Here is a 57671-nt window from a genome sequence, read left to right as displayed (position 1 = left end):
ACATTCGGTTTATTAACCGGCAACAACAGATTAATGTCGTTTTTATTTGCTTCCTCGTTGCCCCATGCTCCTGATTTTTTACCAATCTTAATTTCGGAAGCATCGTGCAAGAACTGGGCATACTTTACTTTGTCGCCAAATCCTTTCATTAAAAAGTTTCGCATTGGGTAATCCAGTAAATGTACATACAGTCGGTTTGTTTTAGGATTGTAGGTTAACAGTGTATTATCCGGTGCAACAAAATCATCAGGTGCCTGCGTACAACCATAAATTGAACGACTATTGTATTTCATCCATTTCCCCATTCCAGCCAGGGCTTCATCTGCTCTGTAATCAAATGTACCACGCGCAGTTGGACCTACGTTTAACAATACGTTCCCTCCTTTACTTACTGACTCTATCAACAACACCAAAAGTTGTTTATTGTCTTTCCAGGTATGTTCATCGCGATAATACCCCCACGATCCGGAAAAGGTCTGACAAGTTTCCCAAGGGATACGGATACCATTTTCTTCGGGCCACTTCTCTACTTTAAATTGCTCAGGGGTTGTAAAATCCCAACCTCCCTGATACTCTTTCAGGTCTAACCGGTCGTTAACCATAATCTCTGGTTGAAGTTTACGTACCATTTTTATTAACTCCACCGATCCCCAATCTTCTTTACCTTTTCCATACTCTCCCGGGTATGAAAAATCCAACCAAAGCATATCTACCTTGCCATAATTCGTCAGCAATTCCTGAACCTGGTTCTTCAGGTACTCTCTATAAATGGCCATGTCACGACCTTTATTCAGCTTTTGATACTCTTTGTTATTTTGAGGCTTTTGCGGATGTCTGCTATCTATAGTAAAATCAGGGTGATGCCAGTCGATCAATGAATAGTAAAAACCAATTCCCAGCCCTTCAGCACGGAAAGCTTCAACCCATTCCTTTAAAATATCCTTACCATAAGGCGTGTTCATGATATTATAATCGGTATATTCCGAAGCAAACATGTTAAACCCTTCATGGTGCTTTGTGGTAATCACTGCATACTTCATCCCCGCCGCTTTTGCTTTTTTAGCCCACTCTGTTGGGTCAAAAAGATCAGGGTTAAACATCTCGAAATATTTTTGATAATCTTCATCAGAAATACGCTCGCGTTTTTTTACCCACTCGTGACGTGCTGCCTGGGCATACAAGCCCCAGTGTATAAACATGCCAAACCGGGCTTCTGTCCACCAGGCCATACGTTCTGTTTTTTCCTGTTCTGTTTCGTCCCATATCTTTTTTTCCTGCCCGTTCATATTCATTAAAACAAGGCAAGCTAATACTAGAAATGTTAGATTTTTCATCGTTATATATTTTACTAATTAAAAAATTTTGCTTTTTAACCCAGACAGGCGTATAACCCATTTGGTTTTAGTTTGTCCCAATAAGGGTGTTAATCTTTAGTAACCATACTGCCCCACCAGTTATTGCCAGGATCAAAATCTTTGGATAATAATTTCAGGCGTTGTTTTTCAAGCTTAGGCATTTGTTTGTTGATGACATTATTCAGGTGTTTCTTTTCACGTTCTGCGGTCCATGTTGGATCTTTGGCTGGAAAACGTGCCCCCATTTCGTTGAGCATTTCAAACAGTTTCGTACTCATCTGTTTAACGCGTTCACTATTTTCCGAAGCAAGGTCGTTTGTCTCTCCCAAATCATCTTTAAGATGATACAATTCTTCATGACCATCTTCGTAATAATGGATGAGTTTCCAATCGCCCTCACGAATGACTGATGAAGGCTCTCCACCCTGGTTTCCGTAATGAGGATAATGCCAGATTAACGGACGTTCTTCTATACTTTCACCTTTTAAAAGGGGTACTAAACTAACTCCATCCGTATGCTCTTCCGGTTTTAGCTGTGCTCCTACCAATTCAAGCAAAGTTGGGTAAAAGTCAGTTCCGCTAACGGGCGTATTACACCTTTGCCCATTTCCCAATCCGGGTACATTAATAAAAAATGGCTCACGAATACCACCTTCAAACTGGTAACCTTTACCTCCTCGCAATGGAAAGTTTGACGTAGCATACGCATCTCCGGCCACCACCCCTCCATTATCACCTGTAAAACAGATAATGGTATTTTCATCCAAATTCATTTCTTTTAATGCATCAAGCACTACTCCTACTGCATCATCCATCGCTTCCACTAAACCAGCATATACCGGATTATCCTGCGATTGACGTATAGGCAGAAAGTGTCCCATTTTAAAACCCGTCTCCGCAATTCCCATGGCTTCGGCTTTGTCTCGATATTTTGCCCATTTCTCCTGAACCGTTTGTATTGGGCCGTGAACGGCGTAAAAGGATAAATAAGCAAAAAATGCGGTGTCCTGATTGTTTTTTATGAAGTCGACTGTTTCATTTGCCAGACGCATAGAGAGGTTCTCTCCGTCAGGACCATTTTCCAAATTCGGATTTTTATATGGAGAAAAGTATCCGCCATGTGGACTACCGGCGTCCCAACCACCTTTGTTTATATCAAAACCATGATCTTCAGGCCACGAACCTTTACCGCCGATGTGCCATTTGCCAGCAAAAAAAGTTTTATAACCGGCCTCTTTCATGGCTTCTGGCAAAGTAGTGTATTCGAGTGCTAAAGTATGTTTATACTCAGGAGGGAGCAATTGTGTTGCCCGTCCTTTTTTACTCCAGGCTTCACCTGTTTTGGCACCTATCCAATCGGTAATACCATGTCGTGCCGGAAACTTACCCGAAATAATACTTGCCCGTGAAGGACTACAAACCCGACAAGCGGCATATCCATCGGTAAAAATCATCCCCTCATTGGCAATACGATCAACATTGGGTGTTTCGTAATATTTGCTACCCATTAAGCTGCAGTCTGTATAGCCATAATCATCTACAAGAATAAAAAGTACATTCGGCTTTTTTAGCGCTTTCTTTGGTGGTTGATTTTGGCATGAAAACAAAAGGAACATTACAACCGGAAAAAGAATAATTCTTTTTTTCATTTTTTTTTAGCGTTTTATATAAAATTTTACTTATTCGTTCACCACATTAGGTGTTTTGGCCTTGTATTTATTTGTGCTTCTCCTGACTAAAAAGCCATTCAATCAATTCGGATTCTTTCCAAGCCCGTGCGTACGAGTTATGACCAACACCCTCATAAATAGTTACGCGGGCTTTGTTTTTCTTGAGGCTTTTCAATGAATTGATCATATCTGTTGAACCCGTTAGTGGCACTACCTTATCTTTATCGCCATGAAAAGCCCATATTGGAATTTTCCGGATCTTTTTTACCATCAACGGATCTCCTGCGCCGCATATTGGAACAGCCGCCGCTACAAGTTTGGGATAATGCATAACAAAATTCCAGGTACCATAACCACCCATTGAAGCACCCATCACATAAATACGTTTCTTATCCACAGACTCTTCTTTTACTATTTTGTCAAAGATTTCCTTTGCCAGTTTCATGGGTTGACTAATAGGAATATCTTTCAACATATATGAACCTTCTTTCCAGGGAACGTTCACCCATTGCTTTTTGATAGGGCATTGGGGCATAAGAATGATACACGGGTATTCATTCTGTACCTTTTCATCCATCCACCCTGCTATCCACGGGCGCAATTGTTTTAAGTTATCATCTCCCCTAGAGCCTGCACCATGCAATGAAAGTAACAAGGGATATTCCTTATTTGGATTATAGCCAGGAGGTAAAAACAACCTGTATGGCATTTTCATCCCGTTTTCATCTGTATATATGCAAGCTATCGTATTCTTTTCATAAAAAGCCCTATCATGTTCTGAAATACCATTATTAAGATGAGAATCAACTTTATCTAACGGTAATGTTTGCGCAAATGCTAGCTGCGCAAATAAACAAACAAAGAATACTATGAAGTTTCTGTTTTTCACAAATAAAAGTATATATAGGTACATCATCGAGTCTGTATTTTTTGAATAAAGGTTTGCGTATTTCAAGGCACTCCACTTTTAACCCGGATTATGTATTGGGGCATTGCAAGTACAATAAAACAAGGCATTACTGAAACGAGGCATCACTTGTCCCGATTACTTTCGGGAGCATCTCTCTGGTGAGTTGAAGTGATGCAACCAAGTGTCTTGTTTTAAAGTAATTTCAATGGGTAATAGAATTTCTAATGCATATGGCGGGTTTAAACTTTATTTACATGTATCACCAGCCGTTTACAATATGCATAGGTGGTAATTACTTGCCCAATTCATAACTTACAGGAATAGCAATATTACCACTTACATCTTTATCAGCAACGGCAACATAAAGCATGATGGGCTGGCCTTTTTCGTTGGTCAAAACAAAGGGACGCTCAACCCGTTTCGGTTTCCAGATAGTTGCATCTGAAAGGGTAAATTCCTTTTTCATAAATATTTTTCGTTCATCAGGCTGCCAGTCAACTCCATTTTCTGAATTAAAGAGTGCCAATTCACTTTTTCCTATCACATGACAAACCATATAATATTTATTCAATATTTCATCATACCATATACAGGCATCTTCGGTTTGGGCTTCGTCATATACTGGTTTTTGTTTAAAATCGAATGGGCCTTCAGGGTTATCTGCATTGCCAACTAACTGAATCCTGAACCACTTGTCGTACTTCATATCATCACCTTTCATAATCATTGTAAATTGATTATTACGGTAGATGACCGCCGGATTAACAGCTATGTTTTTGAATTTGCTATTGTCAGGTTTTACAACTGGTTTCCTGGAACGAACAAACGGTCCTGAAGGATTTTCGGCCATGGCTACGCCAATACATTGGCTATTCCTAATTTGTGTTCTGTTTTCTTTAAACCAAATACTGTCAGGATAGCTGGCTTTGTTATTTCCTTCCTTAAAGAGTTCCCTAATATTGTTAGAAATATAGTATAAGCATATTTTCCCATCGGCTACAATAGCATATGGATTATGCGCGTTGTTGATATCCCATCCCGTAGTTTTTTTGTTATGTAACACTACATTCACAAACTCGAATGGCCCTTCAGGTTTGGATGAAACGGCATGCGCAATCTCACTATACGTCATCCATCCATTAAACGTATACTTTTTGTTCCATCGGGAATAGTATGCATGATATGCTCCATTCCATTTAACCACAGATAATCCCCAAACATAATAATCCGGTTCTACCAGAATTAGTTCCGTTTTGGAATGATTAGAAAAACTATCGACAGCACAAGTTGGTAAAGTTGCAAACTTCAACTTTTTGTAATCACTTATTTCTTCATTATTGCGCTGGCTCGATGATGAAGCACGACCACAAGAAAACAAGATGGTGATGCTAGAAAAGAGTATAAATATTGTTGTTAGTTTCATATAATATTAGTTTAATTATTTGTCGAATGTGTCCAATGTCTAGTTAGTTTTTCCTCGTCTATTGCTGAACCACAATTTTTTGCGTCGCTGAAAAGGAGTCTCCTAATACTTTTAAGATATAAGTGCCTGCAGCCGATTTACTATTTTCCAAACAAAGTTTACCCGATCCTTGATCAAGTAAAACGTTCTCGTTCATTATCCTTTGCCCTGTAATATTTACGATTTCAACATTTACATTATTGGCATTCAAATATAAGCCTAATTGGAAATCAAGACAGCCTCCTTCTTTAACCGGGTTGGGATAAACCATAATGTCTGTATTCTTATTATAGTTTGTGTGTCCTATGCCCGAATTTACGTCTTCGTTTTCAAGTACTTCCAACATAAAGTTGACCATCTCGAATAATACATCTTCGTACTCTTCTTTACCTAAATTAAAAAAAGCATGCACTTCGCCGGGATAAATAACCGTTCTTGCTTCTCCACCTTCCGCATTGATTTTATCCGCAAACAATGTACTTTGAGTATAAGGTATAGTTGTATCTTCATCGCCATGCATTAAAATAGTTGCCGGGGGATGGTCTCTTAATTGAAATATGGGAGAATTAGCTTCGGCACTGGGATCTTCCTGGCCATAGCCATTCCATTGGCCAAAACTACCTTGGTCATTCACAAAGTCATAAACGCCATTAAAGCCAATAAATCCAATTACCGAAGGATATCGCTGAGCGGCTAATGCTGCCAAGGGCGATCCTGCAGATCCACCACTAATAAACACCTTGCTTAGGTCGAAATTATAGGTTTCAGCATTGGCAATAGCCCATTGGTATGCCGCATCTATATCTTCCATGGCTAAAGTAAAATTCCCGCTGGAACCTTTGCAGCGGTATGATATCCCTAAAGTTGCCATGCCCAGGTTTTTTGCCAGGTAGGTGCCATGCGGCGAATAGCTTGCAGCTGATGCCGATGATGTACCTCCGGACCAGCCTCCTCCATGAACCCAAATATGAATAGGTATTTTATCATCTCTTTGTTCTGGCAACACCAGGTATAAAGGCAGTTTATGTCCTTCTTGTGGAAAATCAACAGTGGCCATGGGATCGATTACTACAGTTTCTACACCATAGTTGTATTCGGTTTCTACCATAAAATTGTATTCTGACCTTGAAGCAATATCAAGTGGTACCCCATCCGTTGATATCAGACCTTCATCGATTTTTACTGTTACTAAAGCACCCTTGGGCCAGTCTTCATTACGCGAATAAGTCATTTTATTGTCAACTATCGTCCAACTGCCATTAGCTACGGTTTCACTTTTGTTGATAAAAACTTTGGGGTAAGAAGATGTAGCGTCGATATTTTGACTCATAGATAAGATAATGTCGGCAGATGCAACTAAGTTTGTTCTTTCTGCAGGAAGCACTTCATCCATGGTGAATTCTGACTTTACCAATTCAGGATAATCACTCATTAATCTATTTTGCACCGCCTGAAAATCAGCTGTACTGAGGGCGTCATCCATAATCTTTAATTCAGCTACCTCAGTATGATCATAGGTATATGAACCACCTAACTGATGCACCAGGTTTATTACATGATTATCCATATTATGCAGTATCTGCCCATCTATTTTTCCGGTTTTTAATAGGCTGGAACTATTGTCAAAATAACTATAGTTCCCGTTCTCATCCAAGCTAAAACCAAAATAGAAAAATTCATTTTCGGGCAGGTTGTTTAAAACCATATGTTTATATGCTGGTCTTCCGTATTGAAAGGCTATATCCCCATTCGCTTTTCGCACAAAGCGCAGACCCGAACAGTTATCCCAACTGTCATTCACTTTAAAGTTGCCCAAAAGTCCGGCTACCGTTCCCACATCACCAACTTTCCCTACATAAAAAACGGTAAACGAATGATCTGAGAAATAAGTACTCGATTCTTCAAGTTGGAGAAATGCCCCATCCTTGCTAAATCCAACATTTACTTTCCCGGGATAGGTTTCCTGCAATTGCTCACCCCCTAATTCCGGGTTGCTTTGTATGGCATCTCCAAACGCCTCTATTTGGTTTTCCCAACGGATTACCGCCCCAAGGTCATCCTCTATTATTCCCTGGTTATTTTTAAGCCATAGCAGGGTATTCTGACTCAGAATATTTGATATTGAAAATATAAGTACTAAAGTAAACGTGATCGAATGTTTCATTACGTATTTTTTATTTGGCAACCTCATATCGCAAAAACTTAAAACTGGCTGGTTGCTCCAGCTCAAATTTCAATTCACCTTTTTCATTAATTGTATCTGACCTTATTTCACCGGTTTCGATATTTGTTAGCTCTATCGTTTTATTTTTGAAAAACCTGATTGCGATTTCCTTTTTTGATTCGCTATTGTTTAGTTCTCTAAAAATCATCACATAACCGGTATTACCGCTAGGATTTACCCATTGAAACCCGGTCCAGTTCCCATTGTTTGGTTCATCCCCCAGCGGAAAAACATAACTATCGTACATCTCTTCGCGATAGTTTTTATAGGTCGCCAGCAAAGGTCTTATTTGATTTCTTGCCTCATCAGAATAATACTGTGTTTCCTGAAAGAATAAGGGGGTACCAACTAATCCAATGGCTACAGCATAAGGATGGTTGTGCAAATATGCATCACTCACCCTTCTATTGGTCTTTTCTATATTTTGAATAGAAGTTTGAAATTTATTGATGTTCGTGTATTTAGATACATGCCAGATATCCCTCAAAACCAAATGCGGTATATAAACTACATTTTCCGGCTTATCGGGTTTGCGGTTTTCGAGATAGATACACCCATATTCACGGGCCCAGAAATAACCAAAACGGGGTGCATTTTCTGTTAAATCCCAATTTACTCGCACTTTATGGTCAGTATAGGCCACAAACTTTCTGATTTTACCGATAAGTTTCTCCATGTTGCTATGATTTCCCAAACTGGCAAAATCCAGTTTATAGGTTAAAAATCCAGCGTTATCATAATTCCATTTCAGGGATTCGTAGGTTACTGGCATCGCCGCTGCCCATAGTCCAATTTTCACCCCTGTTTCATTGGATTTAGCGACTACATTGGCCCATCCATCAGGATACCAGTCTTTGCGCAATGTCCATTGCTTGTTTTGCCAGCCATCGTCAATCTGCTGGATATCAATTCCCAGGTCAGCCTGACTTTCCAACTCACGTAACACATTAAGTTCTTTTGAAGCTTCCCGGCCATGGCCCGACCCCCATGTATTAGCCTGCACATATATATCCCGGTTCGGATCAACAGGATAACGCAAGCGATCGAATTGCTTCAATGCCAATTCACATTCATCCTGACCTCCTGCATATAGTATGCTCCATGATGCCCAGCACCATTTGTATTCATCTGCTGAAATTTCATAAGGAAACAAAGAGGTTCCTGTATTTCTCAGACCGCTATGGTCAATCAGGAACTCTCCGGTTTCCACTCCATACTGGTTTACGCATTTATGCGATTCTTTCACCATCATCACTCCTTTGCCATCTTTGTCGATGCGAACCATGTTAGTCCAGTTTACCTTTTCTACCTTATCAACATCCTCTACAGTAACTTTTTCTTTTAATATGGGTGTATCCGGCTTATTTCTGTGCTGCGTATCGTTATAATACCCCATGTAGGTGCGTTGGGTACCCGCAGTATTGACAGGTAGATAATCAACCCGTCCGGTTGCCATCCTTTTTTCGCCTTGAATAGGTTCTCCACAATCCAGGTATCCTACTAACGAATATCCCAATGGTTTATCAGCCCTTATTTCATCTAAACGTTCCAACGTGCCATTGGTCACTTCTATTTCGCGATCACCCTTTTCATAAATGAATATTTCTGAAACCTGTGCTTTATCCCCTTTTAACCTATCAAAAAAGATACGACAGGTTCCATCCATTAACGCTTCCGAGGGAAGATCGACGATGATTGTTTCATATTTTTTACGGCTATTTTTAAAATCAGGAAGCTTTGCGGATGAAACAACCTTCATATTGGTTTCTCCATCCACACTGGTAATGCGAACATCCTGAACGATTCCTTTACCTGAAAAATCCCACCAGGTAAAACCTAACTTATATTGTTTTTTCATTTCCAAACCTTTCGCATGAAACTGAACTGATGTTTCGCTCTGAAGGGTTGTTGTTATGCACCTCTCAGCAAAAGCACCGGCAGCATAATCGTTTTTTTTCAAGCCGCTAACAAGATCAAATTGAACATCTTCCCTCTTTTTCAAACCAGGTTTGCTGAGGTATTTATCAGCTTTACCTTTAATATAAAGTTGCGTCCTGATACCGGGAGCATCAGGATAAGCCCATATTACATATTTGACTGCACTTTCTACTTGGGGGTAATTAAATTCTGCTACAATCTCAATATGGTCAGATGTAAAATTCTCATCGTTAGATTTTTTAGCCGTCAGGCTTATCAATTTCCCTTTTGTGTTTCCATCGATTAAACCAAAGTAAGCCCAGTCTGCCTCAATTCCTTCTGGTTGGACCGTTGGTATTTCTCCATTTTTATAATCCCGAAAACTGACTGTTCGTAATCCAGCATCCGTCATTTTCCAAACTCGCTCAACCTTCCCGGTTGAGACAATAAGTTTATCTCCGCCGGTTTTCACTACCGCATTTTCAAACTTATAATCAATTACAGGTAACCGCTCCGTTTTAGAGCAAAATGTAAAAAGCAACAAAACGGAGATCGACAATAAGTTATTCCTGGTCTGCATCATCATAAATTGTGGATTACTCAAATTCTAATATTAGCTCTATGCCAGGTTCTACGTCATTTAGCATTCTTTCTTTTCCTTAAAGCCAGCGCCCTCGTTTCTAGTGGGAATTCACTATGCTCCGTTCTCACCTGTTTTAGTATTTCAAGCATCTCCTTTAGCTTTTCTGGCTCTTGTAATGCGAGGTTATTTGATTCAGCTATATCAGAGGAGAGATTATATAGTTCAGGCTCGCCTTCCAATTTCCAAACGAGTTTCCAATCCTTTTGTCTGATGGCCTGAATAGGGCCTTGACGTTCGTTAAACTCCCAATATAGAAATTCATGTTTTTGTTGGTTTTCCTTGTTACCCATCAACTCAGGAAGCAATGAGATTCCATTGATATCTTTGTGCGTAGGTTCAACCCCTGCCAAATCGCAAGCTGTTGGCAAAAAATCCCAAAAAGCTGAGGGGTGTTCACTTACCGAACCTGCTTTAATTTTTCCCGGATAACGAGCGATGAATGGAATGCGGATTCCTCCTTCGTATAAATCACGTTTTCCACCACGCAAGTCCCCATTGCTATTGAAAAACCTATCTTTCTTTTCATATTCAGGGCCATTGTCACTGGTAAAAAACACAATAGTATTTTCATCAATCCCATACTCTTTCAGCTTATCAAACAGTACACCTAAGTCCCTGTCCATACGCGAAACCATTCCCGCAAATGAGGTATTGCCTTCCGCATCGTTTTTATAATGTCCTTTGGTATTCATTTTGCGTTTGGGCCAACCCAAATTCAAATAAGGCTCTTTTGATTCCTCGGGAACTGTGATTTCTAAATGTGGAATGGTTAATGCCAAATACAGAAAAAAAGGTTGATCCTTTTCTTTTTGGATGTAGTTTAAAGCTTCATTTACAAACACATCGTGGGTATACTTACCTAGTTTGGTTTTAAAATCATTACCTTCAAGCAGGTAAATTTCATTATTCTGATATAAGGTATCCCAATAATAATGATGCGCATGACCATGTTTTTTGTAGCCTAAAAAATAATCGAAGCCATGCTCCGAAGGCATGTTGCTTTCGGTGTTACCTTCTGACAGACCCCATTTACCAATAATTGCTGTGTTGTAACCTGCTTGTTTAAGTTCGTTGGCCACCGTCAGCTCACTTGGCTTAAGATTAACTGGTTTGCCACTCTGTGTCCAAACAGGATTTCCTCTCACCGAAGCATGTCCCTGATCGTATCCGGTTAACAAACTGGCTCGTGATGGCATACATACTGTTGAGCCTGCATAATGATCTGTAAACCTCATGCCCTCGGCTGCCATTTTATCCAGATTAGGTGTCTTAATTTTAGTTTGCCCATAACAACCTAAGTCACCATAGCCCAGGTCATCCGCCATAATGAAAATGATATTGGGTTTATTCGTTTCTTTTTTTGCCTCAACGCTTTTACAACTTACGGTAAGTAAAATGAGTAAGACCGATATTACAACGTTTAGTTTCATAAATTTTTACTTCTTAATAATCATTTCATTTTGGCATATTATCTTACCTGTATCTTCCTTTGGAACATACCCTCCTCTGTAATAAAAAGAAGAATATATATTCCGGTTGACAATTCAGAAACCTGTATCTCTTCGTGTTCTATTACCTGTCCTGTTTTCAAAACTGTACCACTAATATTGATAAGTTTATAATGAATGTTACCTGGATACTGACCTACCTCAATATGAAGCATATCGTCAGCCGGAACCGGATAAATACTAACCGGATGGTCAAAATAACTTAAATCATGAACTGAATTTTCCTCCTCCCAGGTATCCACAGTGGTAGTAATAGTATATTTGTTTGAAGAATAAAAGCTCTCATCATTGGTGTTTTCTGCCTTTACAGTATAAAACCACAATCCAGGCTTTTCTTTGGGATTAAAGGTATGTGATGTTCCTGTAACACCCTTTTTAACCAATTCATAATCGCTATAAGCCTTATCGCTTCGGTAAATATTGTATGTTGCCCCGTAAGCATAATCCAATGAGTTTTCCCATTGAATAGTTAACTCACCATTAACTGTATTTTCCGATAATCTGACCTGATGAGGAGACACGGGTCGCATTTCGGTGGTTGTAGCTTCCAGCTCATTTGATTCAGCACTTTCACCATAACCATTGTAAGCAACAATGTTAATATAATAAGTTTGGCCAACCGGTAAATTGCTCATCCTAAATCCAGAAACATTACCAGCATCAATCGTGTTGGTATAAGCGCCTGATGAAGTTCCATATTTTATTTTATATCCATGAGCATCTGGTACACTGCGCCATAATAAAGTAATGATTCCGTCTAATCGGGTATTAGTGCGTCCGTTGGCAGAAACCAGAACCGGGGCATCAGCAAATGCCATCTTTGCATCCACCACATTCGATTTCACTCCTTCCGCCACACTGTTTTTACCCGCTACTGCAAAGTAATAAGTAGCACCATCGGTTAATCCGGTAACCGTGCCCGAATTGGTTTTTCCTCCTGAGATTTCAAGTGACTGACTCAAGTTTTCCTTATCACTACCATAATAGATTATATAACTGTCGGCATTTTCCTTTGTCCACCATTTTAAACTAACCTGACCACTATTAATTTTTACATCGTATATTCTGCTGGGCGACGGCGCTATATCCCCCTGGAACCATTCGATTCTATTCACACTATAAGAACGAATAATGATATTGTCACTTTCTTGCGTCTCTGCTTTTTCATTAATGTCTGAATTCTCAGTGGTTGCTTTATCTGATGCAATATAAGTTACCTCTACTTCTGAAGGTAAGGTTATCCCTTGCACATCCAATTTATGCAGCACACCTGACTTATTGGTTATTATTATGTACCTCTTTCCATTGGTTCCTTTAAAAACGCCCGCTGATAAGGCCGGAACCTGGGTAACAGCAGTATGCTTATTGTCTGCTTCCACCATTACATCACCAGTTATGGTGGATTGATAACGATAATCACTTTTATTAATTCCGTGATTAATAATACGGTGGGCTTTCCCTTCTACGCTTAAATAGTAACCACAAACCAGCTCATCCACTCCAGTTAAAGTGGTTCCATTATTGTAAGCAGCTTCCAGTTCCGAAGAATAATAATTATATGGATTAGCTGTGGATACATTGCTGTGTTTACCTAATAATTTAGTATTCGAAAACTCAGTCATACGTAAAATATATTCAGCCATATAAATGCCGGTCATCATGATCTTACTAGATACAGTATTCCAAGTTTGATATTCAGTGATATAAACAGGAATATCGTTTCCATAATTATCCAGAATGGATTGGTATGATTCAGTTCCTCCATAGTACATCCCCCCAACCAACTCTTTTACTGCTTCATCCATTGGTGTAGATGTATTTGTATTATATGCGGCATATGAATGCTTAGAGAAAGCATTAAAAAAGCGGGGTGAATAGTCTGCTATTCCTCTTGAAAAATCATTACCCGGATCGTCCCAACTGGCATTCGGAGCCATAACAGCGTCAGGCAAATAGGCTTTTATGGAATCCGCGATAGGGTGCATTTTTCGGGCAAAATCCGTACCGTCGTTCCAGAAATACGAACCCCGGTTAGGCAAATGAAAATACGGCTCATTGACAAACTGCCACATATCCACTTCTATATGATTGTCTTTACAGAATTTTGCAAACAAAGCTGCCTCCCACGGTTCTCCGATAAAACCCGACCACGTTACCACCAAACGGGAATTAATCTCTCCCAATCCCTGGTATAAATCATAAACTGTTTGCGGACCTTTGGCCTCTACCCTCTTATGACAAGTTACGTTTCCACTTGCTGTCTCTCCATCTTCAATCAATTGATCCAGGTCTTCAACTTCATACAAACCAATATTCATATTAAAAGCATTGTTACGTGTACCGGACATATATCGCAACCATCCTCCTCCAACGTCTTGCATAGCTTGTCTCCATTCGGGGTTCTTAAAGCTCCAGCCACTATCTGCCAAACGACTGTTATATCCGCTCAGTCCCTCAACAATATCATGTCCCTTGGCGTCATCCACCGTTAATGTGGCCACCTGTTTATTGGCGTCTAACACAAACTGACCGTTTGCATCCTGGATTTCTGATGTAGTAGCATCAATAGTTGCCTGTGAAGCATCTGGATTTTTCATGATATCTGCTGCAGCAACTAATGTAGCTTGGTACGTATCAAAAACATTTTCGGCATACTCTCCTGAACCGGTTCCTACAACTGCCTGTGATAATCGTTCCTGACCTTCAACCAGCGCAATCAGAAGCGCACTTCTTCCGGCTGGAATCACATAACCATCCATCGACAAATCATCAACCGTCCAGTATTCCGACTGGGCAGGATCGCCCCAACGATTTACACTAAACGTAAAGAAATGCTGGGTATCAAAGGTAAAATCATCGCTTATTTCCGATACTTTTAAATCACCGCCATTTACATCATCTCCGAAAATTTCCCGCCCAGCATAGCTGGTAAAGTCATCCTTTTTTACTAACACACCATCCTTACTTCTGGATATATCGCGATAAATACCTACCCTGCTTACCCGAGACTCACCCGCAACACCACTTCCTGCATGTGTGTATCGATATTGTTTAAGTACTATTTCATAACCAGAGTTGGGAGTGATATCGCAATATAATCCCATTGCTTTGTATCCAATAGAATTGGTATTAGAATTGGTTTTTAACCATATCCTGCCTCCACTGGTTACTCCGCTGGAATTAGCATTGACACTTATGTCGGAGGCTGACAATTGTGTTTCTCCGGAAATAACTGAACCCAAACTTGAATTCTCAAAATCGTAGCTAACCTTGAACTCAGGCAACTGCAAAATAGCCACATAGTTTCCTTCAATCTCTACCTTATCAATATACCAGTCAAATTCATCATTGGAATTAGATTTCCCTCTGGCAGCAATCCAAGCAGAAACATAGTTGTCGCCACCGGCTGAGTTTACACTCCCCCCGGGCAAAAAAGTATCAGAATGATAGGTATCATAAAAAACAATGTTCCCTGTGGATTGATCGGAATTGGAGGTCACCGGCGTTGACCCATTTAGCGTACAACCAATTCTAAACAAATAAGTTTGAGATAATCCTGTAACACCGGCAATGCTGCTTCTTTGGGTAACCGTTATTTTGCTAACTTTAATGGTATATCCTGACTTTGGTTTGATATCGAACCGAGCAAAAGTATTCGTATAGTTGGTTGCATTGTTGTTAACAATATGACTTTGATAAGCAGATGTCCCTCCATCATTTACTGTGCCTATTGAGGTTAGTTTATTACCTCCCATAACTGACAATTCGGGTGTAACCACATCAGCACCCGTTACCGATGCGCCCATATTCGATGAAAAATCGTATGTTACTTTAAACGTACTCTGTGCAAATGCCATTATTGGCATAATCGCTAAAAAAATATGTAGAAATCTTTTCATAAAAATTAAAACCCTTTATCAACTTACTAAACAAAATTAACGAATATTAACAGGGATACTTCACACACAAACGCCATTTCTCTTTATCTATGATTCATTTCTAATTTCTTTAAAAATTATAATTCATTTACTGTTGTTCATCAATCACATAACTAGCTAAAGCATTTATTACCTGCCTCATGATGTTGGTCGGAAAAAGTCTGGCTTAATAGATAAAGCATATGCCGATGAAAGAAATGCCACACACTGTTAACCCTTTAACACGGATTATGGACTCGAACTTCGTCATGAACATGGATAGGGTAATTATTGCTATGAATGAAAGCAGTACCAAAGTTTACTTTGAAAATGGTGAGTAAAGCAATGATGTAATAAATAAAACAAAGCTTTACCTGACCGAGGCATACCCTCGAAATCCTCCGTGAGGTAGTCCCATCGCATTACGGGAGCATCATTCTGGAGCGTTGAATCAAGTTAATGAAACGCCTTATCTTGAAGTAGTTTTCAACAACTTCTTTAATATAATGCCCGGTTCTTTGTGTCCGGCTATAATCAAACCCTGCACAGTTGCTTTTGCCTCTTCAATTCGAATAACAATCGCCTCATCTATAATGTCCCGTCCAAGGGGAAGTGAAAAGCCCGGATGTACTGTTTTTCGATTCTGACAACAGTAAATTTCATCTTAAAGCAGGGGGTGAAAACTCCGAAATGAGCAAGAATTCATCATCTACGATGCTACCGGAAACACCCTTCAAGATGTGGCGGCTACTGTCTTTTTCTTTTTCGGTTTTTAATGAGCTCGCCCAGTTGGCAAAATTATGTTGCAACATACTAATAATTCATCTGTTATTATTCACCATTCAAAATTCGTAGTTTATGGTTGTATTTCTACACCTTACAATCCTTCATATTCACGCTTAAATATTCTTGAATTATATTTCTCCGGATTGGAAATTTCTTTTTTTAAGAACTTTAGCCATATAAATCATGTAGCCAACACGTAATTTATTTATACATTTGATTGATTTCTTTATTGATTTTTAAACCATAATTACGAACTCATGCAATTGAAGAATTTGATCTACACTGTTTTAATTTTCCTCAGCCAAGTTATTTCTGCTCAAAACCATTGGGAAAATCCAGAATTTTTTAAGCAAAACCGCGAAGAGGCCAGAGCTACCTTTTACACTTTTGAATCGTTGGATAAAGCGTTGCAAAACGATATCAATCAAGCCGATTATATTAAATGTTTGAATGGCAAATGGAAATTCAACTATGTTGGAAAAGCTTCCGAACGCCCGCTCGATTTTTATAAATCATCTTATGATGTGAACGAGTGGGACGAAATTCCTGTACCCGGCAACTGGGAGATGTATGGATATGGATTCAAAAATTACAAAAACTCCAAATACCCTTTTAAAAAGAACCCTCCATATATTGACGATAATTACAGCCCTGTTGGTTCCTATGTCACTTTTTTCGATATGCCGGAAAATTGGCAAAACAGGGAAATATACATTCAGCTAGGTGCTGTGAAATCCGGGTTCGACATTTGGATAAATAACCATAAAGTAGGTTACAGTCAGGATTCTAAGTTGCCTTCCGAATTTAATATCACCCCATACCTGCAACCTGGTAAGAATAAGTTATCGGTACAAGTATTCCAATTTACCGATGCCAGTTATCTGGAGGACCAGGACTTTTGGCGATTATCAGGAATTCAACGCGATGTATTTCTGTTTGCTCGCCACAAAGTGCATATCCGTGACTTTTTTGCCAAATCGTTGTTGGACGAAACCTATACCGAAGGTGATTTTAGCCTGAAAACGGAATTAGTAAATCATTCTAAAAAGAAATCGACAATAGAACTAAGCTATCAACTAATGGATTCCGAAGGGAACACCCAACTATCGGGCATTTCCAAAACAATATTATCACCTAAGAAGAGTGAATGGCTTCAGTTTAAGGGACACATTCCGAATGTTAAAAAGTGGTCTGCGGAAAATCCTCAACTGTACACCTTACTTCTTACCTTAAAAGATAAAAAAGGAACAGTAACGGAAGCTACTTCCGTGAAACTTGGTTTCAGAACTTCCGAAGTAAAAAACGGACAGTTATTGATTAACGGCCTACCGGTGTTGTTGAAAGGAGTGAACCGACACGAACACGATGCCTATCACGGCCATGTTGTTAACCGGGAAACCATGATAAAGGATATCGAAACCATGAAACGTTTCAATATTAATGCCGTCAGAACCTGTCATTACCCGAACGACCCGGAATGGTACAAGCTTTGCGATCAATACGGCATTTATGTCTATGATGAAGCCAATATAGAATCGCATGGGATGGGGTATGAACCGAAAAATACCCTGGCCGAAAAACCGGAGTACAAACAAGCCCATATCGAACGGGTAATGAACATGATTAAGCGCGACAAAAATCACCCTTCCATTATTGTGTGGAGCATGGGTAACGAAGCCGGAACCGGCCAAAACTTTTTAGAGGCCTACAAAGCTGCCCATGCTTATGACGGCAGCAGACCTGTTCATTACGAAAGAGCCGAGCGAATGACTGACATTACCGAACGACATACCGACATTAAGGGAGATATGTACCGGAGAATCGAAAGCATTGAGAACAATTGGGTCGGCACCGACAAAACACGTCCTTTTATCTGGTGTGAATATTCTCATGCCATGGGCAACAGTAACGGCAACTTTAAAGAATACTGGGATCTGGTTCATAAATATCCTCAGGTACAAGGTGGTTTTATTTGGGATTGGATGGACCAGGGCCTGGTTAAGACACATGAAAACGGCAAACAGTTTTGGGCTTATGGCGGCCATTTCGAACCTGAAGGAATGGATCATGACAACAACTTTTGCATGAACGGGATTATTAACCCGGATTGGACACCCCACCCAGGTATTTTTGAAGTTAAAAAGGTTTATCAAAATATAAACTTCAAAGACTTTAATCTGGATAACGGAGAAATAACTGTTCAGAATGACTTCTTCTTCAAAAATTTAGATGCGTATTCCATTCATTGGGAATTAATTGAAGATGGCAACCCTGTTTTATCCGGTCACATAAGAGCCAATGATATAGCGCCACAATCAAAAAAGGTTTTTAAGCTTCCTTTGGGGCACTCAGACCTGACTATCGGCAAAGAATATTTTATCAACTTTTATGCTACCCAAGCTAATTATCATCCATTACTACCCATTGGTCATCAGATAGCTTCTGAACAAATAGCCATATCAGGTTTTAAGTCACCTGACCTGAAAACCGGTTCAAGTGCAAGTTTAAAAACAAAGGATACGGAAAATCAGCTTATTGTGATGGGAGATCACTTTAACCTGACTTTTGCTAAATCCTCTGGAGCAATTATTTCTTACCAAATTAATGGACAAGAAATAATGAACTCCGCTTTAAAACCCTCTTTCTGGAGAGCACCGACGGACAACGATTTTGGGAACAAACTTCAGAAAAGAGCTAAAGTATGGAAAAGAGCGATGTACAATGCGTCTCTAAAAACATTTACATCTGAGATGAAAGACAAGAATTCCTTTCTTATAAAAACAACTCACCATTTACCCGATGTTGAAGGAATAGTAAAAATGGAATATCAGGTTTATGCTTCTGGTCAGGTGGATGTTTCCTATGCTTTTAAAGCGGAAAAAGATAAGCTTCCTGAAATACCACGAATTGGCATGAAAATGCAATTTAAAAAGGAGTTTGAAAATCTGCAGTATTACGGAAAAGGTCCATGGGAAAATTATTGCGACCGAAACACAGCCAGTTTTGTTGGCCTGTATCAATCAAAAGTAGCTGACCAATACTATGCCTATAATCGGCCGCAAGAGAATGGTCACAAAACAGCAACCCGTTGGTTACAATTAATCAATCATACCGGACTAGGTTTAAAAGTTATTGCCCAGGAACAACCTATCGAGTTTAATGCTTTACATTACAGCACCGAAGAACTGGATCCGGGTGAGGATAAACAACTTCGAACACCAGCGGACTTAAAAGAAGGTGATTTTGTAGAGTTACATATCGACCATAAAATGATGGGTGTTGGCGGGGATACCAGTTGGGGTGCCAAACCGCATAAACCTTATATCTATTTTACGGACAAGGCGTATAATTATAGCTTCAGTTTGATGCCAGTAATTCAGTAATAATTTTAAGGCCGTTTCATTTAAACGGCCTTATTTTTTATTCCTAAAAGTTTCCCTTGTAAAATGTTGGGGTAAAATTATCCGAGAGCTGTCATTCGGAATTTGAATAGTTCTTTATTGTCAGCAGGCATCAGCCGTCCGGATTGCTATCGGAATAGAAAATCTAACATTGCCATGTTTAAGTAATCATTCAGATTTTGTTGATCGAATTGGTATTTCGGTGAAGTCGAATGACAATTTTGGGATTATTCATGAGCGGCTAACAGCATTACCTCTATAGTTTCAATCTATTTTATTATTGTCCATTTTACCTCTTATTCCATTTCTCAGGTATCTAATTTGGGTTTTCGGATGGTAATTGTGCTTCTACTTCCTGCCTCCAGTGTTCTAATAACAAGATCAGCCCCTTTGCTTTTTGAGGTTTTATCCCGGATTATGCATTAGAACTTCGTCATGAACATTGAAAGTGCAATCTTACTAGGTTTTCATCGTTATGGTGAGTTGAAGTGAGGCAGCGGAGTGTCTTGTTTTGAAACAATTTCAATGTGTAATAGATTTTCTAATGCATATTGCGGGTTTATAGGCAATAGATTATTGCTTTCTCCGATATTGTCTTTTACACGATAAAGCACACAGGAATCATCTTTATACTTTTGAATCAACTTAAAATCTCCTTTTCGCACAGCACTATTTGGCGTAGATCCTTGAATATAGCAATGGGGATAATGCCAAAACATGGCTTCTCTTTATAACTCCATTCCCCTCTTTTAACCAGGCAACCAAACTCGTCCATGTTAGGTTTTACTTCCCGAGGGATGCACAGCCCTGCGAGTTCGGCCAGCGCGGGGTAAAAATAGGGAGCAATGACAGGCTGGTCACAACGCTCCCTTTCGTTTCGCTTGGAGGTAAGAAAATGATAGGAAGAACCCTCACTCCTCCTTCGTATATATTTCCTTTACCTGCGCATAATGGGTGGTAATTGGTTTTGTGGTTATTCCTCACCAATTCGCCATTATCATTTAACTTTTAGGTTTTTATGCGGCGGCAAACTAAAAATCGATTTCCCATTGGTATTTACAAACCCTTTAACGGCATAGGTCCTGCCTTTTTTAAATTTGTTTTTAGGAATACCAATAGTAAACGCTCCATCTTCCACCGCTGTTGTTTCATACAAATCTTCCTCAACATTCAGATAGGAGATATCGCTTACTGAAATTCCAAACCTGACATCACCGTCCAATTTAATATTGGTGAAGCTTACCGTTACCAGGTAAACCTGTTCTTCTTCTTTAATATCTTTTACCTCAATTACTATTTGGTTGTCGCGTTTTATAATAGTGGCCGTATTCGGGTAGAAATCACATTCACCATCCGTATTATATGATTTGACGGTATAGTAGTAATTATCTCCATGTTCAACAGATTCATCCAGGTAAGAATTTCCTATGATATCTTCCGCTAAGACTTCCAACTCATGCAATTTTTCACCCCTGTAAAGCCTGTATTTTACGTCAGGATTGACAGTGTCCTGGGCTACCCATTCTAAAAATATGTTACCTTCCTTTGTTTCTTTTGCTGAAATATTTCTTGGAGGGAACGGCAGATTCTTTTTACAGATTACCATTTGCACATCAGACTTATCGCCAACACCCAATCCATTATAAGCAAAAACACTAATTTGATACGGAACGTCATACTTTAATCCTTCAATACGGTAACCGAAAACATTTTTAGCGTCATACTCGGTGATATTCTTCCCATCGTCCACAAGTACCCTGTATCCGCTTGCATTTTTAACACTCTCCCACATAACGGTTATGGTTGTATCTCGCCGGGCCGTTTTAAAAATGGCAGGTTGTCCGGGCATTGCGTATTTCAAATGAACCAAAGGCGACAAAGAACTTTCTCCTTCATTGTTATACGCCTTAACCGCAAAGTAATAATCCTTCCCAACCGTAACGTTTGATATGGTTGTACTGGTGTTATTCGATCCGGACAGCTCCAGTTCGTTTTCAAGCCTATTCTCATCTGTTCCGTATACCACCTTATATCCGTTGGCAATATCCCGCTTCCACCAGGTTAGCGCAATGCCTTTCTCTACCACCTTTGATTTATAAATCCGCGGTGCGGCAGGTGCATATTTATCCTCCGATTCCCACATGATTAGGGTTACTGAATAAGGTCGGATTTGAATATCCTTGCTTTTCATCTCCTCTTCATGAACAGGAATATTTTTGTTTTCTGCCACTTTGGAATACATATACCTGCACAATACTTTTTCTTGAAGTCGACTGTTGTCGCGATATATTTCCAAAGGGAGATTTTGGGGTGAACGATTGGTGACAATTAAGTAATCATGACCATTGATCCCTTTAAATGCCCTGGCATATAAACCATCTACCTGTTCGTTTTTTAAACCGTTTACTTTTACATTATTTTCAATAATGGTATTCCAGGTATACACACTATTGTTGGTCGCCTCATGAATCAATTCTATCGCCTTGCCTTCGTCATCTTTTCGGATGCCCGTCCTCAATTCGTCGGTATTTATCTTCTCACCTTTCTTATAGGCTTCCCGAATAACATTGTTTAAGTTTTTTCCCGGCCAGTACTTGTTACTTATTTCGTGACTGCCGATATAAAAAGCGTTGGGGTGTTGCAATTGACGTAAAGTATATTCCGCATTATAGATAGCGGAAACAATCCCATTCAAAGGTTTGTTCCAAACACCAAACTCCGTAATCATCAGCGGAACTCCATCCCAGGTATAATCCTCGATTTCCTGCATGGCTGCCGGAGAGGTTGCTTCGATAACTTTGGTATTTACCCTTTTGAACCCTTTTTCAAAGGGCTCATTGCCTCCCACATGCGGTGCATAAGAGTGCTTGGAGAAAACATTCCAATAAGCCCCGTGTTCTTCCTGGTATTGATGAATTTCCTTCATAAATCCCCAAATTCCGTCCCAGGTGCAATTTAACGCCAGCTTAGCATCCGGGAATACTCCTTTAATAGCATCAGCATAGGGTCTCATCTTAACCGCATAATCGTAGCCGTCATTCCACCAATAGCGATCCCTATGCGGGACATAAAAATATGGTTCGTTACAAAACTGCCATGCTTCAACTTGTATATTGTTGTTTTTACAAAATCGCGCTAATTCTTTGGCCACTTGCGGGGTTTCCGTAAAACCATTGATTGTTACGATCAGCTTGCCTCCTACTTCCCCCAGTAACTCATATAAATCGATCAATCGATGTGGCCCTTTGACCTGGGTAAATTCGTAACCTGTAAAATATGCCTTTTGATGATCAAACATCATGGCATAATCCTTATCGTACAATCCTGTAGCACTGTTAAAAGCATCTCCCATCGTTCCGGAAAAATACCTTAACCAGCCCGGTTTTAAACCATGAACGGCTTTTCTAAAATCGGGATGCGAATAACTCCATACTTTGTCTGCTATTCGCACATTAAAACCACTACAACCTTCTTCTAATTCATGACCTTTTGAAGTGTTAATTATAATTTTTGTTTGGGCAGATAATTTCCTGCAAAGCAAACATGATTGAATAGTATTAAACCCGATAATAAATGCTAATACTAACGTAAAAAATTTCACTTTTTTCATAATTGATTTTAAATATTATCCTTAAATTCAAAAGTATACTATTCAATACCATTATGTTATAAACATACCTACATTATATAGGATTTAAAATCAATTATTATTACTTTAAATGCATTTGATATGAATTATTATTCACTCTTATCTTTCAAAGACTTTTGTTTGTTGCGGAGGTCTAAATTCAGCAACAACATACACAAGAAGTAATATTGTTGATGAATGAAAACAAAAAACTTTTTAACTACCATAAAATTCTTGGATCAAGTTCTGAAATTTAATTTTGCTCTCACTTCTTTAGTTTATTGCGCTTGTAAGTTTTGGAAATATTAAGCAGAATTACCCATCAATAGAAATCGTAGTCATTTGTACACTCCATGGAGAAATTCATGTTAAAACTCTTTTTAACCCGCAATATGCATTAGAAATTCTATTACCCATTGAAATTACTTTAAAACAAGGCACTTCGTTACATCACTTCAACTCACCAGAACGATGCTCCCGAAAGTAATCGTGACAAGTGATGCCTCGTTTCAGTAATGCCTTGTTTTATTGTACTTGCAATGCTCATGACGAACCTCCAATACATACTCCGGGTTTAAACTTTTACAACAGATCTTTCTTCATTCTTTCATTCCGTACAAACCACAGCCCTATTTATATCCTGGCTATATTTTCACATGCAACATTGTTGTATTGAAAACAATTTGGCACAATCAGTTGAAACACTCTTTTTACATTGACACCCGGAAATCTATACACTAACTTGGATTCATTATTCCAATTAAAAAATTAGGAGGAGAAACAATGGCTTTAAGAAGAATTTTTCCAATGAGTAACAACTACTTCCAGGGCGCAGAACAGGGAATATGTACGGTGGCTTCCTTGCAGTGGGCAAAAAAGTGTCTGAAATTAGGTAGAGGCTTAGGCAGCTTTAACGAACTGCAATTAAGTGGACACCAAATGAACGCGCTAATGGCCGTATGGCGAAGGTATGATAACTCCCCTGCTGCCCAAACCTTAGGCATGGGACTTAGAATAGTGGGCAACGACCGTGCTGTTAACCAGTTTATTGATGTGCAACGTTTTGTAAACCTAAGCGCGTCCAAGACTTGCATTTTTTGGACCCACAACCATACTATGGGTTACCGTGTATCCACCCGACACGGCAGGGAATGCGAATTCTTTGATATTGAAGACGGACTGTGGGTGGCGGATAACGATACCGAAATAAGACAGGTCGTAATCCAGAATTATGGAGCAGCAATAACCGGTATGCGGATCGTTAGTTTGTAACCTTTGACCTTAAAGGAAACCTGTACCATGTTGGTGATATGGTTCCCAATGGCAAGCTTGATATGCCTCGTAAAGGAAGTGGTAGTAGAGGTCAGATATTACGAAAAGTATGGATATATAAAGGTTACCACTCGGTGACATTGCCTAAATGGATAAAATAATATCAATGACAGACTTGGGCTGGATTTAATATCCTTTTTCCCAATATCCTGCCAAAAAATGGAAGTAATTGGAGGATTTCTCAACCAGAGAATAAATCTATACCACCAGCGAAGATATTCATGCCGCCAGAGAGGAATGATCACCCGCCCGATAAAGGTTTTTACCCGCCAGTTGGAACTTTTTTGTCGCCAGAGAAAAGGTGTCGGATGCCAGAGAGAACTTTTGTGCCACCCGTGAAGCGTTTTAGACGGTCCGAGAGAAAATTTGTACGACTTGAGAAGAAATATTGCTGTTAATATGTAATACCGATTGGTTAATGAACTGAGCGTTAAATTTGCTTCGCATTTAACGCTGTCATTAATCCATCGGCATAAAACCCAGTGCTAACTTCATAGTTAAAATGGTATAACTTTTACATCTAAAGCAGAAACATTGTCACCATTGTATTTGCCTTAATTTCAAGCTACATCACAACCCTTTAACAAAAATCCCGCTGTCGTGCAATTGTATCGTGTGACTCAAATAGAGTTAAATACAAAAACATTTACATTATTACGCATTAAATTTCCAAGCTCAACTCTTCATTATGTATTTTGCCAAGTATGATTAATTATCAAACAAAAGCTACATCATTTATAATAACAGCTTCTGTTTTAAGTGTCTAAATCACACGATGCAATCGTGCGATAGCGAGGGCTCAAAGATAAATTGTTATTATAGAAAAAGCTCGGATTACAAATCCGAGCGAGCTGGGCGAGTAGAGAAAGATTAAGATTGCTCTATTATTATTTTATCCTTTGTTCCTGTACTTAATACATTTGTATTATTTTGATAAATATAATACAGGAGATCATCAAATTTTTTACCTTCGGGAGGTATACATGACGACAAATCACAATCAAAAAATGTAACAAAATCCCCAAAGGTCGCTTCTTTAAAATCGACATCTACTAATGTTTTATATGTACTTTTATTTGTATCATAAATACCATTAAAGCTAACATTTTCTATCTTACCAACGAATTTACATTTCTCAAAACTACTGGCATTAAAATTAATATTTGCTATTGTACATTTATTAAATATACAATCTGAGAATCTGGTAAAATTAAATTCTTTACCCTTGAAATTACACTTTTCAAAAACGCAATTCTTATAAATGCCGTCATTACTTCCTAATGTAGACTTTGATAAATCCAATTTTAAAAACTTACAATTATTGAATAAACTTTCAAAAACTTTAGTCCCTTTAAAATTTGATTTACTGAATATGCAATCATTAAATTTAACTTTCTGAAATACAGCACTGTTAAAATTTATTTGTGAGAAATTTAAGTCATTAAACTCTTCTTCAACAATTCTTGTTTTCAATTCCCACTTTTTTTCCATATACAAATTATACTTTGTTAAATTTTATATAAACTTACCAAAAAACTCCTGTACCTTCACCAAATTGTTTATCATATTTTTTTTGATGCGTACCTCTTTCCCAATCTTTTTCAGTTGTTAAATCCCAATATTCTTCAGTTTTAGGATCATAAACATCTGGTCCGAATTCTCCACGGGATGTTGTACTTAAATGACTAAGTTCTGGATCAGCATCTACTTTCTGCTTAAATTTGGTATCAACTTGAGTTCCCATATATAACCGTTCCTTTTTTTTAGCCATCATTTCATGATGTGCCTTGACCTCAGCTTTCTTAGCTTTTTTAGCCATATCCTTTGATCTTTGAATTGAAGCTTGTTGCTTAGGAGTGAGTCTTGCATCCCGTTTGGCGGCTTTAGCGTGTTTACGTAATATTTTAGTTGTTTCACAGCTTAGACCGGAGGGATCTATAATTTGATTAACATCATTTACATAAGCATAAATATTCGGATTATTACCTGCCAACCCTATCGGATCCTGACTCACATACCCGCCACTCTGCGGATCATAATACCTAAACCGATTATAATACAGTCCGGTTTCAATATCTTCATATTGTCCGGGGTAGCGGAACGGACAGGCATCCCTGCGCCCTTTCAAATTTAATAAATCTCCGTATATAGAGGTGTCCGCAGTCCAAATTTGTTTTCCGTCGGCATCAAACATTTGGGTGGGGGTACCTAAATAGTTGGAGATAATGCTAAAACGTTCCTCTCCCACTAGCTTGGCCACAGTTGCAAAACTTTCAGGTTCAAAAACCCAGGTTGTTACAGCTGATGGTGGCCCATTGGCAGGTGCGTTTGAAATTAGTTCTTTAGCTTTATTTATGCTTTCCGGACCTTTTGTTGAATAATCTTGTTTTGTTTCCTGTTGTATTGCTGTTTCAACCCATTCATGTAACGGCACGTTACCGTCCCAAACCCAACGGGTGGTTTTGTTATGGAATGTTTTGGAGAGTCTTCGTCCCAGGGCATCGTAGGTAAAGCTTACCTCATAACCATCGGGTCGTATTACTTTGGCCAGCATACCGGAGGCATTCCACTGGTATAACCAGACTTTACCACTGGCTTCCGTTTTTTTAATGAGGTTGCCTTCGGCATCGTAATCGTAGGTGGTACCCATGGCTTCCAGCAACTGTCCGGCCGGACCGTACTTCCTGTCTTTTTGATCCTTTGCTTTAAACAAGTTGCCCACGGCATCGGGCATGCGGAACTCAAATGAGCCATCGCCATATTGTGCCCCGGCCAGGTTACCCAATGCATCATGATCAAAGGAGGTGGTTCCATGGTGGGCATCGAGAATTTTACGCAAACGGTCGTTTACGTCCCACTGGTAACGTTTGTCCATAAAATTACCACCTGAACCACGTATAATATGATGGATAGGTCGCCCCAGTTTGTCACGCTTGGTGATACTGCGTATTCCCCCCGGCAAACTACGTTCAATTTCCAAGCCCATCTTGTCGCGGTTAAAAACGGCATTCCATGTTATCCCATCACCTTGTTGGGCACCCAAATGTTCCACATCGCCCATGGCATTGCGGGTAATATCGATATTGGCACCTAAAGAAGAAGTTAATTTGGTTCTTCGTCCAAGTATATCATAAAAAGATGCTACCTCAAATTCACCCTGTACTTCTCTGCTTACCTGTCCGAACAGATCCCTTTCAAATTGTACTTTCTGATGTTGGTTTTCAGCTCCAAGTAATTCCCCATCACCCCGGTATTCATATTTTTCATTGGTTTCATCATGGTAGTTAACCCGGGTCACACGTCCTGCCGGATCGTACTCATATTTAGTCCACTTTTCCTCTGGCCGTTCAACTTTAATGACTTGTCCTGCCGTATCGCGATAATAGGTTCGGGTCAGTTGATCAAAACCGATTTCCTTAAATACATTTCCCAATGGATCTAACTCGAAGCGATATACCGAACCTTGCTCGTTGGTGATTCCCGTTAACTGATCTTCGGTATCGTAATGAAATTTAACTGTTGTACCTGCCTCGCTTCTCGAAGCCAGTCGGTTCATCCCTTTGTAAGTAAATGCCACATCATGTTGCTTGTCTTTGGCTTGCAGCACATTGCTTTCTCCATCGTATTTGAGTTCGCGGGTATTACCGTCCGGCTCTTCTACTTTTATCACCCTTCCCAGTTCATCAAAGTAACGTCGCTGAATGTTACCGTTGGGATCGGTAACGGTTATACATCTCCCAAGAAAATCGTAATCCCATTGACTTTCACCTCCATCCGGCGTTACCAGCTTCGAAAGGTTGAGCCACTTGTCGTAATCCAGCCTGGTATTGTTTCCTGCCGCATCGGTGACCATATTTAAAAGTCCTTGCCAATAGTTATATTGCGTGAAACGGTTTAGACAGTCTTTCCGCTGAACAAGGTTACCGTATTTATCATATTTCCATTGCCATTTACCACCAACCGCATCAATTGCTTCAACCAGTTGATCCTCCTCATCAAACTCCATGGAAATACCAGCTCCATCCGGAAGTACAATAGAAATTTGGTTACCCCTTTCATCGTAAGCGTACCCGGTCGTCCTGCCTAATTCATCCAATTCCTCGGCTACCTCGTTAAACTCGTTGTATTTAGTGTATGAACTGTTACCTAAAGCATCTATTACCTCAATCACAACCCCTTCGGAATTGTAATAGTGATGGGTTTTGTGGCCGAGGGAGTTTTCAACAATGGTCATGCCGTCCCCGGGAAAATAAGTCAGTTGATGATCATATATCCCATCATCCCCCCAGGTATGAATGCAATGGGCATTTTCATCATTGCCTTCATATTCGAAATAAAAATTCAAACCATTACGGTTGGTTTCTTTTATTAAAAGATGGTTTTTATAATCATAACAGAACGATTGCTTCAACGCATCATCCGCTTTGATTAAATCGCCATATTTATTGTAGTTGTACGAAACCAGTAATATTGTTTCATCTTTTTCATTGGGATGTGGCCCATATATTTCCCGAATGCGATTTTCTTCATCGCTTATTATCTGCAATTCTCTTCCCGCACTATCCATAACCTGTTCCAGGTTCCCCTTATAATCATACGTAAAGCTAATTTTGTGTTTATTGCGGTTTCCGACGGAAACCAAACGATAAATATCGGGCGAAGAATTCAGTTTTTTAAAGATTAACCATAAACCGGACTGATCCTTTAAAATATATCTTTTCCCATCATTAATCAGTGTCAGTTTTTCTTTTCTGTTAAAATGCCGATCGCCTTTTTTTAGGATTGGAAATTCGGCCATTCTGCCATCGGCCAACCGCACAACTGTTATTTCTTCTTCCCGGTCGCAATATAGCGCCAAGTCGTAGCTATGATGCCAACCATGACCCATAGGGCCTTCATACATCGATGTAGTAAAATAAACTCTTTCCCAGGAGAATGGTATTGGTCCGGGCAGTTGAATATCGGTATGTTCCGTAAATACTTTCCCTGTCGCAATGTCTACCGGGTGACCGGTAACCGAACAGATACCCCGATGAACTTTATTGCGAACACTGGGAGGAACGCCCAGCTTGTCCATTATCTTATCAGCAGCTTTATGAAGCTTGTCCGAAATTTTCTTCATCCGCTTGCTGCTTTTCTGCATTTTACGGAGTTTCCCGGCCAGCTTACCCAAACCCGCCATTCCCAGTTTCATCCCCACCGCCATTAAAGAGATTGTAGGTGCTCCACCCACAAGAACAGGTGCACCGGCCGGGATGGGCGTCACTATTGAAGTTGGCAGCATCAGTCCTCCTCCCCCGCCTTTTTTGCGCGGTGGAGGTGGCATGCCAATACAACTACAGCTTAAAACGGGTAACGACAAATAAGAAAAGGGTTCATCTTCGGCCAACACAGAGGAACTACCCATATATGCTTCACCTTCATTCCCTATGGGTTTAATGAAGGTGCCACCCATGGGGATGTGAAAAACAATGGAAGGAACACTACTCCCGGAACCTGCTTGTACCCTTGGCACTCCGTTTACATAGACCGTAGAACCAATCACCGGAGCATAATCTGCCGGGTCCATAAAAAAACCAACAAAAGGATGGGGGATCGGAACAGGAGGAACGGGTCCCGGAGGCTGGATCATATGGACATCCACTCCCATAACAGGGTCGAAATGTTTGGCTGCAGGCATCATACCACTTCGAGTTTTTCGGTCCAGTTTTCACCCACCAGGTGTATCATCCTTTCCTCTATTCTATCCACCTGATCGGCATGATCGGTTCTGTTTGCCAATAACTTTAATTCGTATCCTACAAAAGGGAGCGTGCTACTTTTGCGGAGCTGTTCATCCAACTTCTCCCCTGAATCCAGGGCCTTTGCGTAAGCCTCCCAAGCCGCATCATATTTCTTTAACCGGGACTGGCAATATCCGGCCATACGCCAGGCTTCCATCTGATTATAAAAGTCTTCTGTTTTAATGGCAAAAGGAATGGCCCGCTCATATGATTCAAGTGCAATATCAAATTTCTTCGCACCAATCATTGCCGAGGCTTGCGAAAAGAGTGTAGTTACGGCCAATTTACCACTAGCTATATCACCTTCCTTAAAAGCGTCTTCAGAATAGGTAAACGCTTCACCGTACAAATCATACGCTTTGTCGTAATCGCTTTTCCCTAAGAATGCTCCGGCTGTAGCCATTTTTACGGCCACCTTCATATGAGGCCATTTGTTTTTATCGGCAATTTTAAAAGCCTTTTCAGATGTCTTTTTCACCAGCGACATATCCTGTTTAGCAATAGCCTGTGTCAATAAAACATATGCTTTACGGAACTTAACGCCGGGATCGGAAGCATCCCCTGCCGAAGCTAGTTTTTTGACTGCCGCACTCATATTTAAATTGGGTTCAATCGTATGTGCTAATTGAGGATAGTTTTCGCACAACTCGTCAAGTAGTGGATCTTCCAAAGCATCCATCATCATAAACCTGACTCTTTCTGAAATCCCGATTTCGAGGGCAATCTGTAACCATTCAATCAGATCTGCTTGTTTTTTTAATGATGCAGGGGTAAGGTAAATTACCAAAAAACCCTCCGGAAGTTTCAGACACTCGGCAAAACGCTCAAATATCTTTAATGCGGATTCTAAAGTAGAATCTTCCATGAACTTTTTACTGACACCCCAGCTTTTTATATCTTCCTCATCCGATTCTTCCTGAATGGATTTTATAATATCCAGGAACTCATTTTTAACACCGGAGGAGTAATCAACAACAGAGTTTAACGGTGCGGAAAGTTGAATGAAGAAATCGGCTGTGTCATTTCCTTCCGAAGTTTGAAGCTGGTAAAATGTTTTTATCATACTTACCTCATCAGCTTTAACCAACCAACGACATATCCGTGCTTCTTTCTCATCGGTGAATTCCAACCATAAGAAGGTGAGTTTTTTTAACCGTTGTACGATAGGATTGTCCATAATTAAAGTCCCTCATTTGTGCAAATTGGTCCGATGAATGAATTGAACACGAGATCAACAATTAGTCCTTTTAAAAAAAAGTGCGAGAAATCATTGTTGGATCAATTAAGCTTTACCGTTGTTCCTTTCACAGCAGTTATACCTGTAGATGAAATTTCGGCACTTGCTTTCCCGTCAACTTTAACAGCTGCATTTGCGATTAGGTCAGCATTTGATTTTGCTTCGATCTTGACATTCATCCCTGATTGCTCCAGATCTTGCGTCGCATTAAACTTGATTCCATTATCCGCATTCAGCTCAATATCTTTGGCCTGAATACTAAGCTTATTTGAAGCTTTCAAACTGATCTCACCGTTAGCGCTGTCCAGTGTAATTTCATTTTTCCCGCCGGTATCATAGATCCTAATTTTTTCGCTACCTCCTTCATCATGCAACTCAATGGTTTGCCCGCTTTGGGTGCGGATAGCGTGTACCTTGGCATTGGCATCATCGTGGTTACCTGTCCAGGCGGAATCGGGTGTTTTGTCTTTATCGAACAAGGCACCAATACAATATGGTTTTTCCACATCTCCATCTTCGAACCCCACCAATACACGGGATCCGATGGCCGGCACGAAATAAAAACCTGAATCCTTTCCGCCGTATGGTGTCACTACTTTTATCCATGGTGTATCCTGTCGGTCTTCCATCCAATTAAAGCTTACTTTAACCCGCCCCAATTTTTCAGGATCCACATTGTCCGTTACTTTTGCAAATTGTTGGTAACTATTTCTCACAAAGTAAGGATCGGCATTTTCGGGAATGGCTGTTTCCGCCTGTATTGCAGTAAACTGGTTTTGATATTTTAGCGTACTCTCAAAATAATGCTGTACCGTGGTGATCCAATGCGTACCGAAATCCACCTTGTTTTTCCCTTCGGCATCGGGGCAGGCAATTTTCACTTTAGAACCTGCGGATAAAAAACCTGCAGTTGAAGAACCGGAGATATCACTAAGATTCACCGCATCAACAGCTTCTTCCGTTTCGCCAGCGTTATTCAAGGCCTTTTCTACTTTGGTTTCTTCTGCGTTGAGATGCTCAAAAAAGTCTCTTCCTTCTTCGGCATACAGTTCTTTGGATTTTTTTAGGGCATGTTTTCCGTACAAATTCAGGTTGGATTCTACTTTTGCGGATCCAGACTGGAAATTGTAAACATCAGACTTAAGCGGATCATTGGCGAACAGACTGAAATTTACCGGTTTCACCCTCAACTGATATTGCAAGTCATCTAGGTTAATACCCATTATAAGTTCCTCCTCGTTAGAGGAAAGCTCTCCAAACACCACTTCCTGTCCATTAAAGAAAAACCATTCTCCATATCGGATGGCAAGGCGCTTTAAAAATTCCAGGTCGCTTTCTTCATACTGAACGGTATAAGGAAACATGTCGCTGTTACGCGGGGATACTTTTGACCTTAGGCCATAAGGTTTTAGAACTTCATTTACAATATCGCCGAGGTTTTTTTCGATAAATGCCCGGTTGGTAGGCTTACGGTTCAGGATGATCTCGGCACTGCCTCCTGAAATTACAATCAGGTTATTGTTGTCCATATAACTGCGGTTACCCTGCACCTCGGTGACATAACCTTTAAAGAAAAATCCGTCTTCTTCCTTTTCGTTTCTTTCGATGGTTGTTTGAATAACGATAGGAGTGCCCAAAAAGTCTTTTGTATTTTCAAGCACAAAACCATCCAGTTTCTCAAGGTCGTCATAACGACAAACAATCTCAAAGTTATCTATCCCATATAAGTTTTGGTTGACCGTGATATGCAGAAAACTCTTCAATTCGTTATCATTTATCCGGACATCTATTTTCGACAACAACGACATAATATAGCAGATTATAACAATGGGATTAATCTTGTGATAAGAATATTATCAACACATTAGCTAACTCTTGATAGGTGCGTAATTTACATCTTGCAGCGTAATTTCACCGGCAGCTATGGTCAAGTCAACAACAATATCAGTCATATCAGCAAAGGATTCACTATACCCTACCAACCTGGCATCCTTGAACTGAATGCTTCTGTGCGGGCCTGTAGCTATCACGCCGGAGAGCGATATTTCCCCCTCTTTAATACCGTTCATAACCATCCATTGCACAAAAGCCGGATCGTTAGGATTCTGAACGGAAACATGGATCATACCTATTTGAACCCTTCCACTTACCCTATTTGCCTCATCAACTTCTTGAGTAAGGCTTAAGTTATATGAAAGTATTTTAAGACCATTTTTTTCGGAACTAACTCCTTTCACATGTAATCGAGCGGCACACGACATAACTTTTTTTTTACAAAAAAATAAAACCGAAACTGTCTCCAACAGAAGCTTGACCTAATACACCTCCATTATTGACAGTTACAGTCTGCAGGATTGCATTCACACCCGTTATACAGGCCATTCATTTTCATGCTGGCCATTTCCCATGGCAATGCTTTTGGCTGACATTGAGACAGATTCTACCATTGCGCCGGATCCTGTGTTGTCAAAAGATTCTTCGTAACTTACCATATAAGCCTCCTTGATCTCCAATTCCTTCATCTTGGAATCTTCGTCTCGCTTGTTAAAGGTAATTTTGGCATCCTTGCGCATGTAACTGTCGCACATCCATTCAAAAAGGCTGGTATTATCCGTGGATTCCACTACAACGTTAACAACACCGCCTCGCGCCGTTGAGGATGGCCGGCCTGTATCATCAATTTCCTGATGCATGCTGTAACTACAATTCAATACTCGGTACTGCGTACCGTCGATATCCATAATCGCTTTAAATGACATGATGTAATTTTTTAATAACTTAATATCAATCATTAGGGAAATCTGGCATTCATATCATTAATGATGCCGTTCGTAAGAGCAGCGTTAGCCCCAATTATTCGCCAGAATAATTGCTGTCTCCGACAGCGATTAAGTTCAGCTAAATTTTGGGATACCCAAAATCAAGCGTCTCTATACCGGGATTAACCCACACACCCATTCATATTCATAACAAGATATGAATTATGCGGGTTAGCTTTGTTCGTATTCTGTATCCCAATCGTTACCATCATCACCTTTCTGCCCATCCATCTTTATCATAAAGCTTTTGGCCGGAAAATAAGGAGTCATATGTATATCCAGGTAAATACGGTCTTTTTGAACTTTGTCCTGTTCGAATCGTTTGATGGAAAACTTCTCTATCAGTCTTCCGGGACCTGTAATACCATCCAGGAATCGGATAACCTGACCCATTATTTCCTTTCGTGTTTTCATGTTAAAATTCTCAAACGCCCTTCGGTTCAAAAAATCCATTAACACTTTGGTGACATAGTCAAACACACGCACCACCGAATAAGTCTGAAGTCCGAGGTTATCTCCATTGAACAGTGTTTTGGCCGAAAATGCCATCACCTTTCCATACTCGTTTACCATTGGAATTAACCCAAGTTTTTCCAGATTGGCTATCTCGCTCTTTTTCAGGTCGAATTTAACACCATCCACCTCGCTCAAACTACCGTGTTTTTTACCGGCAGCCACCTGCGACATCAATGTTTTGTAGATGGTACCGGCCAAAGCTCCGGAAGGAGTCACATATAGTTCCTCTTCTTCACCTATTTCCTTGTGCCTGTCGCGTCCCACCAAATAATTACAGGTCATTATGGTATTGGATTTATACATGTCGCCAGCAGTAAGGTTGGCCATTTCGAACATCTCCATGGTATCGTCAGGGGTATCCAGGTGCTCAAAATCGGTAACCATCATCACCTTATTCTCATGGGCAATCTTGGCCCATTTTTCCACTACCTTGTTCGATCCCAAATAACCGGGAACCACCAAAATACTGTAGTTACCCCTCAGATCCAGGCGATCGAAATTTTGTACCAGCTCATCCCGAACAGCATCAATAAAACGGGTATCGTCCAAATCCTTCAATTGCTCTTTGGAAGCATTCAAAAAGGTGATGTTCTTGATCTTATCACTTTCGGTATTTTTAAAGAACAAGGCCACCGAACGGTACGATTGTTCCAGTTCGCGACAGGAGTCGATAGCTTTGGACAGATTCTTTTTCAATGTTTCCTCGGCTACCTTACTTCCACTTTCGCAACTCTCCACCAATTCTGATATATCATCGGACGAGGAAAGCACGGCTGCCCAAAGTTCCAGTGTTTTTTTCAACTCGTCTCTTTCATCTGCCTTGGCCGATTCGGTCAAAAATATTCTCTTTCTGGCTTTTCTTTCCGGATTCAGGTTTTGAACACCATCGATGGCCATTTCCAACATATCAAATTCGCCCACCTTAGCCAATTGATCCAAACTCTGTTTTAGAAGATCAGGTGCATTACTTACTTCTTTCGTTTTTTCAATTACCTGTTCTTTATATTGTTCTATATTTAACTCCTTGTCCATGCTTTTCAATTTTTAATTCATTAGGCCTCTTCAATTTCTTTGATCATTGCGTAAATCGCATTCAAGACCGCCTGTTTGGTTTCTGGATTCTCAAGTGCCTTCCGCAGCATTTTATTACTCTTGAGTTGCTTGATAATCTTAAAGAACTGTTCCTTTTGATTGGTCAGATCTTTTAAAAATTCGCTTTGTGCAGTGATTCCTTTAATATCGAAATCGGCCAAACTTTTGAAGCTTAATGATTCTTCCTTGGTGGCTCCTTCCGCATCTTCAAACTCCAACTCCACTGTGGGGGAGAAATGATTGAAGACATCGGAAATCGAAGTCAGTCCTCTTGTCATTTCCGGCTTCATCGGTTCTTCATCCGTGAGTTTTTCAATCATTAAAGTCCTATTCTGAGGGATTTCACCAATAGCTTCACTGGCATCTCCCTTAACCTCCGTACCTCCAATTCCGTATTCTTGCATAGTATATGTATTTATGATTTAGTCAACTACAAGTTAACTAATTTTTATATCAATTGCATCTTTTTCATCCAAAGCGACTAAAACTTTGGAGCCAGGTTTTATTTTTTCCGTGATAATCAACCTCGAAAGTGGCCTTCGTAACTGATTTCGGATAACACTAACAATAGGTCGTGCTCCGTATTTAGGAGTATATCCGGCCAGTGCCAATTTTTCTTTTGCCCGGGTTTCTATTTCGAATTCAATACCCTTATCTTTTAATAACCTTAACAAATATTTAAGATGGATGTCGAATATCTTCACCACATTTTGCTTGCTTATCGGTGCAAAAGGTACAATCTCAGTCAACCTTCCCAGAAACTCAGGCCGGAAATAACTGGTCATAATTTCCATCAGTTGATCGGATGATGGTATTTCGCCTCTGCCAAAAGAGTCAACGATAAAGTCGCTGCCAATGTTGGAAGTGAAAAGGATGACGGCGTTTGAAAAGTCGCCTTCCTTCCCCAATCTATCATGTAGTTTTCCTTCATCCAAAATCTGCAGAAAAATATCAAAAACCGAGGGATGAGCCTTTTCAATTTCGTCGAAGAGTACCACGGAATAAGGTTTCTGCCGGATTTTATTAACCAGCAACCCACCCTCTTCGTAGCCTACGTATCCCGGAGGTGCTCCATAAAGCAAGGCAGCAGAGTGCTCCTCCTTGAATTCTGACATATCGAACCGGATCAGATATTTCTCGTCCTGAAAAAGAAACTCCGAAAGTGTTTTGGCCAGCTCTGTTTTCCCGGTACCTGTGGGGCCCAAAAAGAAGAACGAGCCAATAGGTTGACCTGCTTTTTTCAGTCCGGAACGAGACTCCAATATGGCCTCTGCAATGCTTTTTAAGGCATGATCCTGACCGATCACCCGCTTTTTAAAATGATCTTCCATATTCACCAGGCGGTCCTTTTCCTTGGCCTGAATTTTCCCCATGGGGATTCCGGTTCGTCGGGCAACCATGGCGCCTATATCCGAGGTCTTTAGGGCTTCCGGTTTCTCTGTGGCAGCATCTTCCAACTTTTTGATTAAATCACTACACTTGTCGAACAAGGCTGACCCATCACTGTCTTGCTCTTCCCCTTCGTTCAGTTTGGCATAGAGAACAGGCGACAGTCTATTTTTAATATTTGCGTAGAATATGGCCAAGTTATTTGAAGTATCTTCTTCCTGGCCTTTCAACTGCTCCAACTCATTTTTCAGGTCTTCGATGGTCTTTTCCGAAGTATCTGCCATGAGCTTAACTCCTGACATGGTATGATCAATCAGGTCAATGGCCGAATCCGGTAAACACCTATCTTTCAGGAATCGTTTGGCTAAGCGCACAGCCTCCGAAATGACCTCTTCACTAACCTTAAGCCCATGATGTTGTTCATAGAATGGAATGACCTCGGCCAACATTCTAATTGAAGTTTGTTCATCAGGCTCTTCCATCTTAATGATTTCAAATTGTCGCTGAAAGGCGACATCTGTCTCGATATGCCTGGTATAATTCTCGATACTGGTGGTTCCTATTATCGTTATGTTACCCCTGGAAAGTTCCGGTTTTAAGAGGTTAACAGCCCCTGAAGCACCGCCTTGCCTGTCGAGTAACACATGAAGTTCATCAATAAACAGTATTACGCTTTGAAATTGCTGTATCTCGGCAATGATATTTTTTAGCCGATCTTCTATTTCACCTTTGTAAGAAGCTCCGGCGATCAACGCACCATAATCCAACTCAAACACTCTCGTTTCGTTTAAACCGGTTGGGACTTTTTCTTCGATGATATGCTGAATGAATCCATGTACCAGAGAAGTCTTTCCGACACCTCCGTCGCCAATGATTAAAACATTAGATTTATACCTTCGCCCAAGTATCTCGGAAATCTCTCGTATCTCTTTATCTCTTCCCACTACCGGATCAAGCTTTCCCTGAATGGCCTGCTCATTTTTGTCGATACAAAACTTCATCAGAGCGTTTTGACCTGTTTTTTGCCCTACCTTGTCAGCCTGTTCCGCCTTTCCACCTATGGCACTTTGTATGTCCTTATTTTCCATCAAGAAATCCAGAATCTGATTGGAGGACAAGGGTAAAGTTTTGAGCTGTTCGTAATTAAAGCCAACACCAGGAATACACAAAGCTACCAATGCACAAACCGCATCAACTTCATCGTTGGAAAGTTTAATACTGATTGTTTCGGCCTCCCTGAATACCGCTTTTACCATTTCATCACCCGGAGGGTTCTCCGGGATTTTTGATGCCTTGGGAGCGGACTCGATTCGCACCTCAGCCCATTCTTCCAGGTAATAGATATCCTGATCCAAAGCCGTCAGCAGGTCTGTTAATTCAATATCTTTATGCAACAGTGCTTTTAACAAATGGGCAGGCGAAAACACTGCATTGGAAAATTCCTTTGCCAACGATTGCGAAATTCCAATAGCTCTTTTAAGATCATCAGCATATATCATGATGAGGCCGGTTTTTAAATAAGCTTACAATAAGCTCAATAAACCCGCAAGTATGTATTAAAAAATCTAATACATATTGAAATTGCCTCAAAACAAGACACTTCGTTACTTCACTTCATCTCACCGGAGCGGTGCTCCCGAAAGTAATCGGGACAAGTTATGCCTCGTTTCAGTAAAGCTTTGTTTTATTGCGCTTTCAATGTACATGACGAAGTTCTAATACCTAATCCGGGTTAAAGTTAATTATTGGACTAAATTAAATATAATCATTTTGTAACTGTATGTCAAATTATTAGATGAAGACTTAGTGTACCTATGGGGATTACGGTAATATAATTAGGAATCTCTATTTTATTTAGTTGATTTACCCAGACTTAATACTTGATCACCTTAAATACACCTACTTTTTGTTGAACTCCAGAATTATTCACACATACGACTTGAAGCAGGTAACTTCCGGATTGAAATTTTGCCATATCAATGATGGTTTGTGTTGCCACCAGTCTTTTATTTAGCAGCAACAGACCTTTCATATCGTATAAATGACAATACCAAGCATTTGCTTCGTCCAACAATTGAGCATCCACTTTTAAGGTTAAATAATCGGTAGTAGGATTGGGGAAAGCGGAGAGCTTAAGGTCCATACCGGGTATATTTTCAATACCTGTTGGCACAGATATCTCGAATGGCTGCTGCACTCCTTCTACCACGGAACCCGTGGTTGCTTCATAGGTTGCATAAAATATCTGACCAACAGTATAACTTGCGGAACCAGCTGTGCCAGACGCTTCACCACCGGAAGCAGCTACTACTTCTTGCGCCAGCGTTGAAACAGAAAATAAAGCAAAAACGAAGAAAAGCATTAATGAGTTTTTTAGCTCTGTCATGACTTTACGAGTTTATTGAGTTTCACCTGATTTTTTAAGTTAATGGACAACCTTTAGCAGATCACCTGTTCTGTAAAAGGCTCCAATGGTAAGACCTGCAGCCAATGCCGCCGCATTGTCTGCATATTCGGGCAATCCGACAACTTGTAGTTTTGTTTTAGGATCAATGGTGCCTATTCCCACATTACCTGTAGTAGTGACAACAAACATATCGGAACCACCCGAATAACCACCATATATTGAAAACCGACCGTATGGTCCACCGGCTCCGCTGTCATAAGCTCTCATTTCCCAGAATAGATCGTGAGGGCTTCTAAGATTTGTAAGTCTAATGGCTACAGGGTCGTTCGTTGCATCAGGTCTTTCAGCCACCTCCAATCTTGCTCCCGGATTATCTGTACCGATGCCAACATCATCATTAAACTGCGCCTTACCTTGCAAATAGAATCGGCCATCATAGGAGCTTAGACTCATCCAACCTATTCCCTCATAATTTCTCCATAACCAGCCATACCCCTCACTTGCGCCTCGCCAGGTATAAGCATTAGACCAACTGTTTACTGAGCCCAATTGATCACCATAAGAAACGCCGATGGCATAACCTGTAAGGTTTCGCAATAACTTATATTTATGATAATTTTGATCGTCGCCACCCGTCACATACTCATTGGCTCGAATGCCGCCATTTACATCCAGCTCTTCCTCCGGTTCACTGGTATTAATGCCTACGTAACCAGTCCCACCGGCAATTCTCATCACCTCCCCACTATTATTCAGGAAGCGTATGGAATTAGCATAATCTGCACTGGAAGAAGCTCCAAATAACTGTATAATTCCTCCGGTACTTATCCATCCGTCACCGCCGCTAAGCCCCAGAAAACCGTAATTCCCATCCGCCCTAACGTAATTGTTATAGCTTAATCTCAATGATCCGTTAACATGCAGTTTATCTGCCGGATCCAATGTGCCTATACCCACATCACCATCATCAAAAATTGAAGATGCCACCAAAGCGCTGCCATCCCATTTTGATAGATAATTAAGTGTATTTATACCCACACCTGGATCTGTTTCATCATAGTTTACCGCGCTGTCTGCTGTTTTGGCGTACAGGGCGTAGGGCACACTCAACAATTGGCTCGTACCCGATAAGGTATAGTTAGATCCACCTTCCGGGTCGGTTTCTGTTTTAATAAAGTATGGTCCATCTGCCCAGTTTATAGATGTAAAAATATGGGTAGTAATCCCGGCTCCTATTTCAACACTAACCAGTCCGTTGTCATTGGTGGTGGGTGTATGGGTTTCAACGTAAACAGCACTGCCGCTGACTGTACCTTGTAAAATACTGATTCGCATCCCTATCGTTGTATTATTTATTAGGTTATTTCCGGCATCCCTTACGACTGCCTGGTAGCTCAGTTTTTCCGGTGCTTGTGCCAATGTCATACATGGGAATAGCAATACCAATCCCAATAATGCGATTAAAATGAAGGGTCTTTGTCTTTTCATAACTAGGATATTTTAACAGTTAATAATGGAAGGAAAGAGGAGTTGACCAAAGAAGTATTTTCAATACTTAAATTTACTCAGAAATCGAGAGATTGTCAATGATGTATTGAGTTGCGATTGCCGATAATTGATTAACTACAGGTTAAAAAATCAAAGTATTTAATGCTCCTGTATTGACTTTCCTTTAATCTGCTTGTAAATTAGATGCATACATGATCCATGAATTATTCATCTTGCAAGTGAATCATAAAAGTACCGATCCCTGCCTCTGCTTTTGTAGATGGCACTTCCAATACACAACCAAAAATTTCACTTTAATTACAAATAAAAAATATTGCAGACCCATACTGTATAAGGTACTAAACCCAAATATTATCCGAAACAATTACTATCTCCGACAGTAATCAAGATAAACTACAGATATTTTTGACACGTCTATTTGATACAGATACTCTTGTTTAGGAATTATTGCTTCTGCCTGGAAACCACATTAAACAGTCTCATACTTAAGTCAACTTAAGTTATACCTGTAAATTAAACCATGCCAATTAACCCGATTGGCAAAATTCTTAATTTAAAACCCAAACAAAATGAAACAGACTTTTACTTTTTTACGATTGAGAAATTTATGTATTCTGACCCTGTTGCTATTAATTGGTTTAATCTTAAACGCTCAAACGGTAGTTTGGCAGGAGGATTTTGAAGGTGACTGGACAAATGATTGGCATGTTGATTATGGTACATGGGATGCTGGTATCCCAACATCCGGCCCTGGTTCATCTTTTGAAGGAAACAACTGCGCTGCAACAAATCTTTCTGGCAATTACACTGAAGAAATAGCAACGAGATTGATACGTCATACAAGTATTCTTATTCCACAGGCATCTGAAAACCCACGTCTCCGTTTCTGGCATTGGTTTAGTATCGCAATTGAAGATGCCGGATATGTGCAAATTCGTCGTGTAGGGGAAACTGATTGGACAACTTTAGAAAATGGTAGTTTTTCAGCTGGCAGTGGTAATACACTTCATAGCTGTTCTAAGTGGACAAGGCCAATGTTTGTTCTTTCAGATTATGCCGGAGAATCAATTGAACTTGCTTTTTATTTTACTTCACATAATTCATATCATACTGCAGATATAAGTGCAGGTTGGTATATCGACGAAATAAGGATAGAAACAGGTGATTTTGTTTTCAACAATCCGGAAAATTGGGAAAGTGGAATTGACAATTGGTATACCGATCGAGGAATTTGGGAAATTGGCGAACCATCAAGCGGTCCAGGGAGCGCGCACGACGGAACTAATTGCGCAGGGACAATACTTGACGGTAGTTATTCTGATTATTTACATAGTCGTCTGATAAGTAGTGAATTTATTGTCCCTGAACTGTCAGAAAACCCACGCCTCAGGTTCTGGCATTGGTTTAGTATTGCTATTGAAGATTTGGGATATGTTCAAATTCGAACTTCAGAAAATTCAGAATGGACAACACTAAATGGTGGAAATTTTTCGGCTGGTAACAGTCATACTCTTCATAGTTGTTCCAAATGGACACGGCCTTTACTTGATTTATCGGAATATGCCGGACAAACCGTTCAACTCTCCTTCTACTTTTACTCTAACAACACATACCATACTACAAACACAAGTACAGGTTGGTACATAGATGATATAATGATAGAAACAGGTGACTATGTCTTCAATAATCCCGAAGATTGGGAAAGTGGAATAGATGATTGGTATACCGATCGGGGAATCTGGGAGGTTGGCCTACCAACCAGCGGCCCTGAGAGTGCAAATAACGGAACTAATTGCGCAGGAACAATACTTGACGGTAATTATTCAGATTATTTATATAGTCGATTGATAAGCCCAATAATCACTATTCCTACTACAACAGCTAATCCTGCCTTAAGATTCAACCATTGGTATAACTTTAATATTGAAGACTTTGGATATGTTCAAATTAGAGTTTTGGGTGAAAACAATTGGGAAACTCTAGATGAATATGGCGGATATGTTGGCAATGGTGGATGGACACCTCTTACATGGATATCGCTCATTGATTATGCGGAACAAGATGTTCAACTATCTTTCTACTTCTATTCAAACAACACATACCATACTACAGATGTTAGTAGTGGCTGGTACATAGATGACATTACTATTACTGGAATTCCTACCAACATTGACAAAAGTCAACATGTAGCTAACGAATCTTTCATACTCCAAAACTCCCCCAACCCATTTACCTCTTCCACAGAGATAAAGTACTCCTTGGAAAAGATAGGATTAGTTAGTTTGGAGATTTACAATTGTAGTGGAGTAAAAATAAAGTCTTTGGTCAATGCAGTGCAAAGCGCAGGGGATTATTCTATTACTCTTGATGCAAGTGATCTTTCAAGCGGTATGTATTTCTATAGTTTACAAGTGGACAATAAAACAATTGCCACCAAAAAGATGGTGGTTGTGAAATAGTATTATGACCCAATCGATGGCTATGCAGGAAAAACTTTCTGCGTAGCCATTGACACTCAAATAAACTAATCACTTAAATTTAATTATTATGAAAAAAGTAACAACATTACTATTGGTAACAGCAATAAGCTTGTTGAGCTTTCAGACCTATGCCCAGACCTTTGGGATAAAAGGCGGTTTAAATCTTTCAAATGTGCTGGCAAAGGATGATGACGATACCTATAGCGACGATTTTAAAATGAATCCCGGATTTCACATTGGCCCTACGGTAGAATTTCCATTAAACGAAATGGTCTCATTTGAATCCGGCTTACTTCTTTCCACCAAAGGATTCAAATCAAGTGAAAAAGAAACAGATATGGGCGATACCTGGGAATATGAAGTGAAGCTGAATGCTGTATATATTGATATACCGTTAACTGCTAAAACCACATTTGATGTAGGAGGAGCTAAAATCTATGGGATTTTTGGCCCTTATGTTGGAATTGGTTTAAGTGGAAAAGAAAAAGAGGAATATACCCAAGATGGTGAAACTGAAACTTACGAAGCGGATATTGAATGGGGCAATGACGAAGACGAAGATCATTTGAAACGTTTGGATTATGGTCTCACAGCCGGAGCAGGAATAATAGTAAACAACATCCAGCTTGGTCTCTCCTATGATCTAGGGTTGGCCAATATTTCTGCATATACCGGTGATGGGACAAAAATTAAGAATAAAGTATTGAGATTTTCTGTTGGTTATATGTTTGGAGAATAAAAATGTAGACCTTTTCTAAATTCTAAAGACTAACAGTTCAGACCATAGTTTCATTTATCGCCAAGGAGCTCTTCCGGGCAGTATCAAACTTTTGGATACAAATGGCGATGGTATGATAATGTCCTATGCCAGGGTGAATCATAACGCAATCTACGGGATTACATCAGGAACGGTCGTCATAGAAAATTTTTATATAGGGGAATAATGACAGATTATTTATTTATTACTCGACCTAAAGCCATATGGTTATATAAGTCCCAAGGGCATGGGCAAAATAAATGAACAGTTTCTTTGGAAGAAAAGGGAAAGTTTTTCGGTTAATTGTTGATAGCACAGGTAATAACGGATCGGGAAGTATTGTCCACTGCAAGCTTGTCAGCGGGCGTATCCCCCAAGAGGGTGGAAAGTTCTGCATTGAGCGCTCGGGGAAGATTGGAACAATAACCACCTCAACTTCTCTGGCTGAAGCTATTTCGGAGCTTAATGTAATATCGATTGGAGGTGGTTTTGGCAACATGAATGCATCGGTATCTTTTTTAACCCCCGACATGGCCCCTCATAACTTTTTAAATGGCGATATAATCCTAAATATTTAACTCTCCATGGACTACAAAATCATAACCAATAAGAAAAAGAATACCACCCAGATTAGAATTCCGCTCGATTCGTCGAAAATTGCGGAACCAGAATTTGGAAGCCTGATGTTATCGGCCAAATACGAGCACCTGCTAAGCAAACAATGGACTCTTGGACATTTCAAGTTAGATACTACGCCCGGAGTCTTTCTTTTAATACGGGCAGATGGGTATGTCCCTTTGGTAAAAGAAGCTTCTCTCGAATTGGTGTATTCGTTTTATAAAATGCCTTCCGGTGGTATATTTGGAATTTTTTTACACGTTGATTCAAAAAAATTAGCTGGTGTGTCTCCGCACGGTTTTCCGGTTTTTGAGTGCCTACTGGGACTCGATTACCACGAAACCATTGACTTAATAGCCGAGGCACTGGAGCAATACAAGGTTCATTTGTGTGTTGCCGATAAATCACCCAATGCAGAATCCACTGTAATGTCAGATAGTGGAGATTGGATAGACCTGAGCAATCCTGAATGCATTTTTGATTTGGTACAGGAAATTACCCCTGAACTAAGAAGTGCCATAATAGAAAACTTTAAAGACCTACTTATGTATCATGCCAAAAGCCCGGGTAATTTCCAGCAAAGCATGCACGAATTAGATGAACTTTTTCCAACAAGCGAAAGCCCATTGCTGGAGCCCCCAAAACCAGGATTCTTCCAAAGGTTATTCGGGAATAATAAATCTAAGGATATAATTGAAGCTAATCCTTTCGACGAAAAAAAGAAACACCTGGTAGGGCACATGGAAACGCAATATCCTAAGTTAACCAACGTACCTGATGAGATCATCGAACGGTACAGGAAAACATTCGATCGCAACCTGGACAATATTGTGCGTAACATAACTGACTGTGAATTAAAAAATAATGATTCCGATTTTGAATATTTCGATGAAGAAACGTGTGTGTATTTGTTTGTATCGGTGTTTAATAAACCCAAAGAACAAGTAACCGATTACTATGTAGACATTTCAACAGAACCCGACTTTGCATATTTAAACTTTTATGCCAACCAGTTTTTAAACAACTGGCCTTCAACCAAATTGCGCTACCTTATGCACCTTATTGTATGCAACTCAAACGATGGTAGTTTCCAGATTCATAATGCCGTTAGCCAGTATGGTGGCAGTCCTAAAGCCCGTGGTGATTTTATTGTTTTTCCTATCGATATATTAACCGAAAATGAGAGAGTAATGCTTTTTAACAATTAATTGTAAATAATTTATCTATTATGCGTCTAATCATCTCAATCATCATCATGATTATAATGGCAACTATTGCCAACAAGAAGGGTTTCAATCCTTGGCTGTGGTTTTTAGCTGGAGGAATACCTGGTTTTATTATTTTGTTAGTGCTTCCATCTGCAAATGTAGAAGATATCGACAAAGAAATAATTCTTAAAAGGAAGAAGATTGGAAATAATACTGGTGCAGTTATTACCACAATTGCAATTATAGCTATTGTGATTGTTTTTATAGTACTCAGCAGCTTGTAACAACCATTGTATTAATACGATATATAAAGCCCCCATTTCCTTGGAGGCTTTTATTATTATATTTGTCTATTACATCAACCCTTTAGCCTTCAGCAACCCTGCCATTTCCTGCTGAACCTCTTTGGCTGCTTCACCCGCTTTTTCGGCAAAGTCTTTATCAGAGCTGGCGTAAATAATCCCACGTGATGAGTTGACCAACAGACCGCATTTATCGTTTAATCCGTTTTCAGCTACTTCTTTTAGACTACCACCCTGAGCTCCAACTCCAGGAACCAATAAAAAGTGGTTAGGGATGATATCCCTGATTTCTTTTAGTTTTTCGGCTTTGGTAGCACCAACCACATACATCAGGTTTTCTTCCGTACCCCACTCTTTCGAGGTTTTGATTACCTTTTCAAAAAGTTTTTCACCGTTTTCGGTTACATACTGAAAATCAGCTGCTCCTTTGTTGGATGTCAGTGCCAACAGGATGACCCATTTGTCCACATGGGTCATAAAAGGTTTTACCGAATCCTCGCCCATATATGGGGCAACCGTTACCGAGTCAAAATCCATGGTATCAAAGAATGCCTTGGCGTACATATTTGATGTGTTTCCGATATCGCCACGTTTGGCATCTGCTATGATAAACATATCAGGGTAATTGTAACGGATATAGTTCACTGTTTTCTCAAGACTGTTCCACCCCGAAACGCCCATACTTTCATAAAATGCCAAATTAGGCTTATAAGCTACAGCATACTCATGGGTAGCGTCGATTATCTCTTTGTTAAAGGCAAAAAGAGGGTCGGTTGTTTCCATCAGGAAACGGGGAATTTTATTGATGTCGGTATCTAATCCTACACAAAGAAAGCTTCCCTTCCTTTTTATGTTTTCAAATAGTTCTTGAGAAGTCATATTACTTAGTTTGTAAAGTTGAAAGTTCTTAAAGTTTTAAAGTTTGTAAAGTTGAATGTTCTTAGAGTTGAAAGTTTGTAAAGTTGAAAGTTCTTAGAGTTAAAAGTTTGTAAAGTTGAAAGTTCTTAGAGTTGAAAGTTCTTAGAGTTGAAAGTTTGTAAAGTTGAAAGTTTGTACTTTATAACTTTACAAACTCAATACTTTATAACTTTACAAACTCAATTCTTTATAACTTTACAAACTCAATTCTTTATAACTTTACAAACTCAATACTAGAGAGTTTTTATCAGACCGGAAAGCATTTTTGAAATTTCGATGGTTAAATCTCTTAATTCGTTACATTTACTCTCTTCGATCATTTGAAGTTCTGAAACCAAATACAACATAGACCTAACTTCTGCACAAGAGCCTTTCGCTACATACAAAAAATATCTAAACTCTTTGTTACCTTGTCTTTCAAAACCTTCTGCAATGTTATTCATAATTGACACAGAAGCTCTTTGAATTTGATCTTTAAAAGAATAATCTCTACTTTCTGAAAGCTCTTTATAAATTTGAACAGTAAGTCCTTTAGCCTTTTGCCAAGCTTTAATATCTTCAAATCTTTCAATCTTCATATCATTTTTCTTTTAACTTTATAAAGTTCAGACCTTTTCACTCTTTTACAACTCACTCGCTTTTAACCTTTCTGCGTTTTCCTCTACAATTAGCTTGTCGATGATCCCTTGAATGTCGCCATCCATCACGGCAGGTAAATTGTACATCGTAAAGTTAACCCGGTGATCGGTTACCCTTCCTTGCGGATAGTTATAGGTTCTGATTTTTGCCGAACGATCTCCTGTAGACACCAATGTTTTACGCTTAGATGAAATTTCATCCAAATATTTTTGATACTCCAGGTTGTAAAGACGTGTTCTTAACTCGACCATCGCCTTATCCAGGTTCTTCAGCTGCGATTTCTGATCCTGACAAGTCACCACAATACCCGAGGGAATATGTGTTAATCGTATGGCTGAATAAGTGGTATTTACCGATTGTCCACCAGGCCCTGAAGAGCAGTAGGTATCTTTACGGATATCCTCTGTACGCAAATCAATATCAAACTCTTCTGCTTCCGGCAATACTGCCACCGAAGCCGCAGATGTGTGCACTCTTCCTTGTGTTTCGGTTTGCGGTACACGTTGCACACGGTGCACCCCGGACTCGTACTTAAGGATACCGTATACACCATCACCGGTTACGTTAAACACCACCTCTTTAAAGCCTCCCGAAGTGCCTTCGCTCTTGTGGGTCACATCAACCTTCCAGCCTTGCTTTTCGCAGAATTTGGTGTACATACGGAAAAGGTCACCCGCAAATATACTGGCCTCATCTCCACCTGTACCGGCACGAAGTTCTACCACACAGTTTTTACCGTCTTCCGGATCGGCAGGGATCAACAATAGTTTGATTTCCTCTTCCATTTCTGGAAGTTTTCCTTCCAGCTCGTCCAGCTCCATTTTGGCCATTTCCTTCATCTCGGCATCATCCTCTTCTTTCAGGATCGTTTTTGCCTCCGAAATATTTTCAAGGGTTGTTTTATATTCGTCATGGGCTTTTGCCACACGTTCCAACTCTTTATATTCCTTGTTAAGCTTTATGTATCGTTTTGTGTCGGCAATCACCTCAGGATCGGTTATCTGCTCCGATACTTCCTGAAAACGGATCACTACACCGCCCAACATTTCCAATAATTTATTTTCGCTCATTTTTAATTTTTTATGCTATTACATTTTCGATTTATACCACAAATACGCAAAGAAACACAACAGTTTCTTTCTCCCCAAAACTCAAATAACTTTATATAAATCCTGAAAATAGCATTACAGTATTTTTAATTATCTTATTCAGATTACAATGTTTGACGATATTTGCATATATTTCTATCACACAGAATTACTTTACAAACTTTTTATTTTAAGCACTAAATACTAATACTTAAAAGTACCAAACTCACTTTTGATGGTAAGCTCCTTTTTGTCGCTCGCTTCACATCGTCCAACAATCTGTGCATCTATATTAAATGACTTACTGATTTCGATTAAATCAACAGCAATTTCTTCCGGCACATACAGTTCCATACGGTGTCCCATATTGAATACCTTATACATCTCGTCCCAGGCAGTTCCCGATTGTTCCTGGATGGTTTTAAACAATGGAGGCACTGGAAATAAGTTATCCTTGATTACATGTACATTATCCACAAAGTGAAGCACTTTGGTTTGTGCTCCACCCGAACAATGCACCATACCGTGAATCTGTGAACGATACTTATCCAACATCGTCTTAATTACAGGTGCGTATGTTCGCGTTGCCGACAACACCAGTTTTCCTGCATCGATTTTCACCCCTTCAACAGCATCCGTTAGTTTTAATCCACCTGAATAAACCAATTCCGTTGGCACTGTCGGGTCAAAGCTTTCAGGGTATTTTTCTGCCAGATAATGGGCAAAAACATCATGACGGGCCGAGGTCAGTCCATTACTTCCCATTCCCCCATTATATTCTTTTTCGTAAGATGCGGTTCCCGAAGAAGACAAACCGACAATAACGTCGCCAGCCGTGATATTCTTATTGTCAATCACATCAGATCGCTTCATGCGGCAAGTCACCGTAGAATCAACAATGATGGTACGCACCAAATCACCCACGTCGGCAGTTTCGCCACCCGTGGAATAAATAGACACTCCCATTTCCCTAAGCTCGGCCAATAATTCCTCGGTACCGTTGATGATGGCTGAAATTACTTCGCCAGGTACCAGGTTTTTATTTCGGCCAATGGTAGATGAAAGCAGAATATTATCTGTAGCACCCACACAAAGCAGGTCGTCCAGATTCATGATCAGTGCATCCTGGGCAATTCCTTTCCATACTGAGATATCACCCGTTTCCTTCCAATACATGTAGGCCAGGGAGGATTTTGTGCCCGCTCCATCGGCATGCATTATATTACAGTAATCCTCATCGCCACAAAGAATATCGGGAATAATTTTACAAAATGCCTTAGGATATAAACCTTTGTCGATGTTTTTTATGGCGTTATGCACATCCTCTTTAGATGCGGAAACCCCTCTTTGATTGTACCTTGAATCTGAACTCACTGAAAACTTTATTTACAAAATTCGGAGCACAAAAATAATACAATTATTTGGGAAAACAGGACAAGTAGCGTGTTATAAATTAATAGATCTTTAGAATTTAGACAAGAGATTAAGTACTTATTTACAAAGCACTTAAATCCAATCATTTATCCAAATAAATTTTAATCACACAAATTACTCAGAATCTGACGATTAAAAACCAGCCAGTATCGATAAGTAGTAATTGTAAAACTTCTGCATTACTTGCCTCCCTCTTCAGCTCTCCAACATCCATTTCGAAAGAAGACACCCACTTCTCTTTCGTTAAGGCTGCACTGCCTATCCTGGCAGCATTATGGGAGGTTAAGTGAGTCAATTATTTGCACACTGACTGTGCCAGACTGGCGGCTATGCCGGATTTAATTATTAACAAGCTTGTTTATCATCTTGTCAACAACCAGCAGTAATGCTAATCCAATTGCCACCATATAAACCAAAGTAGGGATGGACTCGAAAGCGGCCAAAGAACTACCCATCAACTGTATTAAAGACTCTTTAAACGCATCAACACCAAACCATGATTTTTCGCCACCCATCTGTTTTACGTCGACAAAATAAACCAGAACGACTGCCAATACACTTGAAATACTTATCCAAATTTTATTTTTGACACTCATACCGGTATTCATGAAAATAGGCTGGCTCGACCACTCTTGAAGAACGGCATTCATGGTTCCCTTAATAAATCCTTTGGAAGGCGCCGATGGACTAAAGGAATCAAAAAGCTCCCTCACCAATCTATCTTCTTCGTTATATTTTTCTTTATCTTCCATGGCTTACGCTTGAATTAACGACATTGCCCGACCGTTCATCATTGTCTGCAATTGTTCGTACATATTTTTACGGGCTCTGTGCAGTTTAACTTTTACATTACTTACCGAATACCCTGTTAGTTCGGCCAACTCTTCTATATTTAATTCCTGATAATAATACAATATTAACAAAAATCCTTCGTCCTCCTTCAACCTGCTTATGGCCGTTTTAATAATCTTTTTCCTGTCGAGTCTTTCCAATGATTCCGGTTGGTTTTCACTTAGCTTTTCCGATTTCACTTCATTTTCATCTAAGGATTGCCATTGTTGTTTCTTAATTCTCATTTTACTTAGCGCGGTGCGATAAACTATCTGGTACAACCAAGTGCTAAATTTTGATTTCCCTTTAAACGAACGCAAATTTTTATACGCTTTTACAAAGGCATCTTGTGCCACCTCTTCGGCATCTTCATTATTTTTAGTTATGCTAACAGCCAAGGAATATGCCAAATTCCGGTATCTATCGACCAAGATGGCGTATGCAGAAACATCGCCCTGTTGAATTTGTTTTAGAATTATTTTATCACCTTGGCTATTCATTCTACACAATTTGACGCTTGACCCTACTGGCAAGTTACAACAGAATTCATTTTTTTTCAATTCTAATCGATTTCACCATCGGTAATATTAAATTCTTATTTTTTTAACTTTATAATAGATTGAAAAATAAACACATATATCCCGTACAAAAAAAAACATTCAAAAAATCACTTAACACTATTGGTTGATAACAAATAATCACATACATTTGCATCCGCAAAAAAGAAATAAATGTTCTAACGAAAACATACGGTTTTGCAACAAAATGGCGAGGTAGCTCAGCTGGTTAGAGCGCGTGATTCATAATCACGAGGTCGGCGGTTCAAGCCCGCCTCTCGCTACAAAAAAAGAGGTTATAACTGCTTTAGTTATATCCTCTTTTTATTTGCACTTAATTTGAATAAAAAAATTCTAATCTATTTTAGGGATCACCCACAAAGTTATTCAGCTGTTAAATACTGTTGCCCTTATTTTAGGATGTTTATTGGCAGCAATTGCTACACCTTCTGCACTGCCACAAATGAGTATCCCTAATTCAACCTTATTACTTTCAACGGTTTCAGCCAAAGGGTGCACATAATCGGGATAATCAACTGAGTCGTTTGAGTCAGTCCCAAGGTTAATCAATTCGTATCCTTCTTTAGTCAGAAACTCAATTAATTTAAATTTCAACTCCGTTCCGGCATGGTCGTTTGCTATTGCTAATTGCTTATTCATTGTTTATTTATTACTGATGAAATTACAACAGTATATTGGTAAGTAAAAAATTGTATTAATTGGATCCCCAAAACAATCAATATTGTTACCTCCTTCAATACATTTTAAGTAATGCTGATTTATTTATATTTTTTGTTATTTATTAAAATGAGTACATCACTCCAATTATTTTATCAACCCCATTTTTCAAACATCCAATGGCTCAATACCCAGATTTAAAGCCGGACTTCCCTTCTTAAAATTAAAATCTCGACCTATAGGATCAGCAAACAATGGATCGGCAAATATACTTTCTGTTTCTTTACGTATGGCATGCATTCTATGCAAATGCTCATCCATCCATTCATGGTTTGTTGGGTGATAATAAATATTGGAGTCCATTTTGGTTTCTTCAATATCAGGAAGATTACTTGTTTGATCTTTACGAGGTCTTTCGTTATGTGCATAACCTCCATCGGGGTGGGATATAATTATATTCTTGTAGACTTTTGAACCTTTTACACTCACCCATTCGTAACTCACATAACCAGATCTGGGAGCATTACTCGGAGCAACAATAAAGTTATTGATTATGTCATTCACTCCTTTTGAGGCAATTCGGGCACTAAACCCAAAATTATTATAAAGTACATTTCCATATATCAAGGTTTCGTGTTGATCATCATCGCAACGAATAGGCGCTGGTATAGACTTGTCTAAATTGTCGTGCAAATAATTATAGCGGACAATATTCCCAGTTCCTGCTCCTGAAACATAAATACAATTCCCATCGGAAAGTAATTGTACGGCATGTGTTATCTCATTGTATTCAAAAACATTATGACGGGAATGATTATACTTTTCACGAACCTTCCAGTTTTCATATGTTTCTTTTGTATTATTGATGACCTCCTTTGGAATTTCATGATGTCTTACTGTTCTGCCTCCTTCTCCATCCAATTTTCTATTTGGCTCAATACGATTGGTTATCAATATGCCTGCATATCCACTATGATGAATATAATTATGAGCAATATGGTTATAACCGCTCTGCCAAGCCCATATCCCTGGAGAGTGCCAAGTTATTTCGCTAAAGTGATGAATGTGATTGTTTATAATAGAATTATGATGATTCACATCTTTAGTTCCTGGTCCATATCCAGCCAACAGAATACCTGCTTCACCTAAATGAGCAAACTCACAATCCTCGACCTTATTTTGTTGCGCATGTAAATCGAAACGTACACCAGAACCACCAGAATTTACAAATTTACAATTGATTACCTGGCAATGCTCAGCTCCTCTAAAACGCAGTGCTGCCGTTGGCCGATCGAACATATCCCAATCGTGTTGCATACCCCATCCTTGTTAATCTTCATCATCAACCCATGCACGACGATCGGCATGAGAAAAAGTAATTCCTGAAAAAGCAATTCCAACAACAGGTTTATCGGTTGTTCCCTGGTAATCAACGTCACCTTCAATACGAATGAGTTCAGTTACTGCAGGTGCTAAAATCCCTTTAGGAGAACCATCCTCAGAAGGATTTGCAGGCCACAAATAAACTTTACGAGTTTGAGAATTAATCACCCATTCTCCAGGTTCGTCCAATGCTTCCAGCGTATTTTCAATCCATGCCGAACAACCGTCTTTGGTATGCACCCAACCTGCAAGTGGCGCTAGGTTATAAGTTGCTGAAACTTTAGTTTTTGCTTCGCCTTTTTCTTCATCAACTGATTCAAGAGGAAGCATATTAATCATCCAGGCACGTCGCGGCCTAATATTTAATTCTACATCTTGTAGTTTATCCCAATTTTTCATTTTTCCCTTAGGAAAATAGACCGTTCTTTTATCTCCATCTTTGGTAGGCACAAATCCCTCAGCTCTTGCACGATTTAATCTTCCTTTCTCATCATATAAGGTGTAAAACTTATCTATTCCTTCTGGAATGTCAGCAACCCAGACTTTACCTTTGGCAAGTTCGGGCATATCGGAATGAGAAGATTCCATCATTTTCCATCCGGTAATTGGAATTCATGAGCTAACAAGTGGTTCTTCTCCCGGATAGGCCGCAAATTTCAAATAAGACTGTACCAATTGACCCGCTCCTGTTTCTTCTGGAATAACTTTTTCCGCTCCTGAGCTTAATCCATCTTCAACCCCAAGCACCAAGGTTTGGGTTAGTTGATGTTGACCTGCACGAAGATAAATAGTGGCAGGTTTGTGATTTCCTTTTTCACGTAACTCACGAACTGCCTCAACCGCTTTGGGAATGGTTGCAAAAGGGTTGGAGATAGCACCTGTCGCATGATCGTTTCCTTCAACTGAAACATATAGTTCGATGTTTTGCCTTGTATTATATGCCGAAAAGACAAGAATAGAAAAAAGAAGAAAAGAAATCAATTCTATGTATTTAAAGGAATTTAAACTGGTTTTCATATCTATAATTGTTATTTACCACTACCTATTCCACTATAATTAAAGAAATTACCTAATTCACAATCTCGCACTAACAATTAGGAACAATGCCTACCTGCCGAACATAGCCATCGGGTGGACATCAATTTACCTTATCATGAATGTTTCATAAATTTTTGCAATTCGAACATATTATTACTTAACTTTTAGTACCACATTATCCCAGCAACAAGTTCCATTAAAATCGGTAGTTGTTGTACAACGCAGATTTATTTTTTTGGTGTCTCCACTGTTAAAGACACTTTTAAACTCAATCCATTCATCCGCTTTTGTTTCAGCATCAAGGTCGAATTTGCAAATTTCATCACCCCCCTCTTTCGCATCGAATATTACTTTACCTATGGTTCCTGATTTTACTTTCAGCATAACGCTAAACTTGTAGTCTGTATTGGGAGTAATCTCTACCTGTTGAACTATCTCTCTTGGACTTCCTATACCTTCGTATTGAAGAGAATAATATCCTTTAGCTGTATTATCTAATTGACTAGTACATTGCACAGTTTTACTTCTCCAATACTTAACTAGCTTTTGCGTGGTTAGCTCAAAGGATGGATTTTTCACTAGGTTTTCTGATTGTGTCTTGGAAACCTTTAATGAAGAGATTACATTATTGCAACCTATTGCCTTCAAGTCAATTCGATCTTCCTTGAAAGTCCAGCACTTGCCTTTAAAATTATTCTTTTCGAAGCATTCAACAACATAACCTTCGGGAATTTGAATGGAAGATGTCACATTTACCTGAATACCTGCTTTTTGCATTTTAGACTTTTTGTATTCACCAACTGGCAAAATCCCAAGCATTTCATTAAAATTAATAGCCTTATGGAAAGTTGGCAATTCCACACCCAATGACTTACTTACCATCTGAATAGTACCATCTTCGTTAAAATTTACAGGATCGAAGCAGATTGAACGATTGGTGGCAATACCTCCTGACAAGTCACCATTATGATAAAATATATACCATTGCCCTTTAAATTCAACCATTGAACCGTGCATGGTAATAATATTGTTATGTTCCAGGATAGCTCCTTTTGGTTCCCATGGCCCCAACGGACTATCGCTCATAGAATATTGCATCTCGTTATAAGGTCGTTTATGATCGGGATACAACATATAATATTTGCCCTTACGCTTAAATACAAACGGACCTTCGCGATGTTCATCAACACCAACTTGGTGAACCATTTCACTTTCAATCTCCATCATATTATCCTTAAGCTTAGCTGCATCGCACTTAGCATCTTGAACCGCATAAAGATAAGCCTGGCCATTATCGTCAACAAAAACGCATGGGTCGCAATAAGCATTACCTCCATTAACATAACCTTGCAACTCAAAATTAGCTGCAGGGCTTTTACTGGCAGCTACTCCGATCTCCCAAACTCCCTTTTTATTTTTATGTGGAAAATAGAAATAGTAAGTCCCATTTTTGTAAGCACAATCAGGTGCCCACATTAATCCACCTTTGTCTATTCCCCAACTCACGTCTCTGGAGTGAAGTATTTCGCCATGATCCGTCCAGGTAATCATATCATCTGTTGAGAATATATGATAACCGTCCATTGTTGAATATCCTTTTGATGGTGCAACATCTGTTGAAGGATATACATACAGTCGTCCATCGTCCCATACATGCGCTGAGGCATCGGCGGTAAACATATGACTTACAATGGGATTTGAACGGCGTTGTTGGGATTTTAATTGTGTTGCTGTTATAAACAATAATGTTACAACAAATGTTATCAATTGCTTATTCATGTATTTAGATTTTAATTTAATTATTTTTTAGGCGTTTGCCAACCTCTGTCAGTGTGGTTATATCATCAGGAAAAACAGAACCATCAGGAAGTGGTCCAATATTAAAAAGTAAGTTGGCATTCTTTGCTTTGGTTTTTTTGAGCATTTCCATCACTTCGTCGGCGGTTTTATGACCTAAATCATTATCGCGATCGTACCCCCAAGCGTATAGCTGCATGGTGTTACATACTTCTAATGGCACATCCGATTCTCCAGTACAATGACGTTCTGGAGCTTTAAAATCCTCTGTTCCTAAAACTCCTTGCTTATAAGAAACCAGCACTTGAGGTTGTAGGGAATGAATATGATCATATAGTTCCTGTATTTTAATTCGTGTCTCTTTTCTTGACTTCCGCATTGGGACACCCTAAAAATATTTTAAGATAATTTCATAAAGTTCTTCTTGTTCAGTGTCCA

At 39.6% G+C, this 57671-nt stretch carries 40 protein-coding genes and 1 tRNA gene (1 of these 41 running past the window's edge); 8 read left to right on the top strand and 33 right to left on the bottom strand.

What is annotated here, in order from left to right; translation table 11 throughout:
- The 8 genes from ACT29I_RS04955 to ACT29I_RS04920 form a co-directional block, all read right to left on the bottom strand.
- A protein-coding gene (locus ACT29I_RS04955) for an alpha-L-fucosidase (protein WP_430931163.1) crosses the window boundary here: on the bottom strand, positions 1–1334 show its 5' portion. 43 nt of this gene lie to the left of the window's left edge; 1334 of the gene's 1377 nt are visible here — the first part of the coding sequence; its start codon is at positions 1332–1334; its stop codon lies beyond the left edge, outside the window.
- 89 nt (positions 1335–1423) lie between these two features.
- A complete protein-coding gene (locus ACT29I_RS04950; protein WP_444792814.1) occupies positions 1424–3004 on the bottom strand; it encodes a sulfatase in 1581 nt (526 codons plus the stop codon).
- 67 nt (positions 3005–3071) lie between these two features.
- The gene (locus ACT29I_RS04945) at positions 3072–3941 is read right to left on the bottom strand and encodes a prolyl oligopeptidase family serine peptidase (RefSeq protein WP_444792813.1); all 870 of its coding nucleotides are present in this window, start codon (positions 3939–3941) and stop codon (positions 3072–3074) included.
- Between the two features lie 286 nt (positions 3942–4227).
- Entirely contained in the window at positions 4228–5358 is a 1131-nt protein-coding gene (locus ACT29I_RS04940) for a glycoside hydrolase family protein (RefSeq protein ID WP_444792812.1), read from the bottom strand.
- Positions 5359–5416: 58 nt separating this feature from the next.
- Positions 5417–7561 (bottom strand): prolyl oligopeptidase family serine peptidase, encoded by a 2145-nt coding sequence (locus ACT29I_RS04935; protein ID WP_444792811.1) that lies wholly within the window; start codon positions 7559–7561, stop codon positions 5417–5419.
- A 10-nt stretch (positions 7562–7571) separates the two neighbouring features.
- Positions 7572–10124 (bottom strand): hypothetical protein, encoded by a 2553-nt coding sequence (locus tag ACT29I_RS04930; protein WP_444792810.1) that lies wholly within the window; start codon positions 10122–10124, stop codon positions 7572–7574.
- A 50-nt stretch (positions 10125–10174) separates the two neighbouring features.
- Positions 10175–11611, bottom strand: coding sequence for an arylsulfatase (locus ACT29I_RS04925; RefSeq protein ID WP_444792809.1), 1437 nt, complete (start codon positions 11609–11611; stop codon positions 10175–10177).
- Between the two features lie 38 nt (positions 11612–11649).
- On the bottom strand, positions 11650–15588 hold the full coding sequence (locus tag ACT29I_RS04920) for a T9SS type A sorting domain-containing protein (RefSeq protein ID WP_444792808.1): 3939 nt from the start codon (positions 15586–15588) through the stop codon (positions 11650–11652).
- A gap of 1061 nt (positions 15589–16649) precedes the next feature.
- On the opposite strand from ACT29I_RS04920, the gene ACT29I_RS04915 reads away from it, so the two are divergent.
- Positions 16650–19775: a glycoside hydrolase family 2 TIM barrel-domain containing protein gene (locus ACT29I_RS04915; RefSeq protein WP_444792807.1), complete on the top strand. Its 3126-nt coding sequence runs from the start codon at positions 16650–16652 to the stop codon at positions 19773–19775.
- Between the two features lie 491 nt (positions 19776–20266).
- Here the strand turns inward: ACT29I_RS04915 and ACT29I_RS04910 are convergent, their stop codons facing one another.
- Both ACT29I_RS04910 and ACT29I_RS04905 read right to left on the bottom strand, forming a co-directional pair.
- Positions 20267–20512, bottom strand: a complete 246-nt coding sequence (locus ACT29I_RS04910; RefSeq protein WP_444792806.1) for a hypothetical protein — start codon at positions 20510–20512, stop codon at positions 20267–20269.
- Between the two features lie 278 nt (positions 20513–20790).
- Positions 20791–23403, bottom strand: a complete 2613-nt coding sequence (locus tag ACT29I_RS04905; RefSeq protein ID WP_444792805.1) for a fibronectin type III domain-containing protein — start codon at positions 23401–23403, stop codon at positions 20791–20793.
- An 825-nt stretch (positions 23404–24228) separates the two neighbouring features.
- Here ACT29I_RS04905 and ACT29I_RS04900 point away from each other — a divergent pair.
- Positions 24229–24693, top strand: a complete 465-nt coding sequence (locus ACT29I_RS04900) for a hypothetical protein (RefSeq protein ID WP_444792804.1) — start codon at positions 24229–24231, stop codon at positions 24691–24693.
- Between the two features lie 930 nt (positions 24694–25623).
- On the opposite strand, the gene ACT29I_RS04895 is transcribed toward ACT29I_RS04900, so the two are convergent.
- From ACT29I_RS04895 to ACT29I_RS04845, 11 genes are all read right to left on the bottom strand, one after another.
- A complete protein-coding gene (locus ACT29I_RS04895) occupies positions 25624–26244 on the bottom strand; it encodes a pentapeptide repeat-containing protein (protein WP_444792803.1) in 621 nt (206 codons plus the stop codon).
- 34 nt (positions 26245–26278) lie between these two features.
- Positions 26279–30436 carry a DUF6531 domain-containing protein gene (locus tag ACT29I_RS04890; RefSeq protein WP_444792802.1) on the bottom strand — a complete coding sequence of 1386 codons (4158 nt, stop codon included), beginning with the start codon at positions 30434–30436 and terminating at the stop codon, positions 26279–26281.
- Positions 30433–31713, bottom strand: a complete 1281-nt coding sequence (locus tag ACT29I_RS04885) for a hypothetical protein (RefSeq protein WP_444792801.1) — start codon at positions 31711–31713, stop codon at positions 30433–30435. Before ACT29I_RS04885 ends, ACT29I_RS04890 begins: the two co-directional genes overlap by 4 nt.
- Before the next feature lie 101 nt (positions 31714–31814).
- A complete protein-coding gene (locus ACT29I_RS04880) occupies positions 31815–33581 on the bottom strand; it encodes a type VI secretion system Vgr family protein (protein ID WP_444792800.1) in 1767 nt (588 codons plus the stop codon).
- A gap of 60 nt (positions 33582–33641) precedes the next feature.
- Entirely contained in the window at positions 33642–34034 is a 393-nt protein-coding gene (gene tssD / locus ACT29I_RS04875; protein WP_444792799.1) for a type VI secretion system tube protein TssD, read from the bottom strand.
- Between the two features lie 108 nt (positions 34035–34142).
- Positions 34143–34532, bottom strand: a complete 390-nt coding sequence (gene tssD / locus ACT29I_RS04870) for a type VI secretion system tube protein TssD (protein WP_430931181.1) — start codon at positions 34530–34532, stop codon at positions 34143–34145.
- Positions 34533–34763: 231 nt separating this feature from the next.
- Complete coding sequence (locus ACT29I_RS04865; protein ID WP_430931182.1) at positions 34764–36140, bottom strand: DUF5458 family protein; 1377 nt, start codon at positions 36138–36140, stop codon at positions 34764–34766.
- 20 nt (positions 36141–36160) lie between these two features.
- Entirely contained in the window at positions 36161–36604 is a 444-nt protein-coding gene (locus ACT29I_RS04860; RefSeq protein WP_430931183.1) for a type VI secretion system contractile sheath small subunit, read from the bottom strand.
- Positions 36605–36637: 33 nt separating this feature from the next.
- Positions 36638–39088, bottom strand: a complete 2451-nt coding sequence (locus ACT29I_RS04855; protein ID WP_444792798.1) for an ATP-dependent Clp protease ATP-binding subunit — start codon at positions 39086–39088, stop codon at positions 36638–36640.
- Between the two features lie 374 nt (positions 39089–39462).
- On the bottom strand, positions 39463–39975 hold the full coding sequence (locus ACT29I_RS04850) for a T9SS type A sorting domain-containing protein (RefSeq protein WP_444792797.1): 513 nt from the start codon (positions 39973–39975) through the stop codon (positions 39463–39465).
- Positions 39976–40014: 39 nt separating this feature from the next.
- On the bottom strand, positions 40015–41484 hold the full coding sequence (locus ACT29I_RS04845; RefSeq protein WP_444792796.1) for a hypothetical protein: 1470 nt from the start codon (positions 41482–41484) through the stop codon (positions 40015–40017).
- Positions 41485–42074: 590 nt separating this feature from the next.
- On the opposite strand from ACT29I_RS04845, the gene ACT29I_RS04840 reads away from it, so the two are divergent.
- The 5 genes from ACT29I_RS04840 to ACT29I_RS04820 all read left to right on the top strand — a co-directional run bounded on the left by ACT29I_RS04840 (position 42075) and on the right by ACT29I_RS04820 (position 46852).
- Positions 42075–43964: a T9SS type A sorting domain-containing protein gene (locus tag ACT29I_RS04840; protein ID WP_444792795.1), complete on the top strand. Its 1890-nt coding sequence runs from the start codon at positions 42075–42077 to the stop codon at positions 43962–43964.
- Positions 43965–44052: 88 nt separating this feature from the next.
- The gene (locus tag ACT29I_RS04835) at positions 44053–44724 is read left to right on the top strand and encodes a porin family protein (RefSeq protein ID WP_444792794.1); all 672 of its coding nucleotides are present in this window, start codon (positions 44053–44055) and stop codon (positions 44722–44724) included.
- A gap of 278 nt (positions 44725–45002) precedes the next feature.
- Positions 45003–45320 (top strand): hypothetical protein, encoded by a 318-nt coding sequence (locus tag ACT29I_RS04830; protein WP_430931189.1) that lies wholly within the window; start codon positions 45003–45005, stop codon positions 45318–45320.
- Positions 45321–45326: 6 nt separating this feature from the next.
- Positions 45327–46568 (top strand): hypothetical protein, encoded by a 1242-nt coding sequence (locus ACT29I_RS04825; protein ID WP_444792793.1) that lies wholly within the window; start codon positions 45327–45329, stop codon positions 46566–46568.
- A 20-nt stretch (positions 46569–46588) separates the two neighbouring features.
- Complete coding sequence (locus tag ACT29I_RS04820; protein WP_444792792.1) at positions 46589–46852, top strand: hypothetical protein; 264 nt, start codon at positions 46589–46591, stop codon at positions 46850–46852.
- A gap of 69 nt (positions 46853–46921) precedes the next feature.
- Here ACT29I_RS04820 and pyrF read toward each other — a convergent pair whose 3' ends face one another.
- From pyrF to ACT29I_RS04790, 6 genes are all read right to left on the bottom strand, one after another.
- Complete coding sequence (gene pyrF, locus ACT29I_RS04815) at positions 46922–47749, bottom strand: orotidine-5'-phosphate decarboxylase (protein WP_444792791.1); 828 nt, start codon at positions 47747–47749, stop codon at positions 46922–46924.
- 272 nt (positions 47750–48021) lie between these two features.
- Positions 48022–48366 (bottom strand): four helix bundle protein, encoded by a 345-nt coding sequence (locus ACT29I_RS04810; protein ID WP_430931193.1) that lies wholly within the window; start codon positions 48364–48366, stop codon positions 48022–48024.
- Positions 48367–48411: 45 nt separating this feature from the next.
- Positions 48412–49497 (bottom strand): peptide chain release factor 1, encoded by a 1086-nt coding sequence (prfA, locus tag ACT29I_RS04805; RefSeq protein ID WP_430931194.1) that lies wholly within the window; start codon positions 49495–49497, stop codon positions 48412–48414.
- 222 nt (positions 49498–49719) lie between these two features.
- Complete coding sequence (locus tag ACT29I_RS04800) at positions 49720–50889, bottom strand: AIR synthase related protein (protein ID WP_444792790.1); 1170 nt, start codon at positions 50887–50889, stop codon at positions 49720–49722.
- Between the two features lie 398 nt (positions 50890–51287).
- Complete coding sequence (locus ACT29I_RS04795; protein ID WP_430931196.1) at positions 51288–51701, bottom strand: hypothetical protein; 414 nt, start codon at positions 51699–51701, stop codon at positions 51288–51290.
- A 3-nt stretch (positions 51702–51704) separates the two neighbouring features.
- Complete coding sequence (locus ACT29I_RS04790; protein ID WP_430931197.1) at positions 51705–52280, bottom strand: RNA polymerase sigma factor; 576 nt, start codon at positions 52278–52280, stop codon at positions 51705–51707.
- Positions 52281–52547: 267 nt separating this feature from the next.
- On the opposite strand from ACT29I_RS04790, the gene ACT29I_RS04785 reads away from it, so the two are divergent.
- A tRNA-Met gene (locus ACT29I_RS04785) sits at positions 52548–52621 on the top strand.
- A gap of 103 nt (positions 52622–52724) precedes the next feature.
- On the opposite strand, the gene ACT29I_RS04780 is transcribed toward ACT29I_RS04785, so the two are convergent.
- The 6 genes from ACT29I_RS04780 to ACT29I_RS04755 all read right to left on the bottom strand — a co-directional run bounded on the left by ACT29I_RS04780 (position 52725) and on the right by ACT29I_RS04755 (position 57612).
- On the bottom strand, positions 52725–52997 hold the full coding sequence (locus tag ACT29I_RS04780; protein ID WP_430931198.1) for an RpiB/LacA/LacB family sugar-phosphate isomerase: 273 nt from the start codon (positions 52995–52997) through the stop codon (positions 52725–52727).
- Between the two features lie 186 nt (positions 52998–53183).
- Positions 53184–54332: a right-handed parallel beta-helix repeat-containing protein gene (locus ACT29I_RS04775; RefSeq protein ID WP_444792789.1), complete on the bottom strand. Its 1149-nt coding sequence runs from the start codon at positions 54330–54332 to the stop codon at positions 53184–53186.
- A 12-nt stretch (positions 54333–54344) separates the two neighbouring features.
- Positions 54345–54989 (bottom strand): hypothetical protein, encoded by a 645-nt coding sequence (locus ACT29I_RS04770; protein ID WP_444792788.1) that lies wholly within the window; start codon positions 54987–54989, stop codon positions 54345–54347.
- Positions 54990–55010: 21 nt separating this feature from the next.
- On the bottom strand, positions 55011–55415 hold the full coding sequence (locus ACT29I_RS04765; protein WP_444792787.1) for a hypothetical protein: 405 nt from the start codon (positions 55413–55415) through the stop codon (positions 55011–55013).
- Between the two features lie 174 nt (positions 55416–55589).
- Positions 55590–57215, bottom strand: a complete 1626-nt coding sequence (locus ACT29I_RS04760; RefSeq protein ID WP_444792786.1) for a family 43 glycosylhydrolase — start codon at positions 57213–57215, stop codon at positions 55590–55592.
- Between the two features lie 16 nt (positions 57216–57231).
- On the bottom strand, positions 57232–57612 hold the full coding sequence (locus ACT29I_RS04755) for an alpha-L-fucosidase (RefSeq protein ID WP_444792785.1): 381 nt from the start codon (positions 57610–57612) through the stop codon (positions 57232–57234).
- Positions 57613–57671 lie beyond the last annotated feature (59 nt).

Origin of the sequence: Saccharicrinis sp. GN24d3, assembly GCF_052400645.1 — a bacterium.
Classification (GTDB): domain Bacteria; phylum Bacteroidota; class Bacteroidia; order Bacteroidales; family Marinilabiliaceae; genus Saccharicrinis.
This window is presented reverse-complemented; position numbering and strand designations above follow the sequence as displayed.

Coding starts and splice junctions, on each gene's coding strand:
- ACT29I_RS04950 (WP_444792814.1), bottom strand. CDS start 3,004: ATGAAAAAAAGAATTATTCTTTTTCCGGTTGTAATGTTCCTTTTGTTT.
- ACT29I_RS04945 (WP_444792813.1), bottom strand. CDS start 3,941: ATGATGTACCTATATATACTTTTATTTGTGAAAAACAGAAACTTCATA.
- ACT29I_RS04940 (WP_444792812.1), bottom strand. CDS start 5,358: ATGAAACTAACAACAATATTTATACTCTTTTCTAGCATCACCATCTTG.
- ACT29I_RS04935 (WP_444792811.1), bottom strand. CDS start 7,561: ATGAAACATTCGATCACGTTTACTTTAGTACTTATATTTTCAATATCA.
- ACT29I_RS04930 (WP_444792810.1), bottom strand. CDS start 10,124: ATGATGATGCAGACCAGGAATAACTTATTGTCGATCTCCGTTTTGTTG.
- ACT29I_RS04925 (WP_444792809.1), bottom strand. CDS start 11,611: ATGAAACTAAACGTTGTAATATCGGTCTTACTCATTTTACTTACCGTA.
- ACT29I_RS04920 (WP_444792808.1), bottom strand. CDS start 15,588: ATGAAAAGATTTCTACATATTTTTTTAGCGATTATGCCAATAATGGCA.
- ACT29I_RS04915 (WP_444792807.1), top strand. CDS start 16,650: ATGCAATTGAAGAATTTGATCTACACTGTTTTAATTTTCCTCAGCCAA.
- ACT29I_RS04910 (WP_444792806.1), bottom strand. CDS start 20,512: ATGTTTTGGCATTATCCCCATTGCTATATTCAAGGATCTACGCCAAAT.
- ACT29I_RS04905 (WP_444792805.1), bottom strand. CDS start 23,403: ATGAAAAAAGTGAAATTTTTTACGTTAGTATTAGCATTTATTATCGGG.
- ACT29I_RS04900 (WP_444792804.1), top strand. CDS start 24,229: ATGAGTAACAACTACTTCCAGGGCGCAGAACAGGGAATATGTACGGTG.
- ACT29I_RS04895 (WP_444792803.1), bottom strand. CDS start 26,244: ATGGAAAAAAAGTGGGAATTGAAAACAAGAATTGTTGAAGAAGAGTTT.
- ACT29I_RS04890 (WP_444792802.1), bottom strand. CDS start 30,436: ATGATGCCTGCAGCCAAACATTTCGACCCTGTTATGGGAGTGGATGTC.
- ACT29I_RS04885 (WP_444792801.1), bottom strand. CDS start 31,713: ATGGACAATCCTATCGTACAACGGTTAAAAAAACTCACCTTCTTATGG.
- ACT29I_RS04880 (WP_444792800.1), bottom strand. CDS start 33,581: ATGTCGTTGTTGTCGAAAATAGATGTCCGGATAAATGATAACGAATTG.
- tssD (WP_444792799.1), bottom strand. CDS start 34,034: ATGTCGTGTGCCGCTCGATTACATGTGAAAGGAGTTAGTTCCGAAAAA.
- tssD (WP_430931181.1), bottom strand. CDS start 34,532: ATGTCATTTAAAGCGATTATGGATATCGACGGTACGCAGTACCGAGTA.
- ACT29I_RS04865 (WP_430931182.1), bottom strand. CDS start 36,140: ATGGACAAGGAGTTAAATATAGAACAATATAAAGAACAGGTAATTGAA.
- ACT29I_RS04860 (WP_430931183.1), bottom strand. CDS start 36,604: ATGCAAGAATACGGAATTGGAGGTACGGAGGTTAAGGGAGATGCCAGT.
- ACT29I_RS04855 (WP_444792798.1), bottom strand. CDS start 39,088: ATGATATATGCTGATGATCTTAAAAGAGCTATTGGAATTTCGCAATCG.
- ACT29I_RS04850 (WP_444792797.1), bottom strand. CDS start 39,975: ATGACAGAGCTAAAAAACTCATTAATGCTTTTCTTCGTTTTTGCTTTA.
- ACT29I_RS04845 (WP_444792796.1), bottom strand. CDS start 41,484: ATGAAAAGACAAAGACCCTTCATTTTAATCGCATTATTGGGATTGGTA.
- ACT29I_RS04840 (WP_444792795.1), top strand. CDS start 42,075: ATGAAACAGACTTTTACTTTTTTACGATTGAGAAATTTATGTATTCTG.
- ACT29I_RS04835 (WP_444792794.1), top strand. CDS start 44,053: ATGAAAAAAGTAACAACATTACTATTGGTAACAGCAATAAGCTTGTTG.
- ACT29I_RS04830 (WP_430931189.1), top strand. CDS start 45,003: ATGAACAGTTTCTTTGGAAGAAAAGGGAAAGTTTTTCGGTTAATTGTT.
- ACT29I_RS04825 (WP_444792793.1), top strand. CDS start 45,327: ATGGACTACAAAATCATAACCAATAAGAAAAAGAATACCACCCAGATT.
- ACT29I_RS04820 (WP_444792792.1), top strand. CDS start 46,589: ATGCGTCTAATCATCTCAATCATCATCATGATTATAATGGCAACTATT.
- pyrF (WP_444792791.1), bottom strand. CDS start 47,749: ATGACTTCTCAAGAACTATTTGAAAACATAAAAAGGAAGGGAAGCTTT.
- ACT29I_RS04810 (WP_430931193.1), bottom strand. CDS start 48,366: ATGAAGATTGAAAGATTTGAAGATATTAAAGCTTGGCAAAAGGCTAAA.
- prfA (WP_430931194.1), bottom strand. CDS start 49,497: ATGAGCGAAAATAAATTATTGGAAATGTTGGGCGGTGTAGTGATCCGT.
- ACT29I_RS04795 (WP_430931196.1), bottom strand. CDS start 51,701: ATGGAAGATAAAGAAAAATATAACGAAGAAGATAGATTGGTGAGGGAG.
- ACT29I_RS04790 (WP_430931197.1), bottom strand. CDS start 52,280: ATGAATAGCCAAGGTGATAAAATAATTCTAAAACAAATTCAACAGGGC.
- ACT29I_RS04780 (WP_430931198.1), bottom strand. CDS start 52,997: ATGAATAAGCAATTAGCAATAGCAAACGACCATGCCGGAACGGAGTTG.
- ACT29I_RS04775 (WP_444792789.1), bottom strand. CDS start 54,332: ATGCAACACGATTGGGATATGTTCGATCGGCCAACGGCAGCACTGCGT.
- ACT29I_RS04770 (WP_444792788.1), bottom strand. CDS start 54,989: ATGATGGAATCTTCTCATTCCGATATGCCCGAACTTGCCAAAGGTAAA.
- ACT29I_RS04765 (WP_444792787.1), bottom strand. CDS start 55,415: ATGAAAACCAGTTTAAATTCCTTTAAATACATAGAATTGATTTCTTTT.
- ACT29I_RS04760 (WP_444792786.1), bottom strand. CDS start 57,215: ATGAATAAGCAATTGATAACATTTGTTGTAACATTATTGTTTATAACA.
- ACT29I_RS04755 (WP_444792785.1), bottom strand. CDS start 57,612: ATGCGGAAGTCAAGAAAAGAGACACGAATTAAAATACAGGAACTATAT.